This is a genomic window from Nocardioides sp. WJ219, from assembly GCF_058559815.1.
The window spans coordinates 227614-282240 of sequence record NZ_JBZUJV010000006.1; the positions used below are offsets into that span (position 1 = coordinate 227614).

Consider the following 54627-nt stretch of genomic DNA (forward strand, 5'->3'; position numbering starts at 1 on the left):
TTTGTGGTAAGTTACCACGTGTTCATATCGCTGGGTAGGGTGGCGGCATGGTTGCCGGCACCAAGGGCGTGGCCCGCGCCGAGCGCGAGGCGCAGATCGTCGACGTCGCGTGCCGGGCGTTCGGCGAGGGCGGCTTCGCCGCGACGTCGGTCGCCGACGTCGCGGAGGCGGCCGGCATCTCCAAGCCGCTGATCTACAACTACTTCGGCTCCAAGGAGGGCCTGTACGCCGTCGCCCTGCGCCGCGCGGCCGCCGTGCTGATCGAGGAGATCGAGCGCACCGCCTCCCTGGGCACCGTCGGCATCGAGCGGGCGGTCGTCACCCTCGACGGGATGTTCGCCGTGCTCGCCCCGCAGCCGTGGCTGTGGCGCCTGGTCTTCGACCCCACCGCCCCCCGCGAGGGCGAGGTGGCCGAGGTGCTCGCCGACCACGAGCGCCGGCTCGTCGCGCTCGGCCTCGAGGGCGTGCGCGACCTGCTGCAGCTCACCGGCAACGACGACCCCGACGACCTGTCGGCCCTGCGGGCGGTCTGGGAGAACACCTTCCGCACCCTCGTCACCTGGTGGCTCGACCACCCCGACGTCGCGCCGGCGGAGATGACTGCCCGGTGCGAGCGGCTGTTCACGGTGGTCCTGAGAGGATCGACCGCGTGACCGTCGTGATGGGCATCGAGACCTCCTGCGACGAGACCGGTGTCGGATTCGTCAAGGACGGCGTGCTGCTCGGCGACGCCCTGGCCTCGAGCATCGACGAGCACGTGCGGTTCGGCGGCGTCGTCCCCGAGATCGCCGCCCGTGCCCACGTGCAGGCGATGGTGCCGACGATGCGCACCGCGCTCGACGACGCCGGCCTGCAGTGGCACGAGGTCGGCGCGGTGGCGGTGACGTCGGGACCCGGCCTGGCCACGGCGCTCCACGTCGGCGTCGCCGCGGCCAAGGCGACCGCGCTCGCGCTCGGCGTACCCCTCTACGGCGTGCACCACCTGGCCGGGCACGCCGCCGCCGACACCCTCGTGCACGGACCGCTGCCCGACCGGAGCGTCGTGCTGATCGTCAGCGGCGGGCACACCAGCCTGCTCGCCGTCCGCGACCTGGTGCGCACCCCGATCGTGCACCTGTCCGACACCCTCGACGACGCCGCGGGCGAGGCCTTCGACAAGGTCGCCCGCCTGCTCGGCCTGCCCTACCCGGGCGGGCCCTCGATCGACCGCGTGGCGCGCGAGGGCGACCCCACCGCCATCCGGTTCACGCGGCCGCTGATGGGCGCGCGCGACCCGGCCCTCGGCTTCTCGTTCTCCGGCCTCAAGAGCGCCGTCGCCCGCTACGTCGCCGGCCCGCAGGACCCCGCGATCTCCGTCGCCGACGTCGCCGCCTCCTTCCAGGAGTGCGTCGCCGACACGGTGGTCACCAAGGCGATCCGCGCCTGCCGCCAGGAGGACGTCGACACCCTGGTGATCGTCGGCGGCGTCGCGGCCAACAGCCGGGTCCGCTCGCTGGCCGAGGAGCGCTGCGCCGAGGCCGGCATCGAGCTGCGGGTCCCGCCGCTGCGGCTGTGCACCGACAACGGCGCCATGATCGCCGCGATCGGCGACCTGCTGGTCCGCGACGGCGCCCGGCCCTCCCCGCCCGGGCTCGGCGCCCGGTCCTCCGTGCCGCTGGAGCTGGCGCAGCTGGGCTGAGGAGGTTCGGGGTGGGGGCGCCGGCTGAGGTCAGCCTTCCCTTTCTGGAATCACTCCAGAAAACGTGGCAACCTGGAGCCATGACCGAGACGATGACCCGCCACCAGACCGTGCACAGCTCCCACCCGCCGTTCCGGGCCTCCGAGCGGCTCGCGGCGCACCTCCAGCAGCTGCTCGTCGACCTCACCGACCTCCACCTCCAGGGCAAGCAGGCCCACTGGAACGTCGTCGGCACCAACTTCCGCGACCTCCACCTCCAGCTCGACGAGGTCGTCGAGGCCGCCCGCGGCTTCGGCGACGACGTCGCGGAGCGGATGCGCGCCCTCTACGTCACCCCCGACGCGCGGGCCGCGACCGTCGCGCACGCCTCGAGCCTGGCGGCCTTCCCCGCCGCCGAGGTCGACACCCGCGAGACCGTCGACCTCATCGTCGGGGCGCTGTACGGCGTCGCCGCGACCGCGCGCCGGATCCACGACGACGTCGACGCCGAGGACCCCACCACCGCCGACCTGCTGCACGTGGTCCTCGAGCGCATCGAGCAGCTGGCGTGGATGGTCGACGCCGAGAACCGCACGGCCAACCGGAGCGTGCCGGTCAACCTGGCCCCCTGAGCGTCCGTACTCAGGGGAGAATCAGGGCACATCCTCATCCCTGCGGGCGAGGCGTCTGATGCAATGAACCCATGCACATGCTGGCACGGATCAAGCGGCGCCTCGGACAGGCCTTCCTCGAGCGCACGATGCGCGACGGGATCGACCTGCGCAAGCTGAGGTTCCTGCCCGACTCGATCACCATGCCGTTGCAGCGCGACGGCCTCGACCCGCTGCCTGCGATGGCCGAGGTGCGGGCCGAGGCGCCGGTGAGCAAGCTGACGACGCTGTTCGGTCGCGGCGTGTGGCTGGTCAGCGGCTACGAGGAGGCGCGCGCCGCGCTGGCCGACGGGGCGTCGTACTCCAACGACATCGGGCAGTTCGTCTCCCAGGACGGTCGCAGCGACGAGGAGCAGATCGGCGGGCTCGGGATGACCGACCCGCCGCTGCACACCGCGCTGCGCCGCTACCTCACGCCCGAGTTCACGATGCGCCGGTTGGCGCGCGTCGAGCCCGAGATCGAGCGCGTGGTCCACGAGCGGCTCGACGCGATGGAGGCCGCCGGCCCGGTGGTCGACCTGGTCAAGGAGTTCGCGTTCCCGGTGCCGTTCCAGGTGATCTGCGAGCTGCTCGGCCTGCCCGTCGAGGACCGCGAGCCCTTCTTCCAGCTCGGCGTCGCCCGCTTCGACCTCACCCAGGGCGGGGCCGGCGCGTTCGGCGCCGCGGCCCACTCACGGGAGTTCCTGATCAAGGCCGTGGCCGCCCAGCGCGCCGACCCGGGCGACGGGCTGATCGGCGGGCTGCTCCGGGACCACGGCGACGAGCTCGACGACCTCACCCTCGGCGGCATCGCCGACGGCGTCTTCCTCGGCGGCTACGAGACCTCGGCGTCGATGCTGGCCCTCGGGGCCTACCTGCTCGCCGAGAACCCCGAGGCGATGACGATGCTGCGCGACGACCCCGAGTCGGTCGACCGCGTGGTCGAGGAGCTGCTGCGGCACCTGACCGTCGTCCAGCTGGCGTTCCTCCGGTTCGCCAAGGTCGACCTCGAGCTCGGCGGCCAGCAGATCAAGGCCGGCGACGCCGTCGGCATCTCGCTGCTCGGCGCCAACCGCGACCCCGCGCTCGCCGGCCCCGACCCCCACGCCTTCGACCCCCACCGCGAGCCGACGCGGCACCTCGCGTTCGGGCACGGCATGCACCGCTGCGTCGGCGCCGAGCTCGCCCGGATGGAGCTGCGGATCGCCCTGCGCGCCCTCGCCCACCGCTTCCCGCGGCTGAGCGTGACCGCCCCGCGCGACTCCCTGGAGTTCCGCAAGCTCTCGGCCGTCTACGGCGTCGAGGCGCTCCCGGTCGACCTGTACGGCGCCCACGACCGGGTGCTCACGCCGTGCCCCCCGTCGGGATAGCTCCTCGACAGCATCTACAGACCATAAGGATTTGCCTACAAGGTGTAGGCGGCCTAGCGTGGAGGACATGGACGTCCTCACCGCACGCGAGATCCGGACGTCGTTCGTCAACGCCAGCAAGGGCGAGGCGCAGCGGATCAACCTGCCCGACGCGCTCGACGCGCTGCCGTGGGACGGGCTGGACTACCTCGGGTGGGTCGACCCCAAGGCGCCGCAGCAGGCGGCGCTCGTGGTCCCCCGCGACGGCGGGCCGGTCGGCGTCCGGCTGCGTCGCAACTCCAGCAGCGGCGGCCGCACCCGGATGTGCTCGCTCTGCTGCACGGTGCACCCGTCGTCGGGCGTCGCGCTGATGGTGGCCGCCCGCGCCGGCAAGGCCGGACGTGACGGCAACAGCGTCGGGGTCGACGTGTGCGCCGACCTGCGCTGCTCGGGCTACCTGCGCGGCTGGCTGCCCCTGCCGCCGATCAGCCGGGTCGCCGAGACCACCACGGTCGAGGACAAGGTGGCGCGCCTGCACACCAACCTCGACGCCTTCCTGCGCCGGGTGCTGCGGTGACCCGCGCCGGCCTGACCCGCGACGCCGTCGTCCGTACGGCGGCCGAGCTCGCCGACGAGCACGGCCTGCGCGGGGTCACCGTGAGCGCCGTGGCCCGCCACGCCGGCGTCCGCTCGCCCAGCATCTACGCCCACGTGGCCGGGCTCGACGACCTGCTGGGCGGGCTCACCACCCTCGCGCTGTCCGAGCTCGGCGACCGCGTCGACCGCGCCCTGGCCGGGCTCGCGGGTCGCGACGCCCTGGCCGCCCTCGCCGGGGCCCACCGCGCCTACGCCCGCGAGCACCCGGGCCGCTTCGACGCGGCCGGCGCGCTCGACGTCGAGGTCACGCCGGCGCTCGCCGAGGCCGGCCGGCGTCACCGCGACCAGGCGCTCGCCGTGCTGCGCGGGTACGACGTGCCCGCCGCCGAGCGGGTGCACGCCGTCCGGCTGGTCGCCGGCACCGTGCGCGGGTTCGTCCAGCTGGAGGCCGGTGGCGCGTTCGCGCACAGCGAGCCGGCACCCGAGGGGTCCTGGGACCGGGTGCTCGACGGGCTCGACCTCGTGCTGCGGCGGTGGGCCGAGGTCGCCACCCCCTGACCCCGCCCGACCCCCTGACATTTGTCACGGGTGGCCGGTGAGGAACGGGACTGAGGGATCGGCCCGACCGCACGGAGGGTGGAGACATGACCACCGACACCCACACCACCTACGCCGTCCGGGTCCGTGGCCTGCGCCGCACCTACGGCAGCGGCCCCACGGCCTACGAGGCCGTCCGGGGCATCGACATGGACGTCGCCACCGGCTCCGTCACCGCCCTCCTCGGCACCAACGGCGCCGGCAAGACCTCCGCGCTCGAGCTCATCGAGGGACTCGCCTCGCCGACCGCAGGCACGATCCAGGTGTTCGGCATGGACCCGGTCGCCGACCGGGCCGCCGTACGCCGCCGGGTCGGCGTGCTCCTCCAGCGCAGCGGCTTCTCCGGCGACCTGACCGTCCGCGAGACCCTCCGGCTCTGGCACGGCACCCTCAGCAACCCGCGCCCGGTCGACGACATGATCGACCTGCTGTCGCTCGAGCGCCGCGCCGACACCCGGATGCTGTCGCTCTCCGGGGGCGAGACCCGGCGCGTCGACCTGGCGGCGACCCTGATGGGCAACCCCGACCTCGTCGTCCTCGACGAGCCGACCACCGGCCTGGACCCCGAGAGCCGCCGCGACGTGTGGCGCCTGGTCACCGACCTGCGCGACCACGGGTCGACGGTCCTGCTCACCACGCACTACCTCGACGAGGCCGAGAGCCTCGCCGACCGGCTCGAGATCATGCACGCCGGCGAGATCGTCCGCTCCGGCACCGCCAGCGAGATCGCCGCCGGCCACCCCTCCCTGATCAGCTTCGACCACCTCCCGACCGTCCCGGACGACCTGCTCCGCGTGATACGCACCACCCACGAGCACGGCCGGACCACGCTCGAGACGCGCGACCTGCAGACCTCCCTCACCCACCTGCTCGCCTGGGCCACGCGGCAGGAGGTCCGGCTCTCCGGGCTCGAGGCCCGCAGCCCCAGCCTGGAGGCCGTGTTCCTCGCCATCGCCGACGGGCGCGACTCCCACGGCACGCCGGCCACCCCGACCACCACCCCGACCGCGACGGTCGAGAAGGAGAACGCCCGATGAGCACCACCACCGCCCCGAAGCCCGATCCGGTCGTGCGCGACCGGTTCTCGCCCGCCCGCACCCTGCACCTGGCCCGGTGGAACGCCGTCCTGCTGGGCCGCAACAAGATGTCGCTGCTGTACGCCGTGGCGATGCCGCTCGCGCCGCTGGCCCTGCTGCTCGCCGGTGACCGGGGTGACGTCGCCACCGGGTCCAACGCGGCCGTCACCGTGCTCCTGGTGACCGTGCTCTTCCCCGTCTACTACAACGTGCTCTCGCAGTTCGTGAGCCGCCGCGACGAGCTGGTGCTCAAGCGCATGCGCACCGGTGAGGTCCGCGACGCCGAGCTGCTCGCGGGCATCGCCCTGCCGGGCGTGGTCGCGGCCGCAGCGGTCACCGTCGTCGCCGTCGGCATCGCCATGGCGGCGGGGCAGCCGGCCCCGCTGGCGCCCGCGCTCCTCGCGGTCGGCGTCCTGCTGGCGTTGGTCATGTTCGTCGCGTTCGCCTACTGGACCGCCGCCTGGACCCGCAGTGCCGAGTCCGCGCAGATGACCAGCCTCCCGATCATCCTGATCGCCTCCGTCGGACCGCTCGGCGCCGGCCTGTCCGGCCTGGCCGAGCCGCTGCGCAGGATCATCGAGGCGACCCCGGGTGCCGCGATGAGCGACCTGGTCCGGACCACCTGGTACGGCTTCGACGGTGCGACCGCCGTCGACCCGACGCTCACGGCGGGCCAGGTGTGGGACGTCGCCGCCCAGCCGCTGCTCGTGATGGTCGCCTGGACCATCGTCGCGGTGTCGCTCGCCCGTCGGTCGATGCGCTGGGAACCGCGGTCCTGATCGTCGCCGCGGCCGCGGCGTCCGGCGCGTCTCCTAGGGTGGTCCGGGTGAGGTGGAGCAGACCACGCCGCTGGTCCGACCTCAGCCGCGTCGAGCGGGTGGGTCGCTACACGTGGCTCTCGCTCCACCTGGTGCTGTGGTCCGTCTGCGCCCTGGTCGTGCTGCCGGTCCTGGCCGACGGCGCGTCCGCAGGGCAGGGCCTCGGCCTGGCCCTCGGCGCGGCCGTCGTGACGGCCCTCGGCAGCTGGACGCTCGACCCGGCGGTCGCCGACCACCCGGTCGTGCGCATCCGCCGGGGCCGGTTCACGGTCCTCGCCGTCGCGGGCACGGCGTACGTCGGTCCCCTCGGTCTGACGGGCGACGGCGACGTCCGGGGCGCGGCCGTCGTGGTGGCCTCGGTCAACGTCATCGCCGCGCTCGCGCCGCTGCCCGACCACCGGGTCTCGGTCGCGCTCGTCGTCGTCGCGTCCGTGGCGTACGCCGTGGTCGGCAACGGGGTCGGTCCTGCCGTCGCCGGGGCCTTCGTCGCGGTCACCATCGTGTTCTCGGTCCGTGTGTCGCTGTGGCTGTACGGCGTCGTCGCCGAGCTCGACCAGTCGCGGCAGGTCCAGGCGCGGCTGGCCGTCGCCGAGGAGCGGCTGCGCTTCTCCCGCGACGTGCACGACGTCCTCGGCCGGCGGCTCTCGACGATCGCCGTGCAGGCCGAGCTCGCCGCGACCCTCGCCGAGCGCGGCGACGACCGGGCGGCCGCGCGGATGCTCGAGGTCCGCGGCGTCGCCCACGACGCGCTCGCCGAGGCCCGCGAGCTGGCCCGGGGCTACCGCCCGACCGACCTCACGACCGAGCTCGACGGCGCCCGCTCGCTGCTGCGCTCGGCCGGCATCGAGGTCGACCTCGAGGTCGACGTCGTCCCCCGTGCCTGGCACGAGGCGGCCGGCTGGGTGGTGCGCGAGGCCGTGACCAACGTGCTGCGGCACAGCTCCGCCACCCAGGTCCGCATCGCCCACCACCACGGGGTGCTGCGCGTCGACAACGACGGCGCGCCCGCCCGGCCCGCCGGCGAGGGCAGTGGCCTGCGCGGCCTGCGCGAGCGGCTCGGCGCGCTCGGTGCCACCCTCGACGTCGAGCACGCTGACGGCCGCTGGTCGCTCGCGGCCGCGCTGCCCGGCACCGGCCCGCTCAGCGCCACCGCACCGACCGCGCCGACCGCGGCGAGCACTGCGACCACCGAGGAGACCCCCGCGTGACCGCGCCGATCCGCGTCCTGCTCGCCGACGACGAGCACCTCATCCGCACCGCGCTGGCCCAGATGCTCGACCTCGAGGACGACCTCGCGGTGGTCGCGCAGGCCGCGAGCGGCGACGAGGCGGTGGCGATGGCGGTCAAGCACCAGGTCGACGTCGCGGTGCTCGACCTGCAGATGCCGGGTCTCGACGGCACCGCCGTCGCCGAGCAGCTCGCCACCCGGCTGCCGGCGTGCCGCTGCGTGATCGTCACCAGCCACGGCCGGCCCGGGCACCTCAAGCGCGCCCTGTCCGCCGGCGTCCGCGGCTTCCTGCCCAAGACCACCTCGGCGGTCACCCTGGCCGAGGTCGTGCGCACGGTGCACGCCGGCGGCCGGCACGTCGACCCGCAGCTCGCGGCCGAGGCCATCACGGCCGGCGACAGCCCGCTGACGCCGCGGGAGGCCGACGTCCTCGAGCTGGCGGCCACCGGTGCCCCGATCGACGAGATCGCCGAGCGGGCCTCGCTCTCGCCCGGCACGGTGCGCAACTACCTCTCGCACGCGATGACCAAGCTCGACGCCGCCAACCGCCACGACGCCGTGGCGATCGCGCGGCGGATGGGCTGGATCTAGCCAGCACCGCCGCTCAGTGCGCCGGGACGGTCCCCGCACCTCGCCGAGCGTGCGCGTCGAGGAACCCCGCTCGTACGCCGACGTGCCGCGGCTGCCGTCGACCAGGGCCCGAGACCGGTCACGACAGCGATCCTAGGCGGGCGACCGCGGGGTCGGTCTCGCGCCAACCGCCGATCCACGACCGGCACCAGTGCCGACCGGACGCCACGTCGCCAGGGTCGCCCCGGAGCCGGGCGGTGGTGAGCACGGCCTCGACCGCCCCGCTCGATCGTGGCGCCGCGCACCGAGAACGCAGCTCCCGGTCGAGCGCCGCGTCGATCCACGCGTCGAGCCCGGCGCCGCCGAGGTCGAGGAGCACGGCGTGGTCGGCGGCCGCGAGCTCGTCGGCCACCTTCAGCCAGGCCCGCGACGGCGACGGCGGCATGCGCACGTGCACCACGGTCTCGTCGCGGAGGCCGGCGGCCTCGGCGGCGGCGGCGATGCGGCGCACCTGGCGCCGCCGGCAGCCCTGGTCGCGGACGGCGAGGTCGAGCGCGACCAGGCGCATCCCCGCGGACCCGGTGTTGCGCACCACCGGCGCGATGGCACCGGCACCGGCGTCGAGCTCGACGCGCAGCGGACCCCGGTAGGAGGTCAGCGCCACCAGGCTGCCCGCGTCGACGACCCGAGCCCCGACCTACGGCGACGGGTGCGGGTGGGTGGTCGCCCGGTCGTGGACGATGCCGCGGTCGTCGACGAAACCGTGCCAGGGATCGGCCGGTGACTCTGGGGTCGCCACCGGACGAGCATGCCAGGCGTGGCAGGCATGGCGTGCCGCCGACGGCCCAGCGAGGTCCCCCCGCACCCAGCACCGCGACGCCGAGGACCGCCTCCATCGCGAGGAGCCGATGGGTAGGGGCTGGAACTAGCCGCTCAGCCGAGCCCCTCCAGGTGGCTCGACGCAGCCAGGACGTCGTCGCACGCCCAGCTGCGGCACCAGCGCCGCGCCGCCGCCAGGTCGTCGGGGTCACCCCACAGGCCGGCCGTGAGGCGGACGGCGGCCACGGCGGCGGCCACGGCGGCACCACGAAGCGCGAACGGGAGCTCCCGGTCCAGGGCCGCGTCGACCCAGCGCTCCAGGGCGGGGCCGGCGAGGTCGAGCGTGAGCGCTCCGTCGACCGCGGCCACCTCGTCGGCCGCGGCGAGCCAGCCCGCGATCGGCTCGCCGGCGACGCCGACGTGCAGGACGACGTCGTCGGGCAGGCCCGCCGCCGCGGCCGCCGCCACGACGCGTCGGGCGTTGCCGGCCGGGTCGTCGAGGTCGCGCAGGGTCACCTCGAGCGCGGTCAAGCGCAGCCCGCGGCGCGAGGCGAGCGATAGCGGACCGGCGACCCGACCGGCGCCGCCGCTCACCACGACTCGGAGCGGGACGTCGTCGGGGGCCAGCGGCAGGTCGGTGTCGGCCACCCGCAGCGCCCCGACGTGCAGCAGCGTCGGATCGCTGCCGAGCGGTGCGTCCAGGAACCCGTCCCAGGGGTCGCTCATCCGGCCACCCGGGCGAGCTGGGCGGCGGTGGCGAGCACGGCCAGCGCCGCGCGGTCCTGCTCGGCGAGGTCGAAGACCGAGACCCCCACCGACAGCGGCGAGCCGTCGCGCTGCGCGGGCACCGGCGCCGAGATGCCGTGCACCGACGGGATCACCTCGGAGAAGCTCACGGCGTAGCCGCGGGCCCGCGCCTCGGTCACCTCTGGTCGCTCACCGGGCCGCGGGGGCTGGGCGGACAGGATGGCCAAGCCGGCGGAGCCGCGGTCGATGAGGTCGAGCTGGCCGGCGCGGAACGCCACGTGCATCGAGGCGTTGCGGGGCTCGACGACCACGAGCGCCCGGACCCGCTCGGCGTCCTCCTGCGCCACGAGGTGGGCGGTCGCGCTCACCTGGTTGGCGAGCTCCTCGAGCAGGGGGAGGGCGGAGGTCCGCAGGTCACGCTCGACCGGCTCGGCGAGGGAGACGAGTCCCGCCCCGGGATGGAACCGCTTGGCGCGGTCGCGGCGCACCAGGCGGTGCGACTCCAGGGTGCGCAGGAACCGGTGCGCGACGGTGCGGTGCACCCCGATGGCATCGGCGACCTCGGTGATCGTCATCCCCTCGCCGCGAGCGGTGAGCACCTCGAGGGCCCGCAGCCCTGAGTGCAGCGTCTTGGACATCCCGCCGTCGACCACGACGTCGTCGCCCTCGCCCATGCGTCTCATTGTGGCCTCCTCCGCGCCCGGGCTGTGCCGTGGGTCACCTCGGGCCCTTGACCGCTGCACTGTGATGTGTTTAACCTGCCGTGCGGTTATAGCACGCAATGTGCGAATAACGCACACACAGGGAAGGGGCATTCAGGTGATGATCGAACGGTTCTACGCCCGCCAGTCCCGCCTCATCGACGAAGGCGACGCCGATGGCTGGGCGGCGACGTTCACCGTCGACGGCGTCTTCGACTCGCCGTCGTACCCCCAGCCGGCCCGCGGCACCGACGAGCTCGCCGCGTTCGCCGAGGGATTCCACGAGTCCTGCCTGACCTCAGCGACCCACCTGCGCCACGTCGTGACCAACGTCGACGTCGTCGGTGACGAGCGGGCCGCGGACGAGGTGACCGTCCATGCCTACCTGCAGATCGTGGCCACCCCCGGGGGCCAGGACAGTCGGCTGCTGCGGCTGACCACCCTCACCGACCGGCTCGTCCGCCGTGACGACACCTGGCTGGTCGCCCACCGCGCCGTGCGCCGTGACGATGTCGCGTCGCTGCCCACCCGAGAAGGAGCACCCGCATGACCACGCTCGACCACGCCACCCCGTCGACCCCGACCGAGCACCCCGGCCGCGTCCAGGGCGACCTGATGGCCGTCGACCACCCCGACCTGCGCGACAAGGTCGCCGTGATCACCGGAGCCGGTCGGGGGATGGGCGCCCGGTTCGCCGCCGCCCTCGCCCACCGCGGCGTCCGCGTCGTCGGCGCCGACCTCGACGAGGCGTTGATGACCGAGGCGGCGTCCGCCATCGCCCTCGAGCACGACGGCCTCGAGGGGGCCGGCGAGGTCGTCGGTACCGCCGTCGACGTCCGCGACCGCGAGGCCCAGCAGCGCGTCGCCGACCTCGCGCTCGACCGCTACGGCCGGGTGGACCTCTGGATCAACAACGCGGGCATCTTCCCCGAGGCCCCGGCCGCCGACATCCCCGTCAGCCAGATCCAGGCCACCCTGGCCATCAACGTCGAGGGGGTCCTCTATGGCGCCCAGGCCGCCGCCTCGGTCATGCGGCCGGGCGGCGCCATCGTCAACATGGCCTCCGTCGCCGCGGTCCGGGTGCGCCGCGGGCGGGCGGCGTACTGCTCCTCGAAGGCCGCGGTCGCGCACCTCACCGAGTGCCTCGCCGTCGAGTACGGCGATCTCGGCATCCGCGTCAACGCGATCGCGCCGGGCTTCGTCGACACCGAGATGACCCGCTGGGTCCAGGATGACCCCCCGGCCCTGGCCAAGGCCCTCGACTCGATCCCGCTGCACCGCCTCGGCTCGCCCGAGGAGGTCGTCGGCCCGATGCTGTTCCTGCTCTCCGACAGCGCCCGCTACGTCACGGGTCACATCCTGGCCGTCGACGGCGGCTCGCGGCATGTCTGACCCGCGCGGCCGTGTCGTCCTGGTCACCGGCGCCGCCGGGGGCATGGGGGCCGGCCACGCCCGGTTCCTTGCTGCCGCCGGCTGGACGGTCGTCCTGGCCGACGTCGCCGACTGCGCGCCGGTGCTCGCCGAGGTGCGGGCCGCCGGTGGCGAGGCGAGCGCGGTGAGCCTCGACGTCACCGATCGCGCCCAGTGGCAGGCCGCGCTTGACCACGTCCGTGAGACCCACGGTGCCTTGCACGGCCTGGTCAACAACGCCGGCATCTCCCGCCGGCTGCGGTTCATGGACACCCCGCCCGAGGTCTGGCGGCAGGTCCTCGCGGTCAACCTCGACGGGCCGTTCCATGGGACCCAGGTCTGCGCCCCGCTGCTGCGTGACTCCGGCGGTGGCTCGGTCGTCAACATCTCCTCGATCGCCGGCCAGGTCGGCTACTTCTCGCCGTCCTACTCCGCGAGCAAGTGGGCGCTGCGCGGGCTCACCAAGTCGGCCGCCGGCGAGCTCGCCGCCTGGGGCATCCGGGTCAACAGCATCCACCCGGGCCTGGTGGAGACCCCGTTGCTGAGCGGCTCCGACGGTTTTGTCGCCAGCGCCGTCGCCTCGATCCCGGCCGGGCGGATGGGCCGGGCCGACGAGGTCAGCGAGGTCGTTGCCTTCCTGCTCGGCGACGCCGCCTCCTACATGACCGGCGCCGAGCTCACCGTCGACGGCGGGCTCGTCTCCAACGGCACCTATCACCGCATCCTCACCGAGATGGAGGGCACGCTCTGATGAGCTCAGACCACGACTACGACGTCGTCGTCGTCGGCGGCGGCGGCGCGGGCCTCGCGGCCGCGACGTCGGCCGCTGAGCAGGGCCGCAGCGTGATCCTGTTCGAGTCCGAGGGCGAGCTCGGCGGCTCGACCCAGCTGTCGGCCGGCATGTTCACCGCGGCCGGCACCAGCGTGCAGAAGGCGCTCGGCATCGACGACAGCGCCGAGCGGTTCTACCAGCACTACATGGACCTCAACCAGTGGCTGCTCAAGCCCGGCCTGGTCCGCCGCTTCACCGAGCTCGCGGCCCCGACCCTGGAGTGGCTGCTCGACCTCGGCCTCGACGTGCCGGCCCAGGTGTCGACCAACGCCCACATGCCGGGTCTGACCCGTGCGGGTGTCGAGGACGTGTGGCGCGCCCACGTCCCCCGCGACCAGGGCTACGGCTTGGTGCAGGTGCTCGACCGGGCACGCAAGGCCCAGGGCGTCGAGGCGGTGCTGCATACCCGGGTCGAGTCCCTGCTGGTGCGCGAGGTCGACGGCCAGCGGCGCGTCGGCGGTGTCGTCGCCGACGGCGTGGAGCTGTCGTCGGCCGCGGTGGTCGTGGCCTCCGGGGGCCTCGCGCAGGATCGCTCGCTCGTCGAGCGCTGGTTCCCCGACGCGCTGCGCGCCGGGGACTCCTTGTTCGTCGTCGCGGCGCCCGGCTCGCGCGGCGACCACCTCGGGTTCGGCGAGCAGGTCGACGCCGCCGTCGCCGGCGACGGCTGGGGCTTGATGCTGCCGACCGCCGAGTTCGTCCGCTTCCACCACTGGCAAGCGGGCTTCCCGCCGGTGTCGCGGGTCCACGTCGACGCTGCCGGCCGGCGCTTCATGGACGAGGACGCGTCGTACGCCGTCTCCGGTGGGCAGATCGACGGCACCCACGGCCCGGTGTGGATGGTCTTCGACGAAGCGGCCCGCCGGTCCCTCCCCGAGGGATACGCCGACTGGACCCCCGGCCGCGTCGCCGAGCTCGTCGGGACCGGCGCGGTCGTGCGGGCCGACACCGTCGAGGCCCTCGCGGTCGCGATCGGGGTGCCGACCGACGGCCTCGCCGCCACCGTCGAGCGATGGAACGACCAACTGCCCCACGGCAGCGACGTCGACTTCCTGCGCCACGAGACCCTCGCCGCCAAGGGCGTCACCACGCCTCCGGCCCCCATCGCGACGCCGCCGTTCCACGCCACCCGCGTGCTGCCGGCCGAGCTCGTCTGCACCCACGCCGGACTCGAGATCGACGCCACCGCGTCGGTGCTCGACCAGCAGGCCCGGCCGATCCCGGGTCTCCTCGCCGCCGGGGAGGCCGGCGGCGGCGTCCTCGGCAACCGCTACGTCGGCGGCGGCAACGCCATCGCACACGCCCTGACGTTCGGCCGGCTCGCCGGCCAGAACGCCGCAGCACTCGCCTGATCCGTCCCCTTCACTGCATCCTGGGAGTTCCCATGTCCACCAGCACACCCACGCCATCGGCACGCTCGGGCGCGTCCGCGGACCTCAGCAGCGTCGTGCTGCGCAAGGTGCAGCGCTCCGTGCTGCCCGTTGCCTTCCTGCTCTACATGTTCAACTACATGGACCGGGCGGCCATCGGCTACGCCCAGCTCCAGATGTCGACGTCGCTCGGCATCAGCCTGGCGACCTACGGCACCGTCGCGGCGATCTTCTTCGTCGCCTACACGGTGCTCGAGGTGCCCAGCAACATCGTGATGAAGAAGGTCGGCGCCCGGATCTGGCTCGCCCGGATCGCCATCACATGGGGCATCGTCACGATCCTCACCGGCTTCGTCCAGAACGTCACCCAGCTCTACGTCGCCCGGATCGCGCTCGGGGTCGCCGAGGCCGGACTGTTCCCGGGCCTGCTGCTCTACATGACCTTCTGGTTCCGCAGCCAGGACCGCAGCCGCGGCATCGCCGGCTTCTCCCTCGCCCAGCCTTTCGCCCTGTTGCTCGGCTCCGCCAGCGCCGGGGTCATCCTCGACCACGTCGGCTGGTTCGGCCTCGAGGGCTGGCAGTGGGTCTTCATCCTGCAGGGGCTGCCGCCGGTGCTGCTCGGCGTGTGGGTGCTGCTCTACCTCGCCGACCGACCGAGCAAGGCCCGCTGGCTGACCAAGGACGAGTCCGACTGGCTCGAGGGCGAGATCAGCAAGGAGTACGACGCCGAGGACGACGAGCACATGGAGATCTCGCTCGACGCGATCAAGAACCCCAAGATCCTCTACCTCGCCTTCATCAACATGCTCTACGCCGTCGGGCTCTACGGCATGACATTCTTCCTGCCGCAGATCGTCCAGCAGCTCAACCCCGACTACTCCTCGACCAACATCGGCCTCGTCGGCGCGATCCCCTACGTCTGTGGTGCGATCGCGATGATCCTGGTCGCGCGCTACTCCGACCTGCTTGGGCACCGCAAGGCGATCGTGATGACCGTGCTCGGCATCGCGGTGATCGGCCTGGTGATCACCATGGTCTTCAAGGAGACCCCGACCCTCGGCATGATCGGCCTGTGCCTGCTGGCAATCGGCGTCTTCTCCTACCTCGGCCCGTTCTGGGCCCTGGCCTCGGAGGCGCTCACCCGCTCGCAGACGGCGGTGGGCCTGGCGACGATCAACGCGATCGCCGCGGCCGGTGGCTTCTTCGGTCCCTACGTGATCGGCAAGACCGCGGCCGCCGATGACGTCATCTTCAGCCTGATCTTCCCCGCGGCGTGCATGTCGCTGGCGATCGTGCTGCTGATCTTCGTCAAGCCGCAGCAGGGCGCACCGGCGGAGAAGCTCGGCACCCTCTGACCCGTTCGACCCGCCGCGGCCCGATGGTCGGGGCCGCCCCCGGACGACGCCGCCCCCGCCGGACGCCCCGGCGGGGGCGGCGTCACGTGCTGCGGGCCCCCGGCGCCGCCATCAGACCAGGGCGGTGGTGATGTCGCGCACGGCTCGGCGCACCGGCTCGACCGCGGCGGTGAGCAACTCCTCGCGCGAGGTGACGACGTTGACCGCGGCCAGTACCTGCCAGCCCGGCAACGGCGCTGCGACCGCGTAGGCGCCCGGGTTGAGCTCGGCGTACGTCGTCACGTGCCCGAGCGCCCGCACCGCCGCCACCCGCTCCGGCTCACCGGGCCGGGCAGGCCCCGAGGCGAGCGCCGCGAGGCCGCCGGCGCCGCGGTCGAGGGGGTCGCGGTTGCCGAGCCGGTAGGAGAAGCGGGGGCCGTCGGTGGGCGGCTCGGCGACCAGCGTGGTCACCACGGCGTCGCCGGTCACCTCCACCAGCGACGCGGTCGCGTCGACCTCGCGGGCCAACCGGTCCAGCACCGGTGCCGCGACGTCGCGCAGTCGGGGACGACCGTGCTCGGCCAGCGCCGCAGCCGTCGGGCCGACGGTCCAGCGTCCCTGCTCGTCGCGGGCGGCGAACCCGGTGCGGTGCAACGAGACGAGGAGCCGGTGGGTGATCGAGCGGTGCAGCCCGCCCGCCGCCGCGGCCTCGGCCGTGGTGAGGCCCTCGGGGTGGCGGCTCAGCTCGACCAGGACGGCGAGTCCGCGCTCGAGGGTCTGGGATCCGCCCTCGGGCTCAGGCACCGGGGACGGCGGGGAGGATCCGGCCACGGACCTCACCCAACCCGATCCGGCCCCCGCCCGCACCCGGCGCGCTGTAGCGGAGCACGACCTCGTCGCCGTCCTCCAGGAACGTACGCTCCTCGCCGGACACGGTGAACGGTTCGCTCCCACCCCACGACAGCTCGAGGAACGAGCCGCGCTGGTGCTGCTCGGGGCCGCTGATCGTGCCTGAGGCGAACAGGTCACCGACGCGCAACGAGGCGCCGTTGACCGTCATGTGGGCCAGCATCTGGGCGGGCGACCAGTACATCGTGCGGTACGGCGGTCGGGCGACGACGGTGCCGTTGACCTCCACCTCCACGTCGACGTCGTAGCCCGAGGGGCCGGTCTCCCGCAGGTAGGGCAGCACCGCGACGTCCTGGCCTGGCAGGTCGACCCGGGCGTGCTCGAGGGCGGCCAGCGGCGTCACCCACGACGAGACCGAGGTCGCGAACGACTTTGCGAGGTGGGGACCGAGGGGGACGTACTCCCACGCCTGGACGTCACGGGCCGACCAGTCGTTGACACCGGTGACACCGAAGACGGTCGTCGCGAAGTCGCCGGTGGCGACGCGCTGACCCAGGGGCAGGGAACGGCCAACCACGAAGCCGAGCTCGGCCTCGATGTCGAGGCGCAGGCACGGGCCGAACGTGGGGACGTCGTCGGCGGGCGCCTTGCGCTGGCCGGTGGGGCGGTGGATGGGGGTGCCCGACACGACCACCGATCCCGACCGACCGTGGTAGCCGACCGGGAGGTGCTTCCAGTTCGGCAGCAGCGCCTCGCCGTCGGGACGGAAGATGCGGCCGACGTTGGTCGCGTGGTGCTCCGAGGCGTAGAAGTCGACGTAGTCGCCGACCTCCCACGGCAGGTGCAGGGTGACCGCGTCGAGCGCGTGCAGCGTGACGGCGTCGCGGTGGCCGGGGTCGGTGAGGAGCCCGACGACCCAGGCGCGGACCGCGGCCCAGGTGTCCGGCCCGGCTGCCATCAGCGGGTTGAGAACCGGGGCGTCGAGGAGCGGCGCCCAGTCCGGGCGCACGGCACGGGCGGCGGCGCCGAGGTCGAGGACGTGCTCGCCGATCCGGACGCCGAGCCGAGCCGACCGGTCGTGCTCGGCCTCGTGCTCGGCGGTGGTGAAGACGGCGTACGGCAGGTTGTCGACGTCGAAGGCGCTGCCGGAAGCGCCCTCGACCCAGGTGCGGGGCCGGGTGGTCATGCGGGCTCCTCGGTGGGGGTCGGGACCAGGTGCAGGTCGGTGAGGTCGGCGAGCGGCTCGAGGATGCTGCAGGAGCCGTAGGAGGCGAACAGTTCACGGGCCGCCACGAGCTCCTCGTCGGGGAGCGCGGCGACGGCGGCGGCCAGCGCGGAGGGGTCGCGCTCGGCCAGGGCGCCCGTGACGTCGCCGCCGGTCACCGCGCGTGCGGTGGCCAGCAGGATGTTGAGGTAGCCGTGGTGCTCGAAACCGGTGGCCCCGCCCGTGTGCCGGGTCGCGTGGTGCAGGCCGGCGGTGCACTTGAACGGGGCGCCGTGCCGCACGGCGGCCGACACCCAGGCCGCCACCTCGGCCTCGGTCGGGAACGCGGCGGCCTCGGTGCCGCCGGTGCGGAGCTTGAGTCGCAGGCCGTGGGTGGCCACGTCCGCGAGCACGGACGGCCAGGCCGGGTCGGCCGGGCGAGGCGCCTCGACGTAGGTCGGAACCCCGGCCCGGTCCGCGAGGACGGCCAGGTCGGCGACCTCCCCCGTCCTCCCGGTGAGTCTGACCTCGAGCCCGGCCAGCTCGAGCCCGGCGTCACCGACAAGCTTGACGGCGAGCGGGACGTCGTCCGCCGACGCGAGGACGACGCTCACCCGCAGCCCCCGTGCGCTGAGCTCGGCGAGGGCCGGGAGACGCGCCCCGTCGACGACGAACGGGCCGACCAGCGCGGCGTACGGCGACGCGAGGTGCGCGGCGTGCGCGGCGACGGCGTCGAGGAGGGGGGCGAGACCCGGCGGGAAGATCGCCGCGTCGTCGACCAGGCGCTGGAACGCAGGGGGGATGGACACCCCGCCACCCTAGCCGGTACTGTCCGAAAGTAGAACACTGGCTGTTCTGATATCGAACAGGAGGCATGTGGTGGCGTACTACCGGCACGTCGGCGAGGTCCCGCCGAAGCGGCACACCCAGCACCGCGACCCCGAGGGCCGCCTCTACCGCGAGGAGCTGATGGGGGAGGAGGGCTTCTCCTCCGACTCCTCGCTGCTCTACCACCGCGGCGTGCCCTCGGCGATCACCGCCTCGGAGGTCTGGGAGCTGGCCGACCAGACCCGGGTGCCCAACCACCCGCTCAAGCCGCGGCACCTCAAGCTGCACGACCTGGCCACCGGCCCTGCTGGTGGGGGTGACGCCGTCGAGGGCCGCCGGCTCGTGCTCGGCAACAACGACGTCCGCATCGCCTACGTGACCACCGGTGTCGAGGCCAGCCCGCTCTACCGCAACGCGATCGGCGACGAGTGCGTCTACGTCGAGTCCGGGTCCGGCGTCGTCGAGACGGTGTTCGGCGTCCTGCCCTACCGCACCGGCGACTACGTCGTCGTGCCGCGCGCGACCACCCACCGGTGGGTGCCGGCCGAGCCGTCGCAGCTCTACGCGATCGAGGCCAACAGCCACGTGGCGCCGCCGCGGCGCTACCTCTCGCGCTACGGGCAGCTGCTCGAGCACGCGCCGTACAGCGAGCGCGACCTGCACGGCCCGGCCGACGTGCACCTCGTTGACGACGCGACGTACGCCGGTGAGGTCGAGGTGCTGGTCAAGCACCGGGTCGGCGGCCAGGTGGTCGGCACCCGGATGACGTACGCCACCCACCCGTTCGACGTCGTCGGCTGGGACGGCTGCCTGTACCCCTACACGTTCAACATCGACGACTACATGCCGATCACCGGTAAGGTCCACCAGCCGCCGCCGGTGCACCAGGTCTTCGAGGCCCACAACTTCGTGGTCTGCAACTTCCTGCCGCGCAAGGTCGACTACCACGAGCTGGCGATCCCGGTGCCCTACTACCACTCCAACGTCGACTCCGACGAGGTGATGTTCTACGTCGGCGGCGACTACGAGGCCCGCAAGGGCTCGGGCATCGGGCTCGGCTCGATCTCCCTGCACCCCGGCGGCCACGCCCACGGCCCGCAGCCCTCGGCGATCGAGGCCTCGCTCGGGGCGGAGTACTTCGACGAGTCGGCCGTCATGGTCGACACCTTCGCCCCGCTCGAGCTCGGCGAGGGCGGGCTCGCGTGCGAGGACCCCGCGTACGCCTGGACCTGGGCCCGCGACCCCGGCTGAGTCGGCCTACTTGCTGTTCGACCGCTTGAACTGCCGCACCGACAGCGGGACGAACACGACCACGAAGATCACCGACCACAGCAGCGTGTAGAGCACCGGCTGCTCCATCGGGAACGCGTCGGACGGCGGCGCTCCGGCGGTGTTGCCGAAGAGCTCGCGCGCGGCCTGGGTGAGCGAGGAGACGGGGTTCCACTCGACGAAGGTCTTCAGGATGCCGTCGAAGCTCGACAGCGGCACGAACGCGTTGGAGAGGAACGTGAGCGGGAAGATCACCACGAACGAGGCGTTGTTGACCACGTCGACGCTCGGCACGAGCAGGCCGACGTAGGCCATGATCCAGCTGATCGCGTAGGCGAAGATCAGCAGGAGCGCGAAGCCGAGGAGGGCGTCGACGATCCCGTCGCGGATGCGCCAGCCGACGAGCAGCCCGGTCAGCGCCATGATCACCAGCGAGCAGACGTTGTAGACGACGTCGGAGGTGGTGCGGCCGACCAGCACGGCCGCGCGCGACATCGGCAGCGAGCGGAACCGGTCGATGATGCCCTTCTGCATGTCCTCGGCCAGGCCGGCGCCGGTGAACGTGGCGCCGAAGACCACGGTCTGGGCGAAGATGCCGGGGACCAGGAACTCCTTGTAGTCGACGCCGTCGGGGACGTCGATGGCGCCGCCGAAGACGTAGGCGAAGAGCAGCACGAACATGATCGGGCTGATCAGCACGAAGACGAGCACCTCGGGCACCCGCTTGATCTTGATGACGTTGCGCTGGGCGACGACCCAGCCGTCGGTCAGGGCCTGGGGCACGGCACTCATGCGGGGACCTCCTGCTTGGCGCCGTCGCCGGCGCCCGTGTCGGTGTCGTCGGCCGCGGCGCGACCGGTGAGGGAGAGGAACACGTCGTCGAGCGTGGGACGGCGCAGCCCGATGTCGAGCACCCGGACCGAGGTGTCGGCCAACCCGTCGAGCACCCGGCGCAGGTCGCCGACCCCGTCGCGGACGGCGGCGTTGACCGTGCGGTCGTCGCGCTGGACCTCGCCCACCGCGAGCGGCGCGACGAGGCCCACCACGGTGTCGACGTCGGACCGCTCGGCGACGACGACCTCGAGGCGCTCGCCGCCGGTCTGGGCCTTGAGCTGGTCGGCGGTGCCGCGGGCGATGGCCTGGCCGTGGTCGATGACGACGATGTCGTCGGCGAGCTTGTCGGCCTCCTCGAGGTACTGCGTGGTCAGCAGCAGGGTGGCGCCGGAGGAGACCAGGTCGCGGATGACGTCCCACATCTGCTGGCGGGCGCGGACGTCGAGGCCGGTCGTCGGCTCGTCGAGCACCAGCACCGGGGGCGCCGCGACGAGCGCACCGGCGAGGTCGAGCCGGCGGCGCATGCCGCCGGAGTAGGTCTTGGAGGGACGGTCGCCGGCGTCGGCGAGGTCGAAGCGCTCGAGCAGCTCGCGTGCGCGGGTCCGGGCGTCGCTCTTGGACATGCCGTAGAGCCGGCCGACCATGGTGAGGTTCTCGTAGCCGGTGAGGTACTCGTCGACGGCGGCGTACTGGCCGGAGAGGCCGATCTTGCGCCGCACGCCCCGTGGGTCGCGCAGCACGTCGATGCCGGCCACCTCGGCCGAGCCCTCGTCGGGCACGAGCAGCGTCGTCAGGCAGCGCACCGCGGTGGTCTTGCCGGCGCCGTTGGGCCCGAGCAGCGCCAGCACGGTGCCTTCGGGCACGGCCAGGTCGAGCCCGCGCAGCGCCACGACCTCCTTGTAGCGCTTGACCAGCCCTTGCGCACGGATCATGTCGACCATCAGTGGTTCCTCCCTCTCACCCGTCCGGACGAGTCGAACACTAAGGACCGCCACCGACAAGTGGATTCATCGCTGCCCCACCCACCTGCGATCCTGTGGCGGTGCCCAGGGTGGTGGTGGTCGGTGGTGCCAACGTCGACGTCGTCGCGCGCCCCGACGTACGCCCCGAGCCGGCCTCCAGCAACCCGGGCCGGGTGAGCGTCACCGCCGGCGGCGTCGGGCGCAACGTCGCCGAGGTGCTGGCCCGCCTCGGTACGCCGACCAGCCTGGTCAGCGCCGTGGGCGGCGACCACCACGGCGACCTGGTCGTCGAGGCCAGCACCGACGCGGGCGTCGACCTGACCCACGTGCACCAGACCGACGGCCCGACCGGCGCCTACGTCGCGCTGCTCGACGCCGAGGGCGAGCTGGTCGGGGGCGTGTCCGACATGGCGGCCGGCGACCTCCACCCGGGCGACCTCGACGCCGACCTGCTCGCCGGGGCCGACCTGGTCGTCCTCGACGGCAACCTGGGCCCCGAGACCCTCGCCGCGGCGCTCGACCTCGCCGGCACGGTGCCGGTGGCGTTCGACCCGGTGAGCGTGCCCAAGGCCGCCCGGCTGCGCGAGGTCCTCGCCGACCGCCGGCTGTTCCTCGTCTCCGCGGGGGTCGCCGAGCTGGCCGCCCTCGGCCCCGTGGCCGCCGACCTGGTCTGGGAGCGGCGCGGGCCCGAGGGCTCGACGCTCACCGGACCCGAGGGCGCCGTCGACCACCCCGCGCTGTTCGTCGACACCGTGGTCAGCGTGACCGGGGCGGGCGACGCCATGCTCGGCGCGTTCGTGCACGCCTGGCTGGGCGGGGCGACCGGCGCCGAGGCGGCGGCGTACGCCCACGCCGCGGCGGCGCTCACCGTCGCGAGCGTCCACACCGTGCGACCCGACCTGACCGACGAGCTCGTGAGGAGCCTGCTGTGACCGACGACGTGGTGCGGATGACCGACGAGGTGCGCGACGCCGTCGCCGACGGGCGGCCCGTGGTCGCGCTGGAGAGCACGATCATCAGCCACGGCATGCCCTACCCCGACAACGTCGCGATGGCCCGCGAGGTCGAGGCGCTGGTGCGGGCGGGTGGAGCGGTGCCGGCCACGATCGCGGTGCTCGACGGCGTGCCCCGCGCCGGGCTGGCCGAGACCGACCTCGACCTGCTGGCCAGCGATCCGGCGGTCGTCAAGGCGAGCGTGCGCGACCTGCCCCACGTCGTCGCGCGCGGTGGCCACGGTGCGACGACCGTCGCGGCCACCATGCGCCTGGCTGCCCTGGCCGGCATCGACGTGTTCGTCACCGGTGGCCTCGGCGGCGTGCACCGCGGCGCGACCGAGACCCTCGACATCTCGGCCGACCTCACCGAGCTGGCCGTGACGCCGGTGACCGTGGTCTGCGCCGGGGTGAAGAGCATCCTCGACATCGGCTTGACCCTCGAGGTGCTCGAGACCAACGGCGTGCCGGTGCTGGTGCACGGCAGCGACGAGTTCCCGGCGTTCTACTCCCGCTCCAGCGGCTTCGCCGCGCCCCGGCGCACCGACACCGTCGCCGAGCTCGCCGCCACGATGCGCGCCGCCCGGGCGCTCGGGCTGACCAGCGGCATCGTGGTGGCCAACCCGGTGCCCGAGGCCGACGAGATCCCCGCGGCCGAGATCGACGCCGTCATCGCCCGGGCGCTGGCCGACCTCGACGCCCGCGGCACCACCGGCCAGGACGTGACGCCGTACCTCCTCGGGCGGATCGTCGAGCTCACCGGCGGCGCCAGCCTGGCCACCAACATCGCGCTGGTGAAGCACAACGCGCGCCTCGGCGCCGCGCTGGCCGTGGCGGCGTCGTCGGGCTGACCGGCCGTCGTCCCGCGTAGGGCAGGGTGACCCCGTGCACTACATCGGGATCGACCTCGCCTGGGGCGAGAAGAAGCCCACGGGCGTGGCGGTGCTCGACGCCGACGCCCGGCTGCTGCACGTCGGCGCGGCGCGCACCGACGAGGAGATCGAGGCCGCCCTGACGGCGTACGACGGCCCGTGCCTGGTGGCCATCGACGCGCCGCTCGTGGTGCGCAACGCCACCGGGTCCCGGCCGGCCGAGCAGGCGCTGAGCAAGGACTTCCGGCGCTTCGACGCCGGGACGCACCCCTCCAACACCGGCAAGCCGGAGTTCGCCGCCGGCCCGCGCGGCGCGCGGGTGGCCCGGCGGCTCGGCCTCGACATCGACCCGCGGTCGGGCCGGGCGCGGCGCGCGATCGAGGTCTACCCGCACCCCGCGACGATCGTGCTGTTCGGCCTCGAGAAGGTGCTGCGCTACAAGGACAAGCCCGGCCGCGACCTCGAGCTGCTGCGCGCCGAGCTGCTGACCCTGATGGCCCACGTCGAGGGCGTGGTCACCACCGAGGAGACCTGGGCCGGCCTGCGCGAGCAGGTCGAGGGCGCCACCCAGAAGGCCCAGCTGCGCCGGGTCGAGGACCAGGTCGACGGCGTCCTGTGCGCCTACGTCGCGCTGTTCGCCGACACCCGCCCCGCCGAGGTGACCCGCTACGGCGACCTCGAGACCGGCTACATCGTCACCCCGAGCCTCGACGCGCGCCCGGCCGCGCGGCCGCACGCCGAGGTGGTCGCCGCCGCCGTCCGCGACTACGACGACGGGCACGCCGACCTCACCCGCGTCGGGCACCAGGCCGTCGCGCTGGTGCAGGGCATCCTCGACGAGGCCGGCATCAACTACCTGTCGGTCACCGGACGCACCAAGACCGTCGCGTCGTTCGCCGAGAAGGCGGCGCGCACGGTCGCCGGCCAGCCGCTGTACGACGACCCGCTGACCCAGCTGACCGACCAGGTCGGCGTCCGGGTGATCACCTACGTCAGCGGCGACGTCGACGCGGTGGCCGACGTGCTCGCCGAGCAGGTGACGGTCACCGACGACCGCGACCTCGGCCAGGAGACGGCGAGCGAGGGCCGCTTCGGCTACGCCAGCCGCCACCTGCTGCTCAACCTCTCGCCCGAGTCCCACGGGCAGACCGTGCAGGTGCAGGTGCGCACCGTGCTCCAGCACGCGTGGGCGGAGTTCGAGCACGACATCCGCTACAAGGGCACGGTCCCCGACGAGCACGTCCGCGAGTTCGACCGCCGCTTCACCCTCGCCGCCGGCCTCCTCGAGCTCGCCGACCGCGAGTTCGGCGAGATCCGCGACCGGCTCCGCGGCATCGCGCAGCCGGTGCCGGGGCCCTCGGCGGTCGACGACGACCCGCGGCTCGACCCGCGCGAGCTGGCGGCGTTCCTGGCCGGCCAGTACTCCGACGCCGAGTGGTCGCGCGCCGACCACTACGAGTGGATCGCCGGCCTCCTCCTCGAGCTCGGCGTCACCTCGCTCGAGGAGCTCGCCGAGGTGCTCCGCGCCGCCGACGAGTCCGCGATCGACGGGCGGATGGACTACCGGCACCCACCCGGCGCCGTACGCCGCCTCGACGACGCGCTGCTCTGGGTCTTCGGCGAGCGCTACGTCGCCCTGCACAGCAACGCCCACCGCCGCCCCCTGCTCGGGCAACGCCTCGAGCGGATGCGCGGCTGAGGGATAGTTCGTGACGTCATCAACGTTCTCGGGGCCCGGACACGTTGATGACGTCACGAACTACCCCGGGGCGCTCCCTCGGGCCCCTCGGTACGGTCGATCCATGACGCCGACCGACCTGCTGTCCGACGCCTTCGGACGGGTCCACGAGAACGTCCAGGCGGTGCTCGACGGGCTCGGGGACGAGGAGCTGCGGCACCGGCCGGGGCCCGACGCCAACCCGATCGGCTGGCTGGTCTGGCACCTGGTGCGCGTGCAGGACGACCACGTCGCCGAGGTGGCCGGGCAGTCGCAGGTCTACGCCGACTTCGTCGACCGCTTCGACCTGCCCTACGACGCCACCGCGATCGGCTACGGCCAGGGCAGCGACGACGTCGCCGCGTTCGCCGCGCCCGCCGACCTGCTAGCCGAGTACGCCGCCGCCGTGCACGAGCGCACCCTGGCCTACCTCGCCACGCTCACCGACGACGACCTCGACCGGGTCGTCGACGAGCGCTGGGACCCGCCCGTGACGCTCGCCGTCCGGCTTGTCAGCGTCGCCGACGACGACGCCCAGCACGTCGGCCAGGCGGCGTACGTGCGGGGGTTGCTGGGGCGGTAAACCGCCCGGCGGCGCGGTGAAATCTGAGCTTCCCGGCCGAGATCCCGCGGACACCCGCGAGACCCCCGGCACTCAGTCCACGCAGTACGCCCGCACGCGGGTGACCGCCTCGACCGGGAGCCCCTCCTGCTCCCAGGCGCGCGCGAACTCCTCGGCCTGGGCCGGGGTGTCGAAGAGCACCGCGGCGACCAGGCCGTCGACCTCGACCACGTCGCTGACGCCGTCGACGCACCCGGCGTCGGAGGGGCCGGCGACGTAGCCGCGCTCGGCGGCCGCGGTGAGCACGTCGTCGAGCTCGGGCTGGGTGCCGGTGCCGAGCACGACCGCCTGGTAGCGGCCGCCCTGCTCGGGGGTCTCGACGTCGTCGGGCCAGGTGGTGGTCCCGGCGATCGTGGACGTGTCGCTCGGCAACGGCTCGGTGGCGCCGCGGGCAGCCGCGTCGTCACAGCCGGTGAGGGCGAGGACGCCGAGCAGGGCGGGGGTGGCGAGGGCGAGGGTGGGCCGCAGGGGACGCATGGGAGCTCCTCCGGTCGGTGCGCCCCGGTGGGCGCGGTCGTCAGGTCTGATGCCACCGGGTCCCTGGAAGTTGCGTCACCAGGGACTGGGTTCGAAGTCCTTGAGGAAGTGGCCGTGCAGGTCGTCGCCGGCCTCGCCGCGGACGACGGGGTCGTAGACCCGGGCGGCACCGTCGACGAGGTCGAGCGGGGCGTGCCACCCCTCGGCCGCGATCCGCAGCTTCTCGTGGTGGGGCCGCTCGTCGGTGATCCAGCCGGTGTCGACGGCGTTCATCAGGATGCGGTCGGTCTCGAACATCTCACCGGCCGAGGTGCGGGTCATCATGTTCAGCGCCGCCTTGGCCATGTTGGTGTGCGGGTGGCCGGGACCCTTGTAGCGGCGGGAGAACTGCCCCTCCATCGCCGAGACGTTGACGACGTGCGCCCGCCCCGAGGGCGCCCGGCGCGCTGCCTCGGCCAGCGCCGGTCGCAGCCGGGAGACCAGCAGGAACGGCGCCACCGAGTTGCACAGCTGCACCTCGAGCAGCTCGAGCGGGTCGACCTCGTCGACGGTCTGGGTCCAGGAGTTGGAGGTGACCACGTCGGGCAGCAGCCCGCCGGCGTCGACGGCGGTGCCGGCGAGGTGGGCGTCGAGGGAGGCGTGGCCGGCGCGCAGCGCCAGCGCGGTCAGCGCCGCGGCGCTGTGGACGGCGCGGGCGTGCTCGAGCGACTCGCCCTCGTGGTGCGCGACCGGCGCCTCGGCCAGGGCACCGGAGATCGCGGCCGGGTGCAGCTCGGAGACCCGGTCGAAGGTCACCATCTCCGGCAGCGCCCGGCCGTCGGGCAGGGCGTCGGGCAGCGGCTCCCGCTCGGCCTCGACGAGCGGCGCGTAGGCGCCGGGGGAGCGGCGCACCGTCTGGCAGGCGTTGTTGACCAGGACGTCGAGCGGCCCGCCGGCCGCGACGTCGTCGGCCAGCGCGACGACCTGCGTCGGGTCGCGCAGGTCGATGCCGACCACCTTGAGCCGGTGCAGCCAGTCGGCGCTGTCGTCGAGGCCGCTGAAGCGGCGTACGGCGTCGTGCGGGAAGCGGGTCGTGATGGTCAGGTGGGCGCCGTCGCGCAGCAGCCGCAGCGCGATGTACATGCCGATCTTGGCGCGACCGCCGGTCAGCAGCGCCCGGCGCCCGGTGAGGTCGGTGCCCTGGTCGCGCTTGGCGTGCGAGGTGGCGGCGCACGAGGGGCACAGCCAGTGGTAGAACGCGTCGACGAGGGTGTAGTCCTGCTTGCAGATGTAGCAGCCCCGTGGGTTGAGCAGCTCGCCGGCGAAGGCCTGCCCGCTGGTCGCGGCGCTCGAGGTGAGCAGCAGCCCCTCGGTCTCGTCGTCGATGCGCAGTGGTGAGCCGGTCGCGGTGGCCTGCGTGACGGCCTGGTCGTGGGCCAGCTCGGCCGCCCGCTTGGCCAGCTTGCGGTGGCGCTTGACGGCCTTGAACATCTTCGCCGTCGCCCGCCTGACCGCCACGTGGTCGGGGTCGTCCTCCGGCACCGTGTGCAGCATCGCCAGGACCCGCAGGGTGGTCTCGAGGTCGTCGGGGTGGATCACCGTCGGAGTTTAGGCGGGGGCCGCCGGGTCGCGGGTGATCCGGTAGCGCACGAACGACGGCACCGCCAGCGCCGCGACCACCGTCAGGACGACGACGAGCACGCCGCCGCCGGACGCCGCCACGGCCGTGCCCACCGACGCCGCGGCCGCGCCGTGGGCGACGTCGGCCACGCGCGGGCCGCCCGCGACGACCACGATGAAGATGCCCTGCAGCCGCCCGCGCACCTCGTCGGAGGCGGCGGCCTGGAGCATCGAGGAGCGGAACGCCGACGACGCCATGTCGGCCGCACCGCCGATCACAAGCATCGCGACGGCGACGACGAGCATGCTGTTCCGCACGGCGTCGTACGCCTCGGCCAGGCCGACGGCGACGCCGAACCCGACCATCGCCGCGCCCCAGACCAGGATGCACACGACCACCGCGCGGCCCTGGCCCGAGACCCGGGAGACCCACCCGGAGAACACTCCGCCGATCACGGCACCCGCGGGGATCGCGGCGAACAGCACCGCAAAGGCCAGCCCGCCCTCGGGGTCGCCGCCGAAGCTCTGGTCGGCGATCTCGGGGAACAGCGCGCGCGGCATCCCGAAGACCATCGCGATGATGTCGACGACGAACGACATCATCAGCACCGGCTGGGTGCGCAGGTAGGTGAAGCCCTCGACCACCGGGCGGATGCCCGGCGCCCTCCCGACGACGCCCTCGATCCGCATCGACGGCAGCCGGACGACGGCCGACAGCGTCGCGAGCAGCGTGAGGGTGTCGACGAGGTAGAGCCACTCGAGCCCGAACACCGGGATCAGCGCGCCCGCCACCAGCGGCCCGGCGATGCCGCCGGCCATGAACACCGTGGAGTTGAGCGCGTTGGCCGCCGGCAGCTGCTCGACCGGCACCAGGCGCGGCAGCACCGCCGACCGGGTCGGCTGGTTGACCGCGAAGAACGCCTGCTGCACCGAGAACAGCGACAGCAGCAGCCACACGTCGGTGCTGCCGAGCGCGGCCTGCACCCAGAACAGGCTGCTGGTGACGATCAACCCGACGGTGGTGCAGATCAGGATCGTGCGCCGGTCGAAGACGTCGGCGAGCGCGCCGCCCCACAGGCCGAACACGACGAGCGGTACGAGCCCGAAGACGCCGGTGAGGCCGACGTACGCCGAGGAGCCGGTGTCGGCGTAGATCTGCGCCGGCACCGCGACCACCGTCAGCTGGGCGCCGATGACGGTGATGATGTTGGCGCGCCACAGCCGCCGGAAGTGGGCGTTCTCCAGCGGCCGGGTGTCGGCGACCAGCCCCCGCAGCCTGCTCACTCGGGGTCGACGCGCGAGGCCCCGGCGGCGTGCCGGGTCGCCAGCTCGCGGTAGTACGACGGGTTGGTCTCGATCCAGAGCTCCGAGGACGTGCCGCCGATCGGCTTGGTCGGCTTGCACGGGATGCCGGCCGCGACCATGCCGCCGGGCAGCACGGTGCCCGGCGTGACGACCGAGCCCGCAGCCACGAGGGTGCCGGGGCCGACGACGGAGCCGTCGAGCAGCGTGCTGCCGTTGCCGACCAGCGCCTTCTCCTCCACCGCGCGGCCGTGGACGACGCAGCCGTGCCCGACGGTCGCGTCGGGCCCGACCTCGAGGGTCTCGCCGGGTGCGGCGTGCAGCACGGAGTTGTCCTGGATGTTGGAGCCGGCCCGCACCACGATCGTGCAGATGTCGCCGCGGAGCACCGCGCCGTACCAGATGCTCGCGCCGGCCTCGACGGTCACGTCGCCGATCAGGGTGGCCGTGTCGGCGACGAACGCCTCGGGGTGGACGACCGGGCGCTTGCCCTCGAACTCGAACAGGTTCACCAGCCGATTGTCGTCCGTGCCCGTCGACGACGGTCGACGGCCTGCCTGCGCCTCGCCCGATCGGGTGAGGCAGTTCCGGCGAAACGCCACGCGGGAGGGCGCCTCGGTGGGACTGTTCTCGTGAGCAGGGCCGACCCTGCGACTCGTGCGCCCCCAGGCAGGAGCCGATTGAACGCCAGCCCGCCCGACCTCGACCTCGATGTCGCCTACCTCGCCGCGCAGGCCGGCCCGGTCGACGTCCTCGACCCTGATGGTGCCGCCGTGCTCCGCCTCGACCTCGCGGCGCCGGCGGACCACCGCACGGCGGCCGGGTGGGAGTCCTGGTCGGTCGAGCTGACCGGGCCCGCCGAGCCGCGGCTGCCCCAGGCCACGGTGCGGCTCCGTTTCGCCGACGGCCAGGAGGCGTGGGTCTTCCTCGTGCCCGCCGCGGCCGACGACGCCAGCACCACGTACGTGTCCACCTTCAACCGGGAGGCCCGATGACACCCGCCACCGCCCCGTCCACGTCCCCACAGTCCCCGCCGCGCGCGCTGCGCCGCACCGTCGTCGCCACGGCGGGGCTCACCGGACTCGCCGCGGCCGCGCCGCTGGTGCTCAAGGTCGTGCCGGACCTGCTCGGGACGGCGTCAGCCCCGGGCGCCGCCCTCGACCGCGGGTCGTTCGAGCCGCACCTCGGCCGCACCTTTGCGGCGTCGTACGACGGCGGGCGGACCGAGCTGGTCCTGTCCGGCGTCCTCGACCTCGACGGGCACGCCGGCGACCCCGACAGCTTCGTCGCGCGGTTCCGCGCGGCCGGTGCCGACGGGGACGCCCTGCCGCAGGGCAGCTACGACCTGTCCCGCTCCGGCTTCGCCGCCAGCCCGGTGTTCCTGGTGCCGGGCGGCGACGGCGAGCGGACCCTCTCGGCCGTCTTCAACCGCACGACGGGGAGTCGACGATGACCGCCCACGTCGGCGAGATCCGGATGTTCGGGGGGAGCTTCGCCCCGCTGGGCTGGGAGCCCTGCCACGGCCAGCTGCTCCCCATCGCCGAGTACGACGTGCTCTACAGCCTCATCGGCACGATCTACGGCGGCGACGGCCAGACCACGTTCGCGGTGCCCGACCTGCGCGGGCGCGCGCCGGTGCACCACAGCGCGGGCGGGGGCCCCTACCCGATCGGTCAGGTGTTCGGCGTCGAGCAGGTGACCCTCACGCTCGCACAGCTGCCGCAGCACGGTCACCCCCTGGCGGCCACCACCGCCCTGGCGACCTCGTCGTCACCGGTGGGCGCCGTGCCGGCCGCCGTCGCCGAGGACGCGGCGTACGGCTCCTCCCCGTCGGTGCCGATGCAGGCGGGCTCGGTGACCCCGGCCGGCGGCTCCCAGCCCCACGACAACCGCCCGCCGTCCCTGGCCGTGACCTTCATCATCGCCGTCCAGGGCATCTACCCGAGCTTCGACTGAGGACACCATGGACGCCAACGATGCCTTTGTCGGCGAGATCGCCGTCGCCGGCTTCAACTTCCCGCCCCGGTGGTGGGCCCTCTGCCAGGGCCAGCTGCTCCCGATCAGCCAGAACACCGCGCTGTTCGCGCTCCTCGGGACCACCTACGGCGGCGACGGCCGCGTGACCTTCGGGCTGCCAGACCTGCAGGGCCGGCTCCCGATGGCGGCCGGTCCGGGACCTGGCCTGACTCCCTACGTCCTCGGGCAGCAGACCGGCTCGGACTCGGTGACCCTCACCGCGCCGCAGATGCCGGCGCACACCCACCAGCCGCTGGCCTCCTCGGTGGCCGACTCCTCGTCGCCCGCCGGCACGGTGCTCGCCCCGACGCCGACCCGGTCCTTCCGCGCCGGCACCGACGGCACGTTCACCTTCGCCAGCCTGCCCGCGGCCGGTGGCAACCAGCCGCACGAGAACCGGCAGCCCTTCGTCGTGATGACCTACGCGATCTGCCTCAACGGCATCTTCCCGTCGCGCCCATGACCACCCCCACCGACCGGAGGACCCGCCCGTGAGCGACGAACCGTACCTCGGGAGCCTGATGCTGACGGCGTTCCAGAACGTGCCCCGAGGCTGGGCCTTCTGCAACGGCCAGCTCGTGCCGATCAACCAGAACCAGGCGCTGTTCTCGCTGCTCGGCACGATGTACGGCGGCAACGGCCAGACGACGTTCGCGCTGCCCGACCTCCGGGGCCGGGTGCCGGTCGGCGGGGGCGTCCTCGGGAGCACGCCGTACAACACCGGGCAGGTGGGCGGCCTGGACCAGGTGACCCTGACCCCGCAGCAGATGCCCACCCACCGGCACGACCTGCGCGCCTCCGGTCGCCAAGCCACGGCGACCGACCCCGCCGGGGCCCTCCCGGCCGCGGGCGGCGCGCTGCGCTACGCCGGCGGACCGTCGACGTCGATGGCCGGCGGCAGCGTGTCGCTGCAGGGCGGCAGCCAGCCGCACGAGAACCGCGGACCCTCCCTGACCCTGAGCTGGGTGATCGCCCTCCAGGGCGTCTTCCCGTCGCGGAACTGAGAGGCGACCCCGTGACCCGACTGCTGCACCTGACCCTCGCCGCCGCCCTCACCGGTGGCGTCCTGACCGTCGCGATCCCCGGTACGCCGGCCGCCGCGGCCGCGCCCTCCACCGCGCCCTCCACCGCGACCTCCACCGCGACCTCCGTCGCGCCGGTCGCCCGGGCGCCCATCGGCAGCAGCGAGGCCCGCCTCGGCGCCCAGCCCGTGGGCACGGCCGTCGGCGAGAGCGACGTCGCCTACGACCCGGTCGGCAACCGGTTCCTCGTCGTCTGGTCGTCCACCCGCGTGATCGACCCCGCGCTGGGGTCCAACGGCACCACCCAGGACCTGCTCGGGCGCTTCGTCGACGCCACGACGGGGCAGCCCGTCGGCGCCCCGATCACCGTCGCGTCCGGCACCGGCGGGTCCGACAACGTCGAGCCCGCCGTGGCCTTCGACCGCACCGGTGACGGCTTCGTGGTCGCCTGGGCGCAGGACGCGCTCGACGGCGAGAGCGGCACCGTCGACAACACCCAGATGCAGGTCGTCACCCGGCGCGTCGAGGGTGTCGCCCCGGTCGGGACACCGGTGGTGCAGTCCCAGCGACCGCCCGGCACGCCCGCGAGCACCACCCTCGACAACCGCGCCCCCGACCTGGCCGTCTCCGGCGATGGCTCGACCGTCCTGGTGTGGCAGGCCGACCTGCCCACCGGCACCGAGGTCCGGGGCGGCCGGGTCGCCGCCGGCGGCACCGTCGTCACCGAGCAGTCCCTCAGCGCCGCCGGCGACAGCTTGGCCGAGCGCGCGCCCGCCGTGGCCGTCACCGCGTCGGGCGACGTCGTGGTCGCCTGGACCGCCGACACGGACGACGACAGCGTCGCCCGGGTGCTCACCACCGACGCCACCCTCGCCACCCTCGGTGGCCCGGTCGACGCCCCCGGCGTCGACGCCACGGACGTCACCGTCACCGCGCTCGGGGCGCGTGCCCTCGTCGGCTGGTCGGAGCAGCCCGCGTCGGGCGCCGCCCGCGTCGTCGTCTCCCCCGTCACCGTCGGCGCCGGTGCACCGGAGCTCGGCCCCGTCACCACCGTGGTGGCCTCCTCCGACGACCAGCTGGCTCCGTCGCTGACCACCAACGTCGACGGCCAGGCCGTCGTGGCGTGGGTGTCGCGCTCGGGCGCCGACCACCAGGTCGAGGCGGCCAGGTTCGAGCCGACCTCGCCGGTCACCGTGCTCGACCAGGCCCGGCTCAGCACGCTGCGCGCCACCTCGAACACCCAGCCGACGGCCCCGGCGATCGCGTGGAGCGAGGCGTCGTACGGCACCTCGCTGACCACGTGGGGCGGCGAGGCCACCGGTGCGCTCCCCGCCGGCACGTCCGACGCCTGGTCGCGGCTGATCGACGGCCCCCGCCGCATCGAGGCCGACCTCGGCGTGACGCTCGCCGTGACGCCGGCCGCGCCCGCCGCGCCGGTCGCCGGCATCGACGCGGGTGACCAGATCGCCTGGACGCTCGGGTTCCGCAACGCCACTGCCAGCCTCAGCGAGATCGACGGCGCCGTCCTCGCGCTGACCGACGACGCCGACGTGGTCGACGCGTCGGCGACGGTCGACGCCCCCGGTGTCACCGTCGAGCAGACGTCCACCAGCCCGCTGCGGTGGACCGTCTCCGGTCTCGCCCCCGGCGAGAGCGGCACGATCACCGTTCGAGGCCGCCTCGCCACCGGCCGACCCCCCGGCACGGTCGTCACCCGGACGGCGTCCATCGCCGCCACCGACAACGTCGACGGCGACCCGACCGACGACACCGCCGCGGCGACCGCGATCAGCGACGACCGGCCCCACGTCGTCTCGATCACCCGCGTCGGCACCGGACCGGTGCGCGACCAGGTGAGCTGGGACGTCCGGTTCAGCGAGCCCGTCGAGGGTCTGGACCCCGACGACGTCGCGACCTCCGCCACCGGGACCGCCGCCCACGGCGCCGTCCAGGCCCTGCTGCTCGAGCCCGGCCTGTTCCGGCTGACCCTTCCCGCCCTGTCCGGCGACGGGACCCTCGCGCTCCGGGTCCGCGCCGACGCCACCCTCACCGACGCCGTCGGGAAGCCGCTGGCGACGGGCAACCTGCCGTTGTCCGGGTCCACCGCGACCGTCGACACCACCCGACCCGCCGCCGCCCTCGACGCACCGGCCGGACCGCTCAACGGTCCGTTCGACGCCACGGTGGTCTTCAGCGAGCCCGTCACCGGTCTGGCGCTCGGCGACCTCCAGGTGACCGGCGCGACGATCGGCGGACTGACCGGCAGCGGGGCGTCGTACACGGTCCGGGTCACGCCCACCGGCGACGGCACCGTGACGCTCGACCTCCCGGCCGCGACGGTCCAGGACGCCGCGGGCAACACCAACACGACCGCGACCAGGCTCAGCCGCACGGCCGACCTCACCGCGCCGACGGCCACCCTCTCCGCCGCGGCGGGGCCGTTCAACGCGCCGTTCACCGTCGCGTTGACCTTTGCCGAGCCGGTCACCGGTGTCACCCTGTCCGACCTCGCAGTGACCAACGGGACCGCCTCGCAGCTGAACGGGTCGGGCGCCACCTACACCGTCACCGTCATCCCCGCCGCCGACGGCACCGTGCGGGTCGACCTACCGGCCGGGGCCGCCGCCGACCCGGCCGGCAACGCCAGCACGGCCGCGTCGCAGCTCGTCCGCGGCTACGACGCCACCCGGGCCACGGCCACGCTCACCGCACCGCCCGGACCCGTGCGGGGCCCGTTCACGGTCACCGCGACGTTCTCCGAGCCCGTCACCGGCTTCGTGGCCGGCGACCTCACCGTCAGCAACGGCCAGGTCACCGGCGTCACCGGCTCCGGCACGACGTACGCCGTGACGGTGACGCCCGCCGCCGACGGCCCGGTGACCGTCGACCTGCCGGGCAACGTGGCCTTCGACGCCGCGAGCAACGGCAACACGGCCGCGACCCGGCTCACCCGCACCGCCGACCTCACCCGGCCCGACGTCGCGCTGAGCGCCCCCGCCGGCCCGTTCCCCGGGCCGTTCACCGTGACCGCGACCTTCACCGAGCCGGTCGCCGGGTTCACCGCCGACGACCTCGTCGTCACCAACGGCGCTGCCGGGGCGGTGACGACCTCCGACGGCGGCCGGACCTACGACGTCGTGGTCACCGCTGCGGGCGACGGACCGGTCACGGTGCAGGTGCCCGCGGGCGCTGCCGCCGACGCCGCGGGCAACACCAGCACCGCCTCCGCCGCGCTGACCCGGGCCTTCGACGGCACGCGGCCGACCGCCACCCTCGGCGCCGGCGCCGGCCCGTTCAACGCGCCGTTCCGGGTCACCGTCGACTTCTCCGAGCCCGTCACGGGTCTCGCCGTCGGCGACCTGACCGTCACCGGCGGCACGGCGTCGGACCTCCAGGGCTCGGGCGCCGCCTACTCCGTCCTGGTGACGCCGTCCGGCCAGGGTGCCGTCACCGTCGCGATGCCCGCCGGCGCCGCCGTCGACGCGGCCGGCAACGCCTCCACCGCCGCCACCGCGCTCACCCGCGCCTTCGACTCCGTGCGGCCGACCCTGACCCTCTCGGCCCCCGCGGGCCCGGTGTCGGGGCCGTTCACGGTCGACCTCGAGTTCTCCGAGGCCGTCACCGGTCTGACGGCGAGCGACGTCGTCGTGACCAACGCGACCGTGGGCCCGCTGAGCGGCTCCGGGGCGTCGTACGCCGTCGTGGTGACGCCCACCGCCGACGGCGACGTGACCGTCTCGGTGCCCGACGCCGCTGCAGCCGACGCCGCCGGCAACCCGAGCACCGCCGACGCGACCACCCGCCTCGCCGACCTCAGCGCACCGTCGGCGCTGCTGACGGCCCCGGCCGGTCCGGTCAACGCCCCCTTCACCGTCACGCTGACCTTCGGCGAGCCGGTCACCGGCCTGACCGCTGCCGACGTGGCCGTCACCAACGGCACCGCCTCGGCCGTCGCCGGGTCGGGCACCACCTGGACTGTCACCGTTACCCCGGCCACCGACGGCGACGTCGTCGTCGGGCTGCCGGCCGGCGCCGTGACCGACGCCGCAGGCAACCCGAGCACCGCCTCGGCCCCGATCAGCCGCCGCTACGACGGCACCCGCCCCACCGTCAGCCTCGACGCACCCGCGGGACCGTTCAACGCGCCCTTCACCGTGACCGGCACCTTCTCCGAGGGGGTGGACGGCCTGACCCTCGACGACCTCGCGACGTCGGGCTGCACGGCGAGCGACCTGACCACGACGCGGACCGGCTTCTCGGTGCTGCTCACCGCTGCCGCCGAGGGCGACTGCTCGGTGGCCGTCGAGGCCGGCGCCGTCGCCGACGACGCCGGCAACACCAACCCCGCGTCGGCGACGCTGGTCCGCTCCGTCGACCTGTCACGGCCGAGCGTCGCGCTCGCGGCGGCGGCCGGCCCCGTCGACGGCCCGTTCACCGTCGACCTCGTCTTCTCCGAGCCGGTCACCGGCCTGACCGCCGGCGACCTCGCGGTCACCAACGGCAGCGCCTCCGGGCTCACCGGCACGGGGACGACGTACGCCGTGACGGTCACGCCCGCCGACGACGGCGACGTGACCCTCACGGTCGCCGACGGCGCCGCGACCGACGTCGGCGGCAACGCCAGCCTCACCGCCTCGCTCACCCGCGCCGCCGACCTCACGGCCCCGGGCGTCGAGCTGTCGACGCCCGGGGGAGACCCGACCAACGACGCCTCGGTGCCGCTGGCGATCGAGTTCACCGAGCCCGTGACCGGGTTCGGCCTGTCCGACCTCGTCGTCACCGGCGCGACCGTCTCCGACCTGACCGGGTCGGGGACGTCGTACACCGCGACGCTGGTGTTCGACGCCGCCGGCGACGGCGCCACCGTCGACCTCCCGGCGGGTGCCGCCACCGACACCGCCGGCAACCCGAGCACCGTCGCGGCGACGCTCACCCACGCCTACGACGCCACCGCGCCGACGCTCACGATCACCCGCGGCCCCGGCCAGCCCGACCCCGTCCGCGAGCGCGAGGTGGTCCTCGTGGTCACCGCCGACGAGCCGGTCAGCGACCTCAGCGCCGCCGACGTGGTCCTCGGCGGGTCGGCCGGCGCCACCGGCGTCGTCGTGGAGCGCACCGGCCCCGCGTCCTTCGAGGTCACCGCCACCGGGATGACGCGTCGCGGCGCGGTCGCCGTGGCCGTCGCAGCCGGCGCCGTGGCGGACCCCGCCGGCAACCGCTCGGCGGCTGCCGGGCCGGTGTCGGTCGCCTGGTCGACCACCCACCCGCCGGCCCTGGGCGTCGTGTTCGACCACGGGTGCGTGGGCGGCCAGGCGCGGGTGGGCCTCCGGCTCAGCCCCGACCTGCCGACCACCCTGACGGTCACCTCCAGCAACGTCCGGCTGCTCCCGGTCTCCCGGATCTCGCTGCCCGGCCGCGGCGACGGCGACGACCGCCTCCAGCTGGTGCTGCGGCCCGCGCCCGGCGTCCAGGGCACCGCCCGGGTCGTCGTCACCGCCCGCAACGTCAGCGGCACCGGTCGCCGGGTCGTGCGACTGGTCGTCGGCAGCGACGGTCCCGACCGCATCGCCGCCTCGGCCGACGCCGACGTCGTCCTCGCCCGCGGCGGCGACGACGTCGTCCTCGGCGGCGGGCAGCGCGACCTGCTCTGCGGTGGCGGCGGCGCCGACCGGCTGGTCGGCGGCGACGAGCGCGACGCCCTCTTCGGCGACGCCGGCGACGACCTTCTTGTCGGCGGACCCGGACGCGACCTGATGGTCGGTGGCCCCGGCCGCGACGTCCACCGCACCGGGCCCGGCCAGGACGACGTCGCCCCCCGCGTCCCCGCCCCCCTCGGCTGATCCGCCCGCCGCCGCTGGTCACCCGCCGCCGCCCGACGCCAGGGGTGGACCGGTAGGGCGCCGGAGCGGGTTCACTGGGGAGATGCGGCACCCACGTGACAGCGAGCGCACCAAGCCCGGACCCGGACAGGAGTCGTGCTGGGACTACCCGCGCCCGCCGGCGCTGGAGGTCTCCCACGAGACCGTCGAGGTGGTCCTCGGCGGCGAGGTGGTCGCGACGACCACCCGCTCGTGGCGGGTCCTCGAGACCAGCCACCCGCCGACGTACTACCTCCCGCGCGAGGCGTTCGTCGCGGGGGCGCTGCGCGAGGCCGACGGCTCGTCGCACTGCGAGTGGAAGGGGCAGGCGTCCTACTACGACGTCCTCGGCGGCGGCGCCGTCGCGCCTCGCGCCGCCTGGACCTACCTCGACCCGACCGCCCGCTTCGCCGACCTGGAGGGCGCCGTCTCGGTGATGCCCGGTCAGGTCGACCGGTGCCTGGTCGACGGGGAGGTCGTGCAGGCCCAGGCCGGCGGGTTCTACGGCGGCTGGATCACCTCGCGGGTGGTCGGCCCGTTCAAGGGCGAGCCGGGCACCTGGGGCTGGTGATATCCGACGGGCCCCCTCGAGCGCCCCCGCGGACCCGGCTAGCGCGGCACCCGGACCAGCAGCCGGCCGTGGATGCACTCCATGTGCAGCTCGCGTCCGGAGCCGATCGAGTCGCCGTCGAGCTGGCGGGGGGTCGGCGCGCTGGCGCGGATGGAGACCGTGCGACCCGTCATCCGGTTGATGGTGTCGTCGGTGTGGGACCGCTTGGCCAGCACCCGGACGGCGAGCGGGATCCACGACAGGAAGCGGCGCGGGTAGAGCAGCACGACGTCGAGCTGGCCGTCGTCGATCGCGGCGTCGGGCAGCAGCGGCATGCCGGCCTGGAGGTAGCCGACGTTGCCGACCACGACCGTGCGCGCGCGGTGCTTGGTGTAGTCGCCGCCGTCGACGGAGATCTCCACCGAGGTCGGCGGGAACATCAGCGACCGCAGCGCCGAGAGCACGTAGGCCAGCCAGCCGACCTTCTTCTTGATCTCCTCGTTGACGCCCTCCATGATCGCGGCGTCGAAGCCCATCCCGGCCATCACCAGGAAGTGGCTCTCGAAGTCGCCGGGGGCCTCCTCCGGGTCGGCGTGGGGGTCGCCCTCGACCACCCGGTCGCCGCGGACGGCGACCATGTCGATCGCGCGGTCCTGGCCGGTGAGCGCGATGTCGATGGCGGCGCGGATGTAGAGCGGGATGTCGAGGTTGCGGGCCAGCAGGTTGCCGGTGCCCGCCGGGACGATGCCGACCGGGATGCCGGTGCCGGCGAGCTCGGCGCACACCTCGCGCACGGTGCCGTCGCCACCGCACACGATCACCAGGTCGGCGCCGGCGAGCGAGGCCTCCTCGGCCTGCCCGGTCCCGGAGTCCTCCGGGGTGGTCAGGTGCCAGGTCGGGTCCTGCCAGCCGGCCTCGCGGGCGAGCGCGGTCACCGTCGACCTGAAGACGTCGACGTCCTCGACCTTGATCGGGTTGAGGACGACGGCCAGCCGCCGGGCCGACGGCAGCGCCTGGGGCAGCGGCTCGGCGTTGACCGCGTGGCTGACCGGCAGCGGGCTGAACACCGACAGCGCGACCAGCGCGACGCCGACCCCGAGCAGGACGCCGCCCACCACGTCGGAGGGGTAGTGCCGGCCGAGGAGCACGCGGTCGAGGCAGACGACCACCACCACGACCAGCACGACCGCGCTGATCAGCCGGCGGATGCCGCCGCGGCGCACGAGCATCACCACCAGCACGATGGCCACCGCGCCGAACGACGCGATCCCGGACGCGTGCCCCGACGGGAAGGCGCCGTTGTCGAGCAGCCGCTCCGGGTACTGCCACTCGGGTCGGGTGCGCGCGCTCAGCGCCTTGATCCCTGAGGTGAGCAACGCGGTCACGACCATCACGCCGGCGGCGTACTCGGCGGCGCGGCGGTGGCCCTTGTAGTAGATCGCGACGCAGAGCACGATCGTGTACAGCGTCATCGGGATGGCGTTGAAGACCTCCTCGACCACGCGCAGCGCCGAGATGAGGCCGGCGTCGTCGACCGCCCAGCGGCGCGCGCTGCGTCCGCGGCCGTCGAGGTCGACCAGCCAGGAGGCGTCGGTGGCGACGGCGACCGTCAGCAGCGCGAGCGCGACGAGGCATCCCAGCCCCCACGCGAGCGGGGTGGTGCGAGGGCGGTCGAGCAACGGCGGTCCTTCGGGCAGGGTCGGGCCGGGATGAACGACCAAGTATGGCGAACGCCCAGGTGAGCCGCGTCCGGGCGGGCGGATAGCCTCATCGCATGATCGACGCCCGCCTCCTGCGAGACGACCCCGACCGCGTGCGTGCCGCCCAGGCCAAGCGCGGTCTGTCCGGCGACGTGGTCGACCTGGCCCTCGCGGCCGACGCCGAGCGGCGGGCCGCGATCACGGCGTTCGAGGCCAAGCGGTCCGAGCAGAAGCGGCTCGGCGGGCTGATCCCGAGGGCCAGCGCCGAGGAGAAGCAGGACCTCCTCGCGCAGACCCGCACCCTCGCCGCCGAGGTCAAGGACGCCGAGGCGGCGCGGGTGGCCGCCGACGAGGCCTGGGACGCCGCGATCCGCTCGATCCCCAACCCCGCCGCCGACGAGGCGCCCGCCGGTGGCGAGGACGACTACGTCGTGCTCGAGACCCGCGGCGCCAAGCCGGAGTTCGACTTCGAGCCGCGCGACCACGTCGAGCTGGGCCGGATGCTGCGGGCCATCGACCTCGAGCGCGGCGCCAAGGTCTCCGGGTCGCGGTTCTACTTCTTCACCGGCGTCGGGGCCCGGCTGCACCGGGCGCTGGTCAACCTCGCCCTCGACACGGCCGCGGCCAACGGGTTCACCGAGGTCGTGGCCCCGGCGCTGGTCAAGTCGCGCGCCATGGAGGGCACCGGCTTCCTCGGCCAGGCGGCCGACGACGTCTACCGCATCGAGGGCCAGGACCTCTACCTCGTCGGCACCTCCGAGGTGCCGATGGCGGCCTACCACTCCGACGAGATCCTCGACGTTGCCACGCTCCCGCTGCGCTACGCGGCGTTCAGCTCCTGCTTCCGCAAGGAGGCCGGCTCGCACGGCAAGGACACCCGCGGGATCTTCCGGGTGCACTGGTTCGACAAGGTCGAGATGTTCGTCTACACCACCGTCGAGGAGTCCTACGCCGAGCACCAGCGGCTGCTGCAGTGGGAGAAGGAGTTCCTCGACCTGCTCGAGCTGCACTACCGCGTCATCGACGTGGCCGCCGGCGACCTCGGTACGTCGGCCCAGCGCAAGTTCGACTGCGAGGCCTGGATCGCCTCCCAGGGCCGCTACCGCGAGCTCACGTCGACGTCCAACTGCACCGACTTCCAGAGCCGGCGGCTCGACATCCGCACCCGCAGCGACGGCGGCACCGTCCCGGTGGCCACCCTCAACGGCACGCTCTGCTCGACCAACCGGCCGATGATCGCGCTGCTCGAGACCCACCAGCAGGAGGACGGGTCGGTGCGCGTGCCCGAGGCGCTGCGCCCCTACCTCGGGGGCCTCGAGGTCCTGAAGCCGCAGGCATGAGCGACCCCCGCGTGAGGGAGCCCGGGAGCGTCGGCTGGCAGCCGGGCCTCGTCGCGCTCGACATCGACGGCACGCTGCTGGCCTGGGTCGAGGGCGGCGGCACGGTCTACGAGACGATCACGCCGCCGGTCCACGACGCCGTGCACCGGGCCCTGGCGGCCGGGGCGCACGTCGTCCTCGCCTCGGGGCGGTCCCCGCACGGGATGACCGCGATCGCCGACCTCCTCGGGCTGACCGGCCACGAGGAGGAGAAGCTCTGGGTCGTGGCCAGCAACGGCGCGGTGATCTTCCGCTACCTGCCCGGCCACGAGATCGAGGTCGTCCACGAGGAGGTCTTCGACGCCGGCCCGGCGGTGCAGGCGATCCTCGAGCAGCGGCCGACCGCCCGGGTCGCCATCGAGGAGCGCGGTCGCGGCTACCGCGTCAGCACGCCGTTCCCCGACGGCGAGCTCTCGGGCGAGATGATCCCGACCGACGTCGCCGACCTGGTGCGCCACCCCGTCAGCCGGGTGATCATCCGCGACCCCGACGCCACCGCCGACGACTTCGTCGCCCTGGCCGCCGGTCTCGGGTTGCACGGCACCGACTACGTCGTCGGCTGGACCGCCTGGCTCGACCTGACCCCCGTCGGCGTCTCCAAGGCCTCCGGACTCGACCACGTGTGCGCCGAGCTCGGCCTCACCTCCGCCGACGTGCTGGCCATCGGCGACGGCCGCAACGACATCGAGATGCTGCAGTGGGCCGGGCGCGGGGTCGCGATGGGCCAGGCGATCGAGGTGGTCCGCGAGGCCGCCCACCACGTCACCGAGACCGTGTACGACGACGGGGTCGCGGTCGAGCTCGCACGCTGGTTCCCGTGACCGTGTCGATCCCGGAGGTCGTGACCACCGACCGGGTGCGGCTGATCCTGGTCACCGAGACCGACGCCGCCGACATGCTCGCCGGTCGCCGCCAGGAGCGGTGGCACCCCGACTACCCGCGCCCCGACGACGTCGACGCAGCCACGATGGTGCGCGGTCCGAGCTGCTGGGGCCCGCGGCACGTCGTGGTCGACCGGGTGGCGGTGGGTTCGCTCGGCTTCTTCGGCCCCCCGCCCGCGCCGGACGGCGACGACCCCCCGGAGGTCGAGGTCGGCTACGGGCTGGTGGCCGCCGTCCGCGGCCGCGGCCTGGCGACGGAGGCGCTGCGCGGGGTGCTGGCCGAGACCGACCGGGTCGGCGTCCGGGTCCGCGCCCGGACCGAGCCGACCAACCGGGCCAGCGTGCGGGTGCTGGCCAAGGCCGGCTTCACCGAGCTGCGCGGCAGCGACGACGAGGGTCTGCTCGTGATGGCGCGCCCCCTGGCGCGGGACGCGACCTGATGCTGGTCGCCACGGACCTCGACGGCACCCTGCTGCGCTCCGACGGCACGGTCTCCGGGGCGACCCGTCGGGTGCTCGCCGCGGTGGAGGACGCCGGCGTGCCCGTGGTCTTCGTCACCGGCCGGCCGCTGCGGTGGATGACCCACCTGTGGGCGATGGTCGGGGCGCACGGCGTGGCGGTCGCCGGCAACGGCGCGGTCGTCTACGACGTCGCCGCGGGCGAGGTGCGCCGGCTGCGCGGCATCGAGCGGGAGGCCGGGCTCGTCGTCGCCGACGCGGTGCGTGCCGCCGTCCCCGGCGCCCAGCTGGCGCTGGAGGACCTCACCGGCCTCGCGGTCGAGTCCGACGGGTTCCGCGACGACCCCAGCACCCGCGTCGGGCCCCTGGAGCGGCACTGGGGCGATGACGTCACCAAGGTCCTCGTGCGGCACCCCTCCCTGGCCCCCGTCGACCTGCAGGAGCGCGTGCGGTCGGCCGTCGGCGACGCCGCGACGGTGACCTGGTCGATGCCCGGCCTGGTCGAGATCAGCGCTCTCGGAGTGACCAAGGCCGCCGCACTGGCCGAGGTCGCGGCCGACCTCGGGGTGTCGGACGTCGACGTCGTGGCGTTCGGTGACATGCCCAACGACCTGCCGATGCTGGCGTGGGCCGGCACGTCGTACGCCGTGGCCAACGCCCACCGCTCGGTGCTCGCGGCGGCCGACCACGTGGCCCCGCCCCATGACGCCGACGGGGTCGCGCAGACCCTGGCCCGGCTGGTCGCCATCGACCCGGATCTGTTGTGATGTGCGCGTGACCTCCACCCTGCGCACCCTGGTGGCCGCCGTGATCGCCGTCCTCGCCGTCGGCGCGCCGTCGGTCGCGTCCCCGGCGCGCGCCGACGTCCGCCCGGCCGACGGGGCCCGGCTCGCGGGTGAGCGAGCGGTCTTCACCGGGGTCTTCGTGCGGCTGCGCAACGAGATCGACGACGGCCAGATGGTGCGGGTCTACCAGGTGGCCGTCGACGAGGTCTTCGGCGACACCGACGTGCCGACGCGGCGCGTCTCGGTGCAGGCCTCGGTCGACCTCGAGGAGTGCGGCCTCGGCATCGGGCAGGGGCAGGCCGGACCCACCGGCACCGGCGGCACGGGCGGTGCGGGCGGCGGCGCCCAGCAGGAGCAGGCGACGCCCGGCGCGCCGCCGACCACGGCCCCCCCGACGACGCCACCCTCGTTGGGCACGGGCGTCGACGACCACCGCCTGCGGCTCTTCGACACCACCGTCGACGCCGACCGCTACGTCGTCGCCGGCTGCGGCCGGGTCCAGCTCGTCGACGCGGAGGTGCGCACCGAGCTCGCCGGCACCTTCGGCGACGGGCGACCGCCCGGCACCGACGAGACCCCGCCCGCGCCGGACGTCGTCGAGGTCGGCTACCTGTGCCCAGAGACCGGCGACGCGCTGAGCCTCGACGACGAGCGGTCGTGCTCGACGCTCGGAGACAGCCAGTCCTTCGACCGGGCCGCGGCGCCGGGCCTGGCACTGGTGATCGTGGGCGTCCTCGGCCTGCTGCTCGCCCGCCGGATGGGCCGGCGGCGGACCCGCTGACCGGTCCCGGCCAGGGGTTCCACGGGTCGCAGAGGGGTCAGAGGTACATGCCGCCGGAGCCGGGGCGCTCGTCGTCCTGAGGCGTGGCGGCGGCACCGCCGGCCACCGCGTCGGCGCTCGACTGCCCGGGCAGGCCCATGCCGGGCGGGAGCGCGCGGCGCATCTGCTCGAACTGGGCGCGGGCGGCCAGCTGCTGGGCGTACATCGCGGTCTGGATGCCGTGGAAGAGCCCCTCGAGCCACCCGACGAGCTGGGCCTGGGCGATCCGCAGCTCCCCCTCCGACGGGGTTCCGTCGGCGAAGGGGAGCGAGAGGCGCTGCAGCTCCTCGACGAGCTCGGGGGCCAGGCCCTGCTCGAGCTCCTTGATCGAGGAGGCGTGGATCTCCTTGAGCCGCGCGCGGCTGGCCTCGTCGAGCGGCGCGGCCTTCACCTCCTCGAGGAGCTGGCGGATCATGCTGCCGATCCGCATCACCTTGGCCGGCTGCTCCACGAGGTCGGTCAGGTTGCGCTCGCCGTCGCCGTCGGCGGCCTCGGCGCCGGGGGCGTCGGGCAGCGCGGAGGCCGGCACCGTCCCGATCGCCTTGCCGTCGGGGCCGATGATGACGACCTGCTGCTCCTGCTCGACCTCGGGCTGCTGCTCCTGGCTCATGGCTCCACGGTATCGAGCGGGCCCTGATCGGGAGCCACCCCTACAGGGTCAGCACGATCTTCCCGGTGTGGGACCCGGCGTCCATCAGCTCGTGCGCGGCGCGGACGTCGTCGAGCGGCATCGTGGTCTCCACGATCGGCCGCACGGTGCCGTCGGCGACCAGCGGCCACACGTGCTCGACGACCGAGGCGCAGATCGCGGCCTTGCCCGCGGGCGGGCGGCCGCGCAGCGACGTCGCGATCACCGCGGCGCGCTTGCCGAGCAGGGTGGAGAGGTCGAGCTCGCCCTTGACCCCGCCCTGCATGCCGATCACCACGAGCCGGCCCTCGGTGGCGAGGGCGTCGACGTTGCGTCCCAGGTAGGACGCGCCCATGTTGTCGAGGATGACGTCGACCCCCGCCCCGTCGGTGGCCGCGCGTGCCACCTCGACGAAGTCCTGGTCGCGGTAGTTGATGGCGACGTCGGCACCGAGCCCCTCGCAGAACGCCAGCTTCTCGGGCGTCCCGGCGGTCGTGAGCACCCGCGACCCCAGGGCGTGGGCGAGCTGGATCGCAAAGGTGCCGATGCCGCCCGCGCCGCCGTGGACCAGGAAGGACTCCTCGGGCGTGAGCCCGGCGACCATGAACACGTTGGACCACACCGTGCACGCCACCTCGGGCAGCGCGGCGGCGGTGACCAGGTCGACGCCGGCCGGCACCGGCATCACCTGTCCGGCCGGTACGACGACCCGCGAGGCGTAGCCGCCGCCGGCCAGCAGCGCGCACACCTCGTCGCCGACCGCCCAGCCGTCGACACCCTCGCCGAGGGCCGCCACCGTGCCGCTGCACTCGAGGCCGATCACGTCGCTCGCCCCGGGCGGCGGCGGGTAGAAGCCCTTGCGCTGCAGGGTGTCGGCGCGGTTGACCGCCGTGGCCGCGACCGCGATCGCGACCTCGCCGGGACCCGGCTGCACGTCGGGGAGGTCCTGGACCGAGAGGACCTCCGGTCCGCCGGCGCCGTCGGCGACGACCGCCCTCACGCGGTCTCCTCGTCGTCGAGCTCGCCGGCGTGGTCGATGCCCCGGTCGTCGGGGATCTCGTCGTCGATGTCGACGGGGTCGGGCGCCGTGGCCGGGCGGTCCCAGGACTCGGCGAGCTCCTGGGCCCGGGCGGCCAGCCGCTCGACCGTCGCGGGTCCGGCCGACTGGCCTCCGGCGGCGTAGCCGAGCAGGTAGGCCGTCACCGCTCCGGCCGCCGGGTCGACGTTGTCGTGCGCCAGCTCGGCCAGGTCGTTCAGCAGTCCTTCGTCGACCTCGGTCTCGAGGTCGAGCACGTCGCAGAGCTCGTCGATCCAGTCGTGGAGGTTCACGGGTCCACCCTGGACACGATCCACCGGCGTGCGCAACCGTCGGCGCGCGAACGGCGTCAGTCGGCGAGGTCGCGGAGGTCGGCCCAGGTGTCGACGTCACGGTGCTCGGCGCCCGTGGCCGGCACCTCGGCGAGGTCGAGGGGCGCGAGCAGCCGGTGCATCGGGTGGCCGTGCTGGCCCTCGTGGTCGGGGCGGACCGCCTCCAGCCGCTCGCGATCGACGACGAACGCGAGCTGACGTCGCCCGTCGGGCCCCACCAGCACGGCGCCGTCGTGCCCGGCGGCCGCCTCGTGCAGCCGGCGGAGGGTCGACGGGCCGACGCGGGGCATGTCGACGGCCAGCACCGCGACCGTCGGCGTACGCCGCAGCAGCGAGTCGAGGCCCGTCAGCAGCGCGGCGACCGGACCGCCGTACCGCGGCTCCTCGACGACGAACGTGACCGGCCGGTCGGTGGGCACCTGCTCACCGACGACGACCACCTCGGCGGCGTCGACGACCGCCTCGACCGCGTGGGCGAGCAGCGTCCGGCCGTCGACCTCCACCGACCCCTTGTCGAAGCCGCCGAGCCGGGTGGCCCGCCCGCCGGCCAGCACGATGGCGCAGTAGCCGGTCAGGTAGCCGGTCAACGGCGCGGCCGTGGTCACGGGGCAAGCGTGCCACCCTGGACCGGTGACCGCAGACCCGACGGACGTGATGCGCATCGCCCTGGTGCAGGAGCCCTCGAGCCTCGACCCGGACGTCAACCGGGCCCGGCTTGCCGAGCTCACGCCCGACGACGCCCACCTCGTGGTCTGGCCCGAGGCGTTCGCGCGCGACTTCGGCGAGGCCGGCTCCGACGTGAGCGCCCACGCCGAGCCGGTGACGGGTCCGTTCGCCACCGAGGTCGGCCGCGTGGCCGAGGCCGCCCGGACCACCGTCGTCGCCGGGCAGTTCGAGACCAGCCACGACCCCGCCCGGCCCTTCAACACGCTGGTGGTGCGCGGCGCGGAGACGGCGGCCTACCGCAAGGTGCACCTCTACGACTCGTTCGGCTACCGCGAGTCCGACCGGCTGCTCGCCGGCGACCCGGCACCGGTGGTGGTCACCGTCGGGGGCTGGGCCGTCGGGCTGATGACCTGCTACGACCTGCGGTTCCCCGAGATGGCGCGCCTTCTCGTCGACGCCGGGGCCGAGGTCCTCGTGGTGCCGGCCGCCTGGGTGGCTGGACCGCGCAAGGTCGACCACTGGCGCACCCTGCTGCGCGCCCGTGCGATCGAGAACACCGTCTTCGTGGTCGCCGCCGGTCAGCCGGCCCCGCGCTACACCGGGCACTCGATGGCGGTCGACCCGATGGGCGACGTGCTCGCCGAGGCCGGCGACGGTCCCGAGGTCGTGCGCGCCGAGCTGCGGCGCGACGCGCTCGCCGACGCCCGCGCGACCAACCCGTCGTTGCGCAACCGTCGTCTGTAACCTGATCGCCCGTGTCCAGAGCCATCGGTCGTCGTCGCGACGGAGCCACCTCGGCCCCGCCGGCCGAACCGGCCCCGGCGGACGTCGCGGCGCCCGAGCCTGAGCCGGCGCGTCCGACCCGCCGCTCCTGGGGCGACCGGGTGGCCGCGATCGGCGAGAGCCGCCTGCCCGTCGTGGCCTGGTTCGTGCTCGTCGCGGCCGGGCTCGCGGCCCTGGTGTGCGCGATGGTGCCGGTCGGGCCGTCGTGGCTCGGCGAGGCCGGCAGCGTCGTCGTCGTCTCGGCGTACTCGTGGGCGCTCGCGGCGCGCACCGGCGGACGGCCGGTCGTGTTCGGGTCGCTCGCGCTGGTGCTCGGGGTCGCCGTCCTGCTCATCGACCAGGACTCGCTACGCACCGGCGCCGCGGTGCTGACCGCCGTGGTCGCGGCCGTGCTGGGGGTGATGGCCACGGTGCCGGCGGTGACGTCGTGGCGCGCGGTGCGCGAGAGCGTGATCGCGGTGCTGATCGCCGCGGTCGGCGCCCTGGCGACCCTCGGCTTCGAGCCGACCCTGACCGTCACCCGGTTCGAGTACGCCACCTTCGGGCTCGCCCTCGTCGGCGCCTTCGCCGTCGTCTACCGCCTCGGCGCCGGCCTGCACGGCCTCGGCCGGCGCGGCGTCGTGATCGTCGTCGTCGGCGGCGTCGTGCTCGCCGCGACCCTGCTGTACGCCGAGCTGCTGCGCCGCTACGGCGCTTCTGACCTCGTGTCGTCGTCGCTCGACGTCGTGCGGTGGAGCCGCCGCGAGCTCGGCGCCTTCCCGCGCCCGATCGTCGCCGTGCTCGGCGTACCGGCCCTCGCCTACGGCTGCCACATGCGCGCCCGCCGGCGGCAGGGCTGGTGGGTGTGCGCGTTCGGCGCCGCCGCCACCTCCGCCGTCGCCAACTCGCTCGCCAATCCGGCGATCTCGCGCACCGAGAGCGGCCTGTCGGTCCTCTACGGGCTCCTCGTCGGCCTCGTGGTCGGCCTCGTGGTCATCCGCCTCGACCTCTTCCTCACCGGCTCGACGCGCGGCTCCCGCGGGCGCCGCAGCCGCGCCGCCGAGCAGGCCGCCGCGCTCCGGCCCGAGCCCCCACGGGGCCGGGCGCTGTACTGATCCCGGCTTCGGGGTACCCGGGGGTAACGGCTAGCGTCGCCGACATGCCCAGGGAACACCGCGTCGACATCCTCGCCGAGATGGTCGGCAACGTGCTGGAGGTCGCCGTCGCCACCGGCGCCGCCGTCGCCGTCGGCGACGAGGTCGTGCTGCTGGAGTCGATGAAGATGGAGATCCCCGTCGTCGCCGAGACCGCCGGCACCGTCGTCGCGGTCAAGGTCGCCCCCGGCGACGTCGTCCAGGAGGGCGACATCCTGATCACGCTGGTCTGATCGTCGTCCGTCGGGCGGATTGCGTCCCGCGAGAAGTACCGCCCGCCGGACGGGCAGTGTGAGCAGAGGGGGCGGGATTCGAACCCGCGGTGGGTCTCCCCACGACCGCTTTCAAGGCGGTTCCGATCGGCCGCTCCGGCACCCCTCCGTGCCGGCGCTGGCGGCGCCGGACCCGCAGCAGTCTAGGGTCTCCGACCCGGCTGCGGCCGGCGGCGTCGAACCGGGACGCACGGCGCCGCCGCGCCGCTCCGACCCCGTCCGCGGTGGCGCGGGGTTGCCGTTCCCGCGCGATCGCGCGGCAATGACAGTTTTCGGTGTCGCGGATCTGCCGTTCCCGTTCGATCGCGCGGCAATGACAGTTTTCGGTGTCGCGGATCTGTCGTTCCCGTTCGATCGCGCGGCAACGGCAGTTTTCGGTGTCTCGGATCTGCCGTTCCCGTTCGATCGCGCGGGAATGACGGGTCGACCCTCGCCCGACCGCTCGGTCGCCCACCGGCGACCGGGCTACTCCGACCCGCCGAGCTCCATCTCGACCGCGTCGTAGGCGAGGTCGTTGAGGCGCTGGACGTGGTGGGTGACGTCGGCGACGAGGCGGGCGACCTCGGCCCGGACGGCGGGGACGTCGGCGTCCTCGAGGACGCGGGTGCCGAGGGTGCCCAGGCGCATCAGGAGGGCGTTGCGCTCGCGGAAGGCGGTGCCGCCGCGGGCGGCGAGCCAGCCGTCGCCGTCGTCGCCGCGGGCGCTGCCGGTCTCCTCCAGCAGGGCGTCGCGCACGGCGGTCATCCGCTGGCGCATCGTCCACCGCCAGCTGCCCAGGCCGGGACCCTCGCGCCGGGGTGCCTCGTTGGCAGCGGCCAGGCCGCGGAGGGCGGCCGAGAGGGTGGCGCTGGTCATCGGCTCTCCAGGGCGTGTGACGGTGGTCATCGAGCATGACCGTCGGGCGCGGTAGTGGCAAGCCGGGTCACCCGGCCGGGCGGCACGCCCCGGGAGCGGCCTGGGAGGATGGTGCCGTGAGCGACGGCGCGACGGGAGTGACCGACTACCGGCTGGCGCCCGCGTTCGCGGCCCGGCTCGTCGGGCTGGGGCTCCTGGTGGTCGCCGTGCTGGTCTTCGGCTACGCCGCCGCCGCGTTCGCCTGGTCGTGGCCGGCCGACGTCATCGTGCTGCTCGTCGTCGCCGGGCTCGTCGCGGTGCTGGGCGGGGCTGGCTGGATGCGGTCGCGCGCCTACGTCGTCCGGCTCACCGACGCCGGCTACCACGTGCGGTTCGTGCGCGGGGTGGGCGTGGCGGAGGGACGCTGGGACGAGGTCGAGGAGGCCGCGGCGGCGCACCCGCGGGGGGTGCCCTGCGTCGTCCTGCGGCGCCGCGACGGCTCGACCACCTCGATCCCGGTCGCGATGCTGGCGGTCGGCCGCGACCGCTTCGCCGACGACGTCAAGGCGCGGCTCGACGCCGCCGGCCGTCGGCGCTGAGTCCCTCGACCCGACCGGGGCGGAACCGATTCGCCGCCGGTCGCCCGAGCCTTGTAGCCTGCTCACGCCGCACCCCGGTGTGGCGAGGAGGCGTCGCCTAGTCCGGTCTATGGCGCCCGCCTGCTAAGCGGGTTTGGGGCTACAACCCCATCGAGGGTTCAAATCCCTCCGCCTCCGCCGCGACGTCCGTCGCCAGCCACCACGCTGGGGACGGACCGACGGTGTCCCCGGGACCCTGGCGGTGGCCCGGCCGTGGGGGTTACCCTCTGCGAGAACCGACGGGCCATTCCGTGGGCCCGCGACCAGAAGGTGTGGAAATCCCCATGACGCTCGCGCGCAAGCTCTGTCTCTCCGTGGCCGCTGCGGTCCTCGGTGTCTCGATGGTCGGCCTCTCCGCCCCGGCGGCCCAGGCCGGCGACTCCAGCTGGGGTTGCGGCGGCGGCTGCCGTCCCACCCTCCCCAAGGCCCCCTGATCCGGGTGGCCTGACCTACCGACGTCCGACGACGCCTGAGCCCCTGCGGCTCAGGCGTCGTCGTCGTCGGTGGGCTCGTGCCCGGACACCCCGGCCTGGCTCATCGCGTAGCCGAGCTGGAAGCGGGTCTCGCACTCGTACTCCGCCTTCAGGTCGGCGACGTAGCCGGCGTACGTGCGCGGGCTGACCCCGAGCCGCTTGGCGCTCACCTGGTCGGAGTGGCCCTCGACGAGCATCCGGATCGTCATCGCCCGCTGCTCCGCGGCGATGCCCTTGAGGGTGGTCGTCTCCTTGTTGTTGAACGGCCGGGCCCGCTCCCAGGTGCGCTCGAAGATGTCGACGAGGTAGGCGACCACCGACGGCTCCCGGACCGCGACCGCACTGGTGAGGTCGTCGCTGGCCGGGATCACCGCCACCCGACGGTCGACGACGATCATCCGGTTGAAGAACTCGTCGAGCGTGCGCACCTCGGCGCCCCGCTCGGTCACCGCGGCGACGTACTTGGCCGTGAAGGCGCTGCGCCGGGCGCTGTGCTGGTAGAGCGTGCGCATCTTGACGCCCCGCTCGATCGCCGCGGTGTCGCGCAGCGCCGCCGCGGCCAGCGACGCCGGGTCGCGGCCGGCCTGCGGCTGGGCGGTGAGCATCTCCTCCTCGCAGTCGGAGACCAGGCCGGCGAGGAACGGGCCGATCGACTCCAGGTGCAGGTAGCTGAACGGCCCGCGGGCCTGCGAGAGCGGGGAGCGGCGCCACGACTGGCTCAGCGCCCCGAACGTGCGCGCCCACTGCGAGGACTCCTCGAGCAGCTGCGCGGCCTGCTGGCTCAGCGGCGAGACCACGCGCGACTGGACCGTGGCCGGGTCCTCGGGCACCCAGCGACCGGTCTCCCGGTCGACCTGGAGCAGCCCGAGCTCGACCAGCAGCGCGAACGCCGTGCGCTGCGGCCCGTCGTCGGCGACGCGCGGGTCGCCGGCGGCGATCCCCCCGTCCATGACGATCTCGTCGTACAGCGACGCACCGCCCTCGGCGAAGAGCGCGCGCGAGTCGGGGCCGTGCACCATGACGTCCCCTCCTCGCGCCTGTCCCGGGCGTGCGTGCTGATCCTATCGAGGGGGAGAGACGCCCGCGGGGCGACCAATCAGACGGTGTTCTCCAAGCGGGCGCGAAGTCCGTCGAGCTCGGTCCAGAGGACGGCGGGCAGGTCGTCGCCGAACTTCTCGAACCACTCCTGGATCTGCGGCAGCTCGGCGCGCCACTCGTCGGCGTCGACGCGCAGCGCGGCGGCGAGGGCGTCGTCGCTCAGGTCGAGGCCGTCGACGTCGAGCGAGCCCGGGGCCGGGACGTGGCCGATCGGGGTCTCGACCGAGGCGGCCTGCCCGTCGATGCGCTCGACGACCCACTTCAGCACGCGGGAGTTCTCGCCGAAGCCGGGCCACAGGAAGCCGCCGTCCTCGTCGCGGCGGAACCAGTTGACGTAGAAGATCCGGGGCAGCTTGGCCTCGTCGTTGTCCTTGCCGATGCTGATCCAGTGGCTGAAGTAGTCGCCGGCGTTGTAGCCGATGAACGGCAGCATCGCCATCGGGTCGCGGCGCACGACGCCGGTGGCGCCGACCGCGGCCGCGGTGGTCTCCGACGACAGCGTCGCCCCGAGGAACGTGCCGTGGGTCCAGTCGCGGGCCTCGAAGACCAGCGGGACGGTCGTCTTGCGGCGCCCGCCGAAGAGGATCGCGTCGATCGGCACGCCGCGCGGGTCGTCGAACTCGGGGGCGAGGATGTCGCACTGCTTGATCGGGGTGCAGTAGCGGCTGTTGGGGTGGCTGGAGACGACGTCCGACTCCGGCGTCCACTCCTCGCCCTTCCAGGACGTCGCCCGGGCCGGCGGGTTCTCCAGCCCCTCCCACCAGACGTCGCCGTCCTCGGTGAGCGCGACGTTGGTGAAGACCGAGTTGCCCTTGTTGATGGTCGACATCGCGTGCGGGTTGGTGTGCTCGTTGGTGCCGGGCGCGACCCCGAAGAAGCCGTACTCGGGGTTGACCGCCCAGAGCCGGCCGTCCTCGCCGATGCGCATCCAGGCGATGTCGTCGCCGATCGACTCGACCTTCCACCCGGGGATGGTCGGCTTGAGCATGGCCAGGTTGGTCTTGCCGCAGGCACTCGGGAAGGCGGCGGCGACGTACTTGGTCACCCCGGCCGGGCTGGTGAGCTTGAGGATCAGCATGTGCTCGGCGAGCCAGCCCTCGTCGCGGGCCATCACCGAGGCGATCCGCAGCGCGTAGCACTTCTTGCCCAGCAGCGCGTTGCCGCCGTAGCCGGAGCCGAAGGACCAGATCGCGCGCTCCTCGGGGAGCTGCACGATGTACTTGGTGTCGTTGCACGGCCACGACACGTCGGCCTGGCCCGGGGCGAGCGGGTGGCCGACGGAGTGGATGGCGCGCACGAACGGCGCGTCGAGCTCGGTCATCCGCTCCAGCACGTGGCTGCCCATCCGGGCCATCACGCGCATCGAGACGGTGACGTACGCCGAGTCGGTGAGCTCGACGCCGAACATCGGCTGCTCGGCCTCGAGGTGGCCCATCACGAACGGGATGACGTACATCGTGCGGCCCTTCATGCAGCCGGCGTACAGCCCGCGCATGACCCCCTTCATCTCCTCGGGGTCCATCCAGTTGTTGGTGGGGCCGCAGTCCTTCTCGTCGACCGAGCAGATGTAGGTGCGGTCCTCGACGCGCGCGACGTCGATCGGGTCGCTGGCGGCGTGGAAGGAGTTGGGCTTGATCGCCGGGTCGAGGCGGGTGAAGGTGCCGGTGCCGACGAGGGCGTCGGTCAGCGCGGTCCACTCCTCGTCGGAGCCGGTGCACCAGTGGATGGCGTCGGGCTGGGTGAGCGCGGCGACCTCGGCGACGAAGTCGAGGATCCCCTGGTGGGTGGTCGGCGCGTCGGCCCGGTCGGTGCTGTGGTCCTGCGTGGCGGTCATGCGGTGCTCTTCCCTCTCGCGGATTCGCGGCGGCGAGGGCCGGGGCCCGTCGTTGCCGGCCGTCGAGCGTGTCGACGGTGTGTCTGGAGACGTGGTGTGATCGCGGTGCGACGTTGCGGGCGACCTCGGATCTGGCGAGGCTAGCGCCCGGA

General features: G+C 74.1%; 57 protein-coding genes and 2 tRNA genes. 38 read left to right on the forward strand and 21 right to left on the reverse strand.

The genetic code is table 11. The features are described 5' to 3' along the window. Nucleotides 1–47 precede the first annotated feature (47 nt). The 10 genes from AC4MBH_RS15945 to AC4MBH_RS15990 all read left to right on the forward strand — a co-directional run bounded on the left by AC4MBH_RS15945 (nt 48) and on the right by AC4MBH_RS15990 (nt 8563). Entirely contained in the window at nt 48–653 is a 606-nt protein-coding gene (locus AC4MBH_RS15945) for a TetR/AcrR family transcriptional regulator (protein ID WP_491795892.1), read from the forward strand. 8 nt (nt 654–661) lie between these two features. Then, nucleotides 662–1678 carry a tRNA (adenosine(37)-N6)-threonylcarbamoyltransferase complex transferase subunit TsaD gene (tsaD, locus tag AC4MBH_RS15950; RefSeq protein ID WP_491796155.1) on the forward strand — a complete coding sequence of 339 codons (1017 nt, stop codon included), beginning with the start codon at nt 662–664 and terminating at the stop codon, nt 1676–1678. Between the two features lie 80 nt (nt 1679–1758). Next, nucleotides 1759–2289: a Dps family protein gene (locus AC4MBH_RS15955; RefSeq protein ID WP_491795893.1), complete on the forward strand. Its 531-nt coding sequence runs from the start codon at nt 1759–1761 to the stop codon at nt 2287–2289. A 71-nt stretch (nt 2290–2360) separates the two neighbouring features. Continuing rightward, a complete protein-coding gene (locus AC4MBH_RS15960; RefSeq protein ID WP_491795894.1) occupies nt 2361–3677 on the forward strand; it encodes a cytochrome P450 in 1317 nt (438 codons plus the stop codon). 67 nt (nt 3678–3744) lie between these two features. After that, nucleotides 3745–4233, forward strand: a complete 489-nt coding sequence (locus AC4MBH_RS15965) for an FBP domain-containing protein (protein WP_491795896.1) — start codon at nt 3745–3747, stop codon at nt 4231–4233. Then, nucleotides 4230–4811 carry a TetR/AcrR family transcriptional regulator gene (locus AC4MBH_RS15970; protein ID WP_491795898.1) on the forward strand — a complete coding sequence of 194 codons (582 nt, stop codon included), beginning with the start codon at nt 4230–4232 and terminating at the stop codon, nt 4809–4811. Before AC4MBH_RS15965 ends, AC4MBH_RS15970 begins: the two co-directional genes overlap by 4 nt. 86 nt (nt 4812–4897) lie before the next feature. After that, nucleotides 4898–5887 carry an ABC transporter ATP-binding protein gene (locus AC4MBH_RS15975; RefSeq protein WP_491795900.1) on the forward strand — a complete coding sequence of 330 codons (990 nt, stop codon included), beginning with the start codon at nt 4898–4900 and terminating at the stop codon, nt 5885–5887. Continuing rightward, on the forward strand, nt 5884–6705 hold the full coding sequence (locus tag AC4MBH_RS15980) for an ABC transporter permease (protein WP_491795902.1): 822 nt from the start codon (nt 5884–5886) through the stop codon (nt 6703–6705). Before AC4MBH_RS15975 ends, AC4MBH_RS15980 begins: the two co-directional genes overlap by 4 nt. A 47-nt stretch (nt 6706–6752) precedes the next feature. Beyond that, nucleotides 6753–7952 (forward strand): sensor histidine kinase, encoded by a 1200-nt coding sequence (locus AC4MBH_RS15985; protein WP_491795904.1) that lies wholly within the window; start codon nt 6753–6755, stop codon nt 7950–7952. Further along, nucleotides 7949–8563, forward strand: coding sequence for a response regulator transcription factor (locus AC4MBH_RS15990; protein ID WP_491795906.1), 615 nt, complete (start codon nt 7949–7951; stop codon nt 8561–8563). The genes AC4MBH_RS15985 and AC4MBH_RS15990 overlap by 4 nt, the downstream gene beginning before the upstream one ends. A gap of 118 nt (nt 8564–8681) precedes the next feature. Here AC4MBH_RS15990 and AC4MBH_RS15995 read toward each other — a convergent pair whose 3' ends face one another. The 3 genes from AC4MBH_RS15995 to AC4MBH_RS16005 form a co-directional block, all read right to left on the reverse strand. Further along, nucleotides 8682–9206 carry a hypothetical protein gene (locus AC4MBH_RS15995; protein ID WP_491795908.1) on the reverse strand — a complete coding sequence of 175 codons (525 nt, stop codon included), beginning with the start codon at nt 9204–9206 and terminating at the stop codon, nt 8682–8684. 269 nt (nt 9207–9475) lie between these two features. Further along, the gene (locus tag AC4MBH_RS16000) at nt 9476–10087 is read right to left on the reverse strand and encodes a hypothetical protein (RefSeq protein ID WP_491795910.1); all 612 of its coding nucleotides are present in this window, start codon (nt 10085–10087) and stop codon (nt 9476–9478) included. After that, nucleotides 10084–10791, reverse strand: a complete 708-nt coding sequence (locus AC4MBH_RS16005) for an IclR family transcriptional regulator (protein ID WP_491795912.1) — start codon at nt 10789–10791, stop codon at nt 10084–10086. Before AC4MBH_RS16005 ends, AC4MBH_RS16000 begins: the two co-directional genes overlap by 4 nt. Before the next feature lie 139 nt (nt 10792–10930). Between AC4MBH_RS16005 and AC4MBH_RS16010 the strand changes: the two genes are divergently transcribed. From AC4MBH_RS16010 to AC4MBH_RS16030, 5 genes are read left to right on the forward strand one after another with little or no spacing between them, the layout of a single operon-like run. Further along, nucleotides 10931–11359: a nuclear transport factor 2 family protein gene (locus AC4MBH_RS16010; protein WP_491796156.1), complete on the forward strand. Its 429-nt coding sequence runs from the start codon at nt 10931–10933 to the stop codon at nt 11357–11359. After that, a complete protein-coding gene (locus tag AC4MBH_RS16015; RefSeq protein WP_491795914.1) occupies nt 11356–12201 on the forward strand; it encodes an SDR family NAD(P)-dependent oxidoreductase in 846 nt (281 codons plus the stop codon). Before AC4MBH_RS16010 ends, AC4MBH_RS16015 begins: the two co-directional genes overlap by 4 nt. After that, nucleotides 12194–12970 carry an SDR family NAD(P)-dependent oxidoreductase gene (locus AC4MBH_RS16020; RefSeq protein ID WP_491795916.1) on the forward strand — a complete coding sequence of 259 codons (777 nt, stop codon included), beginning with the start codon at nt 12194–12196 and terminating at the stop codon, nt 12968–12970. The genes AC4MBH_RS16015 and AC4MBH_RS16020 overlap by 8 nt, the downstream gene beginning before the upstream one ends. Next, nucleotides 12970–14400, forward strand: coding sequence for an FAD-dependent oxidoreductase (locus AC4MBH_RS16025; protein WP_491795918.1), 1431 nt, complete (start codon nt 12970–12972; stop codon nt 14398–14400). Before AC4MBH_RS16020 ends, AC4MBH_RS16025 begins: the two co-directional genes overlap by 1 nt. A gap of 32 nt (nt 14401–14432) precedes the next feature. Continuing rightward, nucleotides 14433–15773 carry an MFS transporter gene (locus tag AC4MBH_RS16030; RefSeq protein WP_491795919.1) on the forward strand — a complete coding sequence of 447 codons (1341 nt, stop codon included), beginning with the start codon at nt 14433–14435 and terminating at the stop codon, nt 15771–15773. A gap of 111 nt (nt 15774–15884) precedes the next feature. Here AC4MBH_RS16030 and AC4MBH_RS16035 read toward each other — a convergent pair whose 3' ends face one another. Genes AC4MBH_RS16035 through AC4MBH_RS16045 form a run of 3 tightly spaced genes read right to left on the reverse strand, consistent with a single transcriptional unit; the run spans nt 15885 to nt 18614 of the window. Next, nucleotides 15885–16556: an IclR family transcriptional regulator gene (locus tag AC4MBH_RS16035; protein WP_491795921.1), complete on the reverse strand. Its 672-nt coding sequence runs from the start codon at nt 16554–16556 to the stop codon at nt 15885–15887. Continuing rightward, nucleotides 16549–17787 (reverse strand): fumarylacetoacetase, encoded by a 1239-nt coding sequence (fahA, locus tag AC4MBH_RS16040; RefSeq protein ID WP_491795923.1) that lies wholly within the window; start codon nt 17785–17787, stop codon nt 16549–16551. The genes AC4MBH_RS16035 and fahA overlap by 8 nt, the downstream gene beginning before the upstream one ends. Next, nucleotides 17784–18614: a hypothetical protein gene (locus AC4MBH_RS16045; protein ID WP_491795925.1), complete on the reverse strand. Its 831-nt coding sequence runs from the start codon at nt 18612–18614 to the stop codon at nt 17784–17786. The genes fahA and AC4MBH_RS16045 overlap by 4 nt, the downstream gene beginning before the upstream one ends. A gap of 70 nt (nt 18615–18684) precedes the next feature. Here AC4MBH_RS16045 and AC4MBH_RS16050 point away from each other — a divergent pair, with 70 nt between their 5' ends. Then, nucleotides 18685–19884, forward strand: a complete 1200-nt coding sequence (locus tag AC4MBH_RS16050; protein ID WP_491795926.1) for a homogentisate 1,2-dioxygenase — start codon at nt 18685–18687, stop codon at nt 19882–19884. 6 nt (nt 19885–19890) lie between these two features. On the opposite strand, the gene AC4MBH_RS16055 is transcribed toward AC4MBH_RS16050, so the two are convergent. Further along, nucleotides 19891–20694, reverse strand: coding sequence for an ABC transporter permease (locus tag AC4MBH_RS16055; protein WP_491795928.1), 804 nt, complete (start codon nt 20692–20694; stop codon nt 19891–19893). Continuing rightward, nucleotides 20691–21677 (reverse strand): ATP-binding cassette domain-containing protein, encoded by a 987-nt coding sequence (locus AC4MBH_RS16060; protein WP_491795930.1) that lies wholly within the window; start codon nt 21675–21677, stop codon nt 20691–20693. Before AC4MBH_RS16060 ends, AC4MBH_RS16055 begins: the two co-directional genes overlap by 4 nt. A gap of 101 nt (nt 21678–21778) precedes the next feature. On the opposite strand from AC4MBH_RS16060, the gene AC4MBH_RS16065 reads away from it, so the two are divergent. The 4 genes from AC4MBH_RS16065 (at nt 21779) to AC4MBH_RS16080 (ending at nt 25862) form a co-directional block, all read left to right on the forward strand. Continuing rightward, nucleotides 21779–22630: a carbohydrate kinase family protein gene (locus AC4MBH_RS16065; protein ID WP_491795931.1), complete on the forward strand. Its 852-nt coding sequence runs from the start codon at nt 21779–21781 to the stop codon at nt 22628–22630. Next, entirely contained in the window at nt 22627–23541 is a 915-nt protein-coding gene (locus AC4MBH_RS16070) for a pseudouridine-5'-phosphate glycosidase (protein WP_491795933.1), read from the forward strand. The genes AC4MBH_RS16065 and AC4MBH_RS16070 overlap by 4 nt, the downstream gene beginning before the upstream one ends. 34 nt (nt 23542–23575) lie before the next feature. After that, nucleotides 23576–25261: a DUF429 domain-containing protein gene (locus tag AC4MBH_RS16075; protein WP_491795935.1), complete on the forward strand. Its 1686-nt coding sequence runs from the start codon at nt 23576–23578 to the stop codon at nt 25259–25261. Nucleotides 25262–25364: 103 nt separating this feature from the next. Further along, entirely contained in the window at nt 25365–25862 is a 498-nt protein-coding gene (locus tag AC4MBH_RS16080; protein ID WP_491795937.1) for a mycothiol transferase, read from the forward strand. Nucleotides 25863–25934: 72 nt separating this feature from the next. Here the strand turns inward: AC4MBH_RS16080 and AC4MBH_RS16085 are convergent, their stop codons facing one another. The 4 genes from AC4MBH_RS16085 to AC4MBH_RS16100 all read right to left on the reverse strand — a co-directional run bounded on the left by AC4MBH_RS16085 (nt 25935) and on the right by AC4MBH_RS16100 (nt 29791). Then, a complete protein-coding gene (locus tag AC4MBH_RS16085; protein ID WP_491795939.1) occupies nt 25935–26378 on the reverse strand; it encodes a hypothetical protein in 444 nt (147 codons plus the stop codon). Between the two features lie 75 nt (nt 26379–26453). Next, nucleotides 26454–27956, reverse strand: coding sequence for an SDR family NAD(P)-dependent oxidoreductase (locus AC4MBH_RS16090; RefSeq protein WP_491795941.1), 1503 nt, complete (start codon nt 27954–27956; stop codon nt 26454–26456). 9 nt (nt 27957–27965) lie between these two features. After that, on the reverse strand, nt 27966–29261 hold the full coding sequence (locus AC4MBH_RS16095) for an MFS transporter (protein WP_491795943.1): 1296 nt from the start codon (nt 29259–29261) through the stop codon (nt 27966–27968). Continuing rightward, nucleotides 29258–29791: a gamma carbonic anhydrase family protein gene (locus tag AC4MBH_RS16100; RefSeq protein ID WP_491795945.1), complete on the reverse strand. Its 534-nt coding sequence runs from the start codon at nt 29789–29791 to the stop codon at nt 29258–29260. Before AC4MBH_RS16100 ends, AC4MBH_RS16095 begins: the two co-directional genes overlap by 4 nt. A gap of 168 nt (nt 29792–29959) precedes the next feature. Between AC4MBH_RS16100 and AC4MBH_RS16105 the strand changes: the two genes are divergently transcribed. The 7 genes from AC4MBH_RS16105 to AC4MBH_RS16135 all read left to right on the forward strand — a co-directional run bounded on the left by AC4MBH_RS16105 (nt 29960) and on the right by AC4MBH_RS16135 (nt 38746). Next, nucleotides 29960–30274 (forward strand): DUF6916 family protein, encoded by a 315-nt coding sequence (locus AC4MBH_RS16105; RefSeq protein ID WP_491795947.1) that lies wholly within the window; start codon nt 29960–29962, stop codon nt 30272–30274. Next, nucleotides 30271–30732, forward strand: coding sequence for a DUF6916 family protein (locus AC4MBH_RS16110; protein ID WP_491795948.1), 462 nt, complete (start codon nt 30271–30273; stop codon nt 30730–30732). Before AC4MBH_RS16105 ends, AC4MBH_RS16110 begins: the two co-directional genes overlap by 4 nt. Further along, nucleotides 30729–31235: a phage tail protein gene (locus tag AC4MBH_RS16115; protein WP_491795950.1), complete on the forward strand. Its 507-nt coding sequence runs from the start codon at nt 30729–30731 to the stop codon at nt 31233–31235. Before AC4MBH_RS16110 ends, AC4MBH_RS16115 begins: the two co-directional genes overlap by 4 nt. 7 nt (nt 31236–31242) lie before the next feature. Then, nucleotides 31243–31758, forward strand: a complete 516-nt coding sequence (locus tag AC4MBH_RS16120) for a phage tail protein (RefSeq protein WP_491795952.1) — start codon at nt 31243–31245, stop codon at nt 31756–31758. 28 nt (nt 31759–31786) lie between these two features. Then, nucleotides 31787–32299 (forward strand): phage tail protein, encoded by a 513-nt coding sequence (locus tag AC4MBH_RS16125; protein WP_491795954.1) that lies wholly within the window; start codon nt 31787–31789, stop codon nt 32297–32299. An 11-nt stretch (nt 32300–32310) separates the two neighbouring features. Beyond that, nucleotides 32311–38157 carry an Ig-like domain-containing protein gene (locus AC4MBH_RS16130; protein WP_491795956.1) on the forward strand — a complete coding sequence of 1949 codons (5847 nt, stop codon included), beginning with the start codon at nt 32311–32313 and terminating at the stop codon, nt 38155–38157. Nucleotides 38158–38239: 82 nt separating this feature from the next. Further along, nucleotides 38240–38746 carry a DUF427 domain-containing protein gene (locus tag AC4MBH_RS16135; protein ID WP_491795958.1) on the forward strand — a complete coding sequence of 169 codons (507 nt, stop codon included), beginning with the start codon at nt 38240–38242 and terminating at the stop codon, nt 38744–38746. Between the two features lie 38 nt (nt 38747–38784). On the opposite strand, the gene AC4MBH_RS16140 is transcribed toward AC4MBH_RS16135, so the two are convergent. After that, nucleotides 38785–40404, reverse strand: coding sequence for a bifunctional phosphatase PAP2/diacylglycerol kinase family protein (locus AC4MBH_RS16140; protein ID WP_491795959.1), 1620 nt, complete (start codon nt 40402–40404; stop codon nt 38785–38787). 95 nt (nt 40405–40499) lie between these two features. Between AC4MBH_RS16140 and serS the strand changes: the two genes are divergently transcribed. Genes serS through AC4MBH_RS16165 form a run of 5 tightly spaced genes read left to right on the forward strand, consistent with a single transcriptional unit; the run spans nt 40500 to nt 44709 of the window. Then, on the forward strand, nt 40500–41765 hold the full coding sequence (serS, locus tag AC4MBH_RS16145; RefSeq protein ID WP_491795961.1) for a serine--tRNA ligase: 1266 nt from the start codon (nt 40500–40502) through the stop codon (nt 41763–41765). Next, nucleotides 41762–42625 (forward strand): HAD family hydrolase, encoded by an 864-nt coding sequence (locus tag AC4MBH_RS16150; protein ID WP_491795963.1) that lies wholly within the window; start codon nt 41762–41764, stop codon nt 42623–42625. Before serS ends, AC4MBH_RS16150 begins: the two co-directional genes overlap by 4 nt. Beyond that, a complete protein-coding gene (locus AC4MBH_RS16155; protein ID WP_491795964.1) occupies nt 42622–43125 on the forward strand; it encodes a GNAT family N-acetyltransferase in 504 nt (167 codons plus the stop codon). Before AC4MBH_RS16150 ends, AC4MBH_RS16155 begins: the two co-directional genes overlap by 4 nt. Beyond that, nucleotides 43125–43910, forward strand: coding sequence for an HAD family hydrolase (locus AC4MBH_RS16160; RefSeq protein ID WP_491795965.1), 786 nt, complete (start codon nt 43125–43127; stop codon nt 43908–43910). The genes AC4MBH_RS16155 and AC4MBH_RS16160 overlap by 1 nt, the downstream gene beginning before the upstream one ends. A gap of 7 nt (nt 43911–43917) precedes the next feature. Then, entirely contained in the window at nt 43918–44709 is a 792-nt protein-coding gene (locus AC4MBH_RS16165; protein WP_491795967.1) for a hypothetical protein, read from the forward strand. A gap of 37 nt (nt 44710–44746) precedes the next feature. Here the strand turns inward: AC4MBH_RS16165 and AC4MBH_RS16170 are convergent, their stop codons facing one another. The 4 genes from AC4MBH_RS16170 to mobA are packed head-to-tail and all read right to left on the reverse strand — an operon-like array spanning nt 44747 to nt 47349. Continuing rightward, the gene (locus tag AC4MBH_RS16170; protein WP_491795969.1) at nt 44747–45358 is read right to left on the reverse strand and encodes a bacterial proteasome activator family protein; all 612 of its coding nucleotides are present in this window, start codon (nt 45356–45358) and stop codon (nt 44747–44749) included. A gap of 40 nt (nt 45359–45398) precedes the next feature. Further along, complete coding sequence (locus AC4MBH_RS16175) at nt 45399–46376, reverse strand: NAD(P)H-quinone oxidoreductase (protein WP_491795971.1); 978 nt, start codon at nt 46374–46376, stop codon at nt 45399–45401. Further along, on the reverse strand, nt 46373–46705 hold the full coding sequence (locus AC4MBH_RS16180; protein ID WP_491795973.1) for a DUF6457 domain-containing protein: 333 nt from the start codon (nt 46703–46705) through the stop codon (nt 46373–46375). Before AC4MBH_RS16180 ends, AC4MBH_RS16175 begins: the two co-directional genes overlap by 4 nt. A gap of 56 nt (nt 46706–46761) precedes the next feature. After that, nucleotides 46762–47349 (reverse strand): molybdenum cofactor guanylyltransferase, encoded by a 588-nt coding sequence (gene mobA, locus AC4MBH_RS16185; RefSeq protein WP_491795975.1) that lies wholly within the window; start codon nt 47347–47349, stop codon nt 46762–46764. Between the two features lie 25 nt (nt 47350–47374). On the opposite strand from mobA, the gene AC4MBH_RS16190 reads away from it, so the two are divergent. Genes AC4MBH_RS16190 through AC4MBH_RS16200 form a run of 3 tightly spaced genes read left to right on the forward strand, consistent with a single transcriptional unit; the run spans nt 47375 to nt 49559 of the window. Next, on the forward strand, nt 47375–48154 hold the full coding sequence (locus tag AC4MBH_RS16190; protein WP_491795977.1) for a carbon-nitrogen hydrolase family protein: 780 nt from the start codon (nt 47375–47377) through the stop codon (nt 48152–48154). Nucleotides 48155–48165: 11 nt separating this feature from the next. Then, a complete protein-coding gene (locus AC4MBH_RS16195; protein ID WP_491795979.1) occupies nt 48166–49287 on the forward strand; it encodes a hypothetical protein in 1122 nt (373 codons plus the stop codon). A 44-nt stretch (nt 49288–49331) separates the two neighbouring features. Beyond that, nucleotides 49332–49559 (forward strand): biotin/lipoyl-binding carrier protein, encoded by a 228-nt coding sequence (locus tag AC4MBH_RS16200; protein WP_491795980.1) that lies wholly within the window; start codon nt 49332–49334, stop codon nt 49557–49559. Nucleotides 49560–49622: 63 nt separating this feature from the next. On the opposite strand, the gene AC4MBH_RS16205 is transcribed toward AC4MBH_RS16200, so the two are convergent. Beyond that, nucleotides 49623–49707 (reverse strand) — tRNA-Ser (locus tag AC4MBH_RS16205). Nucleotides 49708–50063: 356 nt separating this feature from the next. Beyond that, nucleotides 50064–50453 (reverse strand): hypothetical protein, encoded by a 390-nt coding sequence (locus AC4MBH_RS16210; protein ID WP_491795982.1) that lies wholly within the window; start codon nt 50451–50453, stop codon nt 50064–50066. 116 nt (nt 50454–50569) lie between these two features. Here AC4MBH_RS16210 and AC4MBH_RS16215 point away from each other — a divergent pair, with 116 nt between their 5' ends. From AC4MBH_RS16215 to AC4MBH_RS16225, 3 genes are all read left to right on the forward strand, one after another. Next, nucleotides 50570–51031 (forward strand): hypothetical protein, encoded by a 462-nt coding sequence (locus tag AC4MBH_RS16215; RefSeq protein WP_491795984.1) that lies wholly within the window; start codon nt 50570–50572, stop codon nt 51029–51031. Between the two features lie 86 nt (nt 51032–51117). Next, nucleotides 51118–51208 (forward strand) — tRNA-Ser (locus AC4MBH_RS16220). Between the two features lie 146 nt (nt 51209–51354). Beyond that, a complete protein-coding gene (locus AC4MBH_RS16225) occupies nt 51355–51504 on the forward strand; it encodes a hypothetical protein (protein ID WP_491795986.1) in 150 nt (49 codons plus the stop codon). A gap of 50 nt (nt 51505–51554) precedes the next feature. Here AC4MBH_RS16225 and AC4MBH_RS16230 read toward each other — a convergent pair whose 3' ends face one another. Then, nucleotides 51555–52562, reverse strand: a complete 1008-nt coding sequence (locus tag AC4MBH_RS16230; RefSeq protein ID WP_491795988.1) for a LuxR family transcriptional regulator — start codon at nt 52560–52562, stop codon at nt 51555–51557. A gap of 77 nt (nt 52563–52639) precedes the next feature. Then, nucleotides 52640–54475, reverse strand: coding sequence for a phosphoenolpyruvate carboxykinase (GTP) (locus AC4MBH_RS16235; RefSeq protein ID WP_491795990.1), 1836 nt, complete (start codon nt 54473–54475; stop codon nt 52640–52642). Between the last annotated feature and the right edge of the window lie 152 nt (nt 54476–54627).

What these genes read in the sequence shown, in the direction of transcription:
- AC4MBH_RS15945 (WP_491795892.1), top strand. Translation starts at nt 48, where the DNA reads ATGGTTGCCGGCACCAAGGGCGTGGCCCGCGCCGAGCGCGAGGCGCAG.
- tsaD (WP_491796155.1), top strand. Translation starts at nt 662, where the DNA reads ATGGGCATCGAGACCTCCTGCGACGAGACCGGTGTCGGATTCGTCAAG.
- AC4MBH_RS15955 (WP_491795893.1), top strand. Translation starts at nt 1,759, where the DNA reads ATGACCGAGACGATGACCCGCCACCAGACCGTGCACAGCTCCCACCCG.
- AC4MBH_RS15960 (WP_491795894.1), top strand. Translation starts at nt 2,361, where the DNA reads ATGCACATGCTGGCACGGATCAAGCGGCGCCTCGGACAGGCCTTCCTC.
- AC4MBH_RS15965 (WP_491795896.1), top strand. Translation starts at nt 3,745, where the DNA reads ATGGACGTCCTCACCGCACGCGAGATCCGGACGTCGTTCGTCAACGCC.
- AC4MBH_RS15975 (WP_491795900.1), top strand. Translation starts at nt 4,898, where the DNA reads ATGACCACCGACACCCACACCACCTACGCCGTCCGGGTCCGTGGCCTG.
- AC4MBH_RS15980 (WP_491795902.1), top strand. Translation starts at nt 5,884, where the DNA reads ATGAGCACCACCACCGCCCCGAAGCCCGATCCGGTCGTGCGCGACCGG.
- AC4MBH_RS16000 (WP_491795910.1), bottom strand. Translation starts at nt 10,087, where the DNA reads ATGAGCGACCCCTGGGACGGGTTCCTGGACGCACCGCTCGGCAGCGAT.
- AC4MBH_RS16005 (WP_491795912.1), bottom strand. Translation starts at nt 10,791, where the DNA reads ATGAGACGCATGGGCGAGGGCGACGACGTCGTGGTCGACGGCGGGATG.
- AC4MBH_RS16010 (WP_491796156.1), top strand. Translation starts at nt 10,931, where the DNA reads ATGATCGAACGGTTCTACGCCCGCCAGTCCCGCCTCATCGACGAAGGC.
- AC4MBH_RS16015 (WP_491795914.1), top strand. Translation starts at nt 11,356, where the DNA reads ATGACCACGCTCGACCACGCCACCCCGTCGACCCCGACCGAGCACCCC.
- AC4MBH_RS16020 (WP_491795916.1), top strand. Translation starts at nt 12,194, where the DNA reads ATGTCTGACCCGCGCGGCCGTGTCGTCCTGGTCACCGGCGCCGCCGGG.
- AC4MBH_RS16025 (WP_491795918.1), top strand. Translation starts at nt 12,970, where the DNA reads ATGAGCTCAGACCACGACTACGACGTCGTCGTCGTCGGCGGCGGCGGC.
- AC4MBH_RS16030 (WP_491795919.1), top strand. Translation starts at nt 14,433, where the DNA reads ATGTCCACCAGCACACCCACGCCATCGGCACGCTCGGGCGCGTCCGCG.
- fahA (WP_491795923.1), bottom strand. Translation starts at nt 17,787, where the DNA reads ATGACCACCCGGCCCCGCACCTGGGTCGAGGGCGCTTCCGGCAGCGCC.
- AC4MBH_RS16055 (WP_491795928.1), bottom strand. Translation starts at nt 20,694, where the DNA reads ATGAGTGCCGTGCCCCAGGCCCTGACCGACGGCTGGGTCGTCGCCCAG.
- AC4MBH_RS16060 (WP_491795930.1), bottom strand. Translation starts at nt 21,677, where the DNA reads ATGGTCGACATGATCCGTGCGCAAGGGCTGGTCAAGCGCTACAAGGAG.
- AC4MBH_RS16080 (WP_491795937.1), top strand. Translation starts at nt 25,365, where the DNA reads ATGACGCCGACCGACCTGCTGTCCGACGCCTTCGGACGGGTCCACGAG.
- AC4MBH_RS16085 (WP_491795939.1), bottom strand. Translation starts at nt 26,378, where the DNA reads ATGCGTCCCCTGCGGCCCACCCTCGCCCTCGCCACCCCCGCCCTGCTC.
- AC4MBH_RS16110 (WP_491795948.1), top strand. Translation starts at nt 30,271, where the DNA reads ATGACACCCGCCACCGCCCCGTCCACGTCCCCACAGTCCCCGCCGCGC.
- AC4MBH_RS16115 (WP_491795950.1), top strand. Translation starts at nt 30,729, where the DNA reads ATGACCGCCCACGTCGGCGAGATCCGGATGTTCGGGGGGAGCTTCGCC.
- AC4MBH_RS16120 (WP_491795952.1), top strand. Translation starts at nt 31,243, where the DNA reads ATGGACGCCAACGATGCCTTTGTCGGCGAGATCGCCGTCGCCGGCTTC.
- AC4MBH_RS16135 (WP_491795958.1), top strand. Translation starts at nt 38,240, where the DNA reads ATGCGGCACCCACGTGACAGCGAGCGCACCAAGCCCGGACCCGGACAG.
- serS (WP_491795961.1), top strand. Translation starts at nt 40,500, where the DNA reads ATGATCGACGCCCGCCTCCTGCGAGACGACCCCGACCGCGTGCGTGCC.
- AC4MBH_RS16150 (WP_491795963.1), top strand. Translation starts at nt 41,762, where the DNA reads ATGAGCGACCCCCGCGTGAGGGAGCCCGGGAGCGTCGGCTGGCAGCCG.
- AC4MBH_RS16160 (WP_491795965.1), top strand. Translation starts at nt 43,125, where the DNA reads ATGCTGGTCGCCACGGACCTCGACGGCACCCTGCTGCGCTCCGACGGC.
- AC4MBH_RS16170 (WP_491795969.1), bottom strand. Translation starts at nt 45,358, where the DNA reads ATGAGCCAGGAGCAGCAGCCCGAGGTCGAGCAGGAGCAGCAGGTCGTC.
- AC4MBH_RS16200 (WP_491795980.1), top strand. Translation starts at nt 49,332, where the DNA reads ATGCCCAGGGAACACCGCGTCGACATCCTCGCCGAGATGGTCGGCAAC.
- AC4MBH_RS16210 (WP_491795982.1), bottom strand. Translation starts at nt 50,453, where the DNA reads ATGACCAGCGCCACCCTCTCGGCCGCCCTCCGCGGCCTGGCCGCTGCC.
- AC4MBH_RS16225 (WP_491795986.1), top strand. Translation starts at nt 51,355, where the DNA reads ATGACGCTCGCGCGCAAGCTCTGTCTCTCCGTGGCCGCTGCGGTCCTC.
- AC4MBH_RS16230 (WP_491795988.1), bottom strand. Translation starts at nt 52,562, where the DNA reads ATGGTGCACGGCCCCGACTCGCGCGCGCTCTTCGCCGAGGGCGGTGCG.
- AC4MBH_RS16235 (WP_491795990.1), bottom strand. Translation starts at nt 54,475, where the DNA reads ATGACCGCCACGCAGGACCACAGCACCGACCGGGCCGACGCGCCGACC.